The organism is Bacteroides sp. 2_2_4, from assembly GCF_000157055.1.
In the GTDB taxonomy this organism is placed as follows: domain Bacteria; phylum Bacteroidota; class Bacteroidia; order Bacteroidales; family Bacteroidaceae; genus Bacteroides; species Bacteroides ovatus.
The window spans coordinates 1-57,671 of record NZ_EQ973363.1 but is presented as its reverse complement, the minus strand read 5'-3'; the positions used below and the strand labels follow the sequence as shown (position 1 = coordinate 57,671).

Annotated in this window: 52 protein-coding genes and 2 pseudogenes (1 of these 54 running past the window's edge); 35 read left to right on the top strand and 19 right to left on the bottom strand. The window is 41.3% G+C overall.

Annotation, left to right across the window (positions count from 1 at the left end):
• From BSCG_RS09255 to BSCG_RS09275, 5 genes are all read left to right on the top strand, one after another.
• Positions 1-500, top strand: the 3' end of a protein-coding gene (locus BSCG_RS09255) for a UxaA family hydrolase (RefSeq protein WP_004303833.1). It extends 991 nt beyond the left edge of the window; the window shows 500 of its 1,491 coding nt (coding positions 992-1,491); its start codon lies off the left edge, out of view; the stop codon is at positions 498-500.
• A 232-nt stretch (positions 501-732) separates the two neighbouring features.
• Positions 733-1,332 carry a hypothetical protein gene (locus tag BSCG_RS09260; protein ID WP_008776566.1) on the top strand — a complete coding sequence of 200 codons (600 nt, stop codon included), beginning with the start codon at positions 733-735 and terminating at the stop codon, positions 1,330-1,332.
• Positions 1,333-1,629 carry a winged helix-turn-helix domain-containing protein gene (locus tag BSCG_RS09265; RefSeq protein ID WP_004313179.1) on the top strand — a complete coding sequence of 99 codons (297 nt, stop codon included), beginning with the start codon at positions 1,333-1,335 and terminating at the stop codon, positions 1,627-1,629.
• Between the two features lie 26 nt (positions 1,630-1,655).
• A complete protein-coding gene (gene creD, locus BSCG_RS09270; protein WP_008776565.1) occupies positions 1,656-3,008 on the top strand; it encodes a cell envelope integrity protein CreD in 1,353 nt (450 codons plus the stop codon).
• Positions 3,009-3,041: 33 nt separating this feature from the next.
• Complete coding sequence (locus BSCG_RS09275) at positions 3,042-3,509, top strand: macro domain-containing protein (protein WP_008776564.1); 468 nt, start codon at positions 3,042-3,044, stop codon at positions 3,507-3,509.
• Between the two features lie 441 nt (positions 3,510-3,950).
• On the opposite strand, the gene BSCG_RS09280 is transcribed toward BSCG_RS09275, so the two are convergent.
• From BSCG_RS09280 to BSCG_RS09295, 4 genes are all read right to left on the bottom strand, one after another.
• A complete protein-coding gene (locus BSCG_RS09280) occupies positions 3,951-4,475 on the bottom strand; it encodes a DinB family protein (RefSeq protein WP_008776563.1) in 525 nt (174 codons plus the stop codon).
• Positions 4,476-4,536: 61 nt separating this feature from the next.
• Positions 4,537-5,217 carry an RNA polymerase sigma factor gene (locus BSCG_RS09285; RefSeq protein ID WP_008776562.1) on the bottom strand — a complete coding sequence of 227 codons (681 nt, stop codon included), beginning with the start codon at positions 5,215-5,217 and terminating at the stop codon, positions 4,537-4,539.
• Between the two features lie 9 nt (positions 5,218-5,226).
• Positions 5,227-5,670, bottom strand: a complete 444-nt coding sequence (locus tag BSCG_RS09290) for a GNAT family N-acetyltransferase (protein WP_008776561.1) — start codon at positions 5,668-5,670, stop codon at positions 5,227-5,229.
• A 105-nt stretch (positions 5,671-5,775) separates the two neighbouring features.
• Positions 5,776-6,504 carry a transcriptional regulator gene (locus BSCG_RS09295; protein ID WP_008776560.1) on the bottom strand — a complete coding sequence of 243 codons (729 nt, stop codon included), beginning with the start codon at positions 6,502-6,504 and terminating at the stop codon, positions 5,776-5,778.
• A gap of 253 nt (positions 6,505-6,757) precedes the next feature.
• On the opposite strand from BSCG_RS09295, the gene BSCG_RS09300 reads away from it, so the two are divergent.
• The 9 genes and pseudogenes from BSCG_RS09300 to BSCG_RS09335 all read left to right on the top strand — a co-directional run bounded on the left by BSCG_RS09300 (position 6,758) and on the right by BSCG_RS09335 (position 11,223).
• Positions 6,758-7,003 carry a hypothetical protein gene (locus tag BSCG_RS09300; protein ID WP_008776559.1) on the top strand — a complete coding sequence of 82 codons (246 nt, stop codon included), beginning with the start codon at positions 6,758-6,760 and terminating at the stop codon, positions 7,001-7,003.
• A 148-nt stretch (positions 7,004-7,151) separates the two neighbouring features.
• On the top strand, positions 7,152-7,910 hold the full coding sequence (locus BSCG_RS09305) for a DUF4241 domain-containing protein (protein WP_008776558.1): 759 nt from the start codon (positions 7,152-7,154) through the stop codon (positions 7,908-7,910).
• A gap of 116 nt (positions 7,911-8,026) precedes the next feature.
• A complete protein-coding gene (locus BSCG_RS09310; RefSeq protein ID WP_008776557.1) occupies positions 8,027-8,491 on the top strand; it encodes a hypothetical protein in 465 nt (154 codons plus the stop codon).
• Positions 8,492-8,571: 80 nt separating this feature from the next.
• Entirely contained in the window at positions 8,572-8,838 is a 267-nt protein-coding gene (locus BSCG_RS09315; protein ID WP_008776556.1) for a hypothetical protein, read from the top strand.
• 98 nt (positions 8,839-8,936) lie between these two features.
• Positions 8,937-9,065 (top strand): annotated as a pseudogene (locus BSCG_RS30775) (pentapeptide repeat-containing protein); the annotation flags it as partial.
• Between the two features lie 234 nt (positions 9,066-9,299).
• On the top strand, positions 9,300-9,812 hold the full coding sequence (locus tag BSCG_RS30505) for a hypothetical protein (protein ID WP_229097238.1): 513 nt from the start codon (positions 9,300-9,302) through the stop codon (positions 9,810-9,812).
• A gap of 44 nt (positions 9,813-9,856) precedes the next feature.
• Positions 9,857-10,264: a DUF6578 domain-containing protein gene (locus tag BSCG_RS09325; protein ID WP_008776554.1), complete on the top strand. Its 408-nt coding sequence runs from the start codon at positions 9,857-9,859 to the stop codon at positions 10,262-10,264.
• Positions 10,265-10,312: 48 nt separating this feature from the next.
• Positions 10,313-10,579, top strand: a complete 267-nt coding sequence (locus tag BSCG_RS09330; protein ID WP_008776553.1) for an Imm17 family immunity protein — start codon at positions 10,313-10,315, stop codon at positions 10,577-10,579.
• Positions 10,576-11,223, top strand: a complete 648-nt coding sequence (locus BSCG_RS09335; protein WP_008776552.1) for a hypothetical protein — start codon at positions 10,576-10,578, stop codon at positions 11,221-11,223. Before BSCG_RS09330 ends, BSCG_RS09335 begins: the two co-directional genes overlap by 4 nt.
• A 108-nt stretch (positions 11,224-11,331) precedes the next feature.
• On the opposite strand, the gene BSCG_RS09340 is transcribed toward BSCG_RS09335, so the two are convergent.
• Together BSCG_RS09340 and BSCG_RS09345 are read right to left on the bottom strand one after the other, a co-directional pair.
• Positions 11,332-12,162, bottom strand: coding sequence for an MBL fold metallo-hydrolase (locus BSCG_RS09340; RefSeq protein WP_009041002.1), 831 nt, complete (start codon positions 12,160-12,162; stop codon positions 11,332-11,334).
• Positions 12,162-12,518, bottom strand: a complete 357-nt coding sequence (locus BSCG_RS09345; protein WP_008776550.1) for a winged helix-turn-helix transcriptional regulator — start codon at positions 12,516-12,518, stop codon at positions 12,162-12,164. The genes BSCG_RS09340 and BSCG_RS09345 overlap by 1 nt, the downstream gene beginning before the upstream one ends.
• Before the next feature lie 166 nt (positions 12,519-12,684).
• Between BSCG_RS09345 and BSCG_RS09350 the strand changes: the two genes are divergently transcribed.
• The 20 genes and pseudogenes from BSCG_RS09350 to BSCG_RS09445 all read left to right on the top strand — a co-directional run bounded on the left by BSCG_RS09350 (position 12,685) and on the right by BSCG_RS09445 (position 39,235).
• Positions 12,685-13,212: a DJ-1/PfpI family protein gene (locus BSCG_RS09350; RefSeq protein ID WP_008776549.1), complete on the top strand. Its 528-nt coding sequence runs from the start codon at positions 12,685-12,687 to the stop codon at positions 13,210-13,212.
• 458 nt (positions 13,213-13,670) lie between these two features.
• A complete protein-coding gene (locus BSCG_RS09355; protein WP_008776547.1) occupies positions 13,671-15,272 on the top strand; it encodes a GAF domain-containing sensor histidine kinase in 1,602 nt (533 codons plus the stop codon).
• A 201-nt stretch (positions 15,273-15,473) separates the two neighbouring features.
• On the top strand, positions 15,474-16,775 hold the full coding sequence (locus tag BSCG_RS09360) for a Na+/H+ antiporter NhaC family protein (RefSeq protein ID WP_008640665.1): 1,302 nt from the start codon (positions 15,474-15,476) through the stop codon (positions 16,773-16,775).
• A 106-nt stretch (positions 16,776-16,881) separates the two neighbouring features.
• The gene (locus BSCG_RS09365) at positions 16,882-17,433 is read left to right on the top strand and encodes a 30S ribosomal protein S16 (protein WP_004325681.1); all 552 of its coding nucleotides are present in this window, start codon (positions 16,882-16,884) and stop codon (positions 17,431-17,433) included.
• Between the two features lie 177 nt (positions 17,434-17,610).
• Complete coding sequence (locus BSCG_RS09370; RefSeq protein WP_004300173.1) at positions 17,611-18,606, top strand: GntR family transcriptional regulator; 996 nt, start codon at positions 17,611-17,613, stop codon at positions 18,604-18,606.
• Between the two features lie 69 nt (positions 18,607-18,675).
• Positions 18,676-20,451, top strand: coding sequence for an L-fucose isomerase (gene fucI, locus BSCG_RS09375; RefSeq protein WP_004303845.1), 1,776 nt, complete (start codon positions 18,676-18,678; stop codon positions 20,449-20,451).
• Positions 20,452-20,580: 129 nt separating this feature from the next.
• Positions 20,581-21,219 (top strand): class II aldolase/adducin family protein, encoded by a 639-nt coding sequence (locus BSCG_RS09380; protein ID WP_004303846.1) that lies wholly within the window; start codon positions 20,581-20,583, stop codon positions 21,217-21,219.
• Between the two features lie 17 nt (positions 21,220-21,236).
• Complete coding sequence (locus BSCG_RS09385) at positions 21,237-22,667, top strand: rhamnulokinase (protein WP_004317804.1); 1,431 nt, start codon at positions 21,237-21,239, stop codon at positions 22,665-22,667.
• A gap of 6 nt (positions 22,668-22,673) precedes the next feature.
• On the top strand, positions 22,674-23,066 hold the full coding sequence (locus BSCG_RS09390) for an L-rhamnose mutarotase (protein ID WP_004300177.1): 393 nt from the start codon (positions 22,674-22,676) through the stop codon (positions 23,064-23,066).
• Positions 23,067-23,085: 19 nt separating this feature from the next.
• Positions 23,086-24,396: an L-fucose:H+ symporter permease gene (gene fucP / locus BSCG_RS09395; RefSeq protein ID WP_004300178.1), complete on the top strand. Its 1,311-nt coding sequence runs from the start codon at positions 23,086-23,088 to the stop codon at positions 24,394-24,396.
• Between the two features lie 242 nt (positions 24,397-24,638).
• A complete protein-coding gene (locus tag BSCG_RS09400) occupies positions 24,639-25,193 on the top strand; it encodes an RNA polymerase sigma-70 factor (protein WP_004308081.1) in 555 nt (184 codons plus the stop codon).
• 52 nt (positions 25,194-25,245) lie between these two features.
• Positions 25,246-26,232 (top strand): FecR family protein, encoded by a 987-nt coding sequence (locus tag BSCG_RS09405; protein WP_008776546.1) that lies wholly within the window; start codon positions 25,246-25,248, stop codon positions 26,230-26,232.
• A gap of 144 nt (positions 26,233-26,376) precedes the next feature.
• Positions 26,377-29,713 (top strand): annotated as a pseudogene (locus BSCG_RS09410) (TonB-dependent receptor).
• Positions 29,714-29,717: 4 nt separating this feature from the next.
• Positions 29,718-31,313, top strand: coding sequence for a RagB/SusD family nutrient uptake outer membrane protein (locus tag BSCG_RS09415; RefSeq protein WP_004300183.1), 1,596 nt, complete (start codon positions 29,718-29,720; stop codon positions 31,311-31,313).
• Between the two features lie 24 nt (positions 31,314-31,337).
• The gene (locus BSCG_RS09420) at positions 31,338-32,372 is read left to right on the top strand and encodes a glycoside hydrolase family 18 (protein WP_004308086.1); all 1,035 of its coding nucleotides are present in this window, start codon (positions 31,338-31,340) and stop codon (positions 32,370-32,372) included.
• A gap of 14 nt (positions 32,373-32,386) precedes the next feature.
• A complete protein-coding gene (locus BSCG_RS09425) occupies positions 32,387-33,622 on the top strand; it encodes a DUF1735 and LamG domain-containing protein (protein WP_004317800.1) in 1,236 nt (411 codons plus the stop codon).
• Between the two features lie 27 nt (positions 33,623-33,649).
• A complete protein-coding gene (locus tag BSCG_RS09430; RefSeq protein WP_004317799.1) occupies positions 33,650-35,203 on the top strand; it encodes a BT_3987 domain-containing protein in 1,554 nt (517 codons plus the stop codon).
• Between the two features lie 685 nt (positions 35,204-35,888).
• On the top strand, positions 35,889-37,586 hold the full coding sequence (locus tag BSCG_RS09435) for a response regulator transcription factor (protein ID WP_004300188.1): 1,698 nt from the start codon (positions 35,889-35,891) through the stop codon (positions 37,584-37,586).
• A 172-nt stretch (positions 37,587-37,758) separates the two neighbouring features.
• A complete protein-coding gene (locus BSCG_RS09440; RefSeq protein WP_004300189.1) occupies positions 37,759-38,418 on the top strand; it encodes a DUF4840 domain-containing protein in 660 nt (219 codons plus the stop codon).
• Between the two features lie 124 nt (positions 38,419-38,542).
• Complete coding sequence (locus BSCG_RS09445) at positions 38,543-39,235, top strand: DNA alkylation repair protein (RefSeq protein WP_022199559.1); 693 nt, start codon at positions 38,543-38,545, stop codon at positions 39,233-39,235.
• 121 nt (positions 39,236-39,356) lie between these two features.
• Here BSCG_RS09445 and BSCG_RS09450 read toward each other — a convergent pair whose 3' ends face one another.
• The 4 genes from BSCG_RS09450 to potA are packed head-to-tail and all read right to left on the bottom strand — an operon-like array spanning position 39,357 to position 43,712.
• Positions 39,357-40,688, bottom strand: coding sequence for an ABC transporter substrate-binding protein (locus BSCG_RS09450; RefSeq protein WP_008776543.1), 1,332 nt, complete (start codon positions 40,686-40,688; stop codon positions 39,357-39,359).
• 32 nt (positions 40,689-40,720) lie between these two features.
• Positions 40,721-41,515: an ABC transporter permease gene (locus BSCG_RS09455; RefSeq protein WP_004297655.1), complete on the bottom strand. Its 795-nt coding sequence runs from the start codon at positions 41,513-41,515 to the stop codon at positions 40,721-40,723.
• Positions 41,509-42,309: an ABC transporter permease gene (locus BSCG_RS09460; protein WP_004308090.1), complete on the bottom strand. Its 801-nt coding sequence runs from the start codon at positions 42,307-42,309 to the stop codon at positions 41,509-41,511. The genes BSCG_RS09455 and BSCG_RS09460 overlap by 7 nt, the downstream gene beginning before the upstream one ends.
• Before the next feature lie 11 nt (positions 42,310-42,320).
• A complete protein-coding gene (potA, locus tag BSCG_RS09465) occupies positions 42,321-43,712 on the bottom strand; it encodes a polyamine ABC transporter ATP-binding protein (protein WP_008776542.1) in 1,392 nt (463 codons plus the stop codon).
• Between the two features lie 138 nt (positions 43,713-43,850).
• On the opposite strand from potA, the gene BSCG_RS09470 reads away from it, so the two are divergent.
• Positions 43,851-44,954 carry a TlpA disulfide reductase family protein gene (locus BSCG_RS09470; protein ID WP_004308092.1) on the top strand — a complete coding sequence of 368 codons (1,104 nt, stop codon included), beginning with the start codon at positions 43,851-43,853 and terminating at the stop codon, positions 44,952-44,954.
• Between the two features lie 210 nt (positions 44,955-45,164).
• On the opposite strand, the gene BSCG_RS09475 is transcribed toward BSCG_RS09470, so the two are convergent.
• From BSCG_RS09475 to BSCG_RS09515, 9 genes are all read right to left on the bottom strand, one after another.
• A complete protein-coding gene (locus BSCG_RS09475; protein ID WP_004297649.1) occupies positions 45,165-47,729 on the bottom strand; it encodes a glycosyltransferase family 1 protein in 2,565 nt (854 codons plus the stop codon).
• 37 nt (positions 47,730-47,766) lie between these two features.
• Positions 47,767-49,428 carry a glycogen/starch synthase gene (locus tag BSCG_RS09480; RefSeq protein ID WP_004297648.1) on the bottom strand — a complete coding sequence of 554 codons (1,662 nt, stop codon included), beginning with the start codon at positions 49,426-49,428 and terminating at the stop codon, positions 47,767-47,769.
• 202 nt (positions 49,429-49,630) lie between these two features.
• Positions 49,631-50,095 carry a V-type ATP synthase subunit K gene (locus BSCG_RS09485; protein WP_004297644.1) on the bottom strand — a complete coding sequence of 155 codons (465 nt, stop codon included), beginning with the start codon at positions 50,093-50,095 and terminating at the stop codon, positions 49,631-49,633.
• A 74-nt stretch (positions 50,096-50,169) separates the two neighbouring features.
• Positions 50,170-51,987 (bottom strand): V-type ATP synthase subunit I, encoded by a 1,818-nt coding sequence (locus BSCG_RS09490; protein ID WP_004308093.1) that lies wholly within the window; start codon positions 51,985-51,987, stop codon positions 50,170-50,172.
• Complete coding sequence (locus BSCG_RS09495) at positions 51,984-52,589, bottom strand: V-type ATP synthase subunit D (protein WP_004297640.1); 606 nt, start codon at positions 52,587-52,589, stop codon at positions 51,984-51,986. The genes BSCG_RS09490 and BSCG_RS09495 overlap by 4 nt, the downstream gene beginning before the upstream one ends.
• Positions 52,590-52,696: 107 nt before the next feature.
• Positions 52,697-54,025, bottom strand: a complete 1,329-nt coding sequence (locus BSCG_RS09500) for a V-type ATP synthase subunit B (RefSeq protein WP_004297639.1) — start codon at positions 54,023-54,025, stop codon at positions 52,697-52,699.
• Between the two features lie 29 nt (positions 54,026-54,054).
• Entirely contained in the window at positions 54,055-55,815 is a 1,761-nt protein-coding gene (locus tag BSCG_RS09505) for a V-type ATP synthase subunit A (protein WP_004303858.1), read from the bottom strand.
• A 17-nt stretch (positions 55,816-55,832) separates the two neighbouring features.
• Entirely contained in the window at positions 55,833-56,675 is an 843-nt protein-coding gene (locus BSCG_RS09510; RefSeq protein ID WP_004297637.1) for a DUF2764 domain-containing protein, read from the bottom strand.
• An 11-nt stretch (positions 56,676-56,686) separates the two neighbouring features.
• The gene (locus BSCG_RS09515) at positions 56,687-57,277 is read right to left on the bottom strand and encodes a V-type ATP synthase subunit E family protein (RefSeq protein ID WP_004297635.1); all 591 of its coding nucleotides are present in this window, start codon (positions 57,275-57,277) and stop codon (positions 56,687-56,689) included.
• Positions 57,278-57,671: the final 394 nt, after the last annotated feature.

Sequence of the window (57,671 nt, the reverse complement as noted above, 5' to 3'; positions counted from 1 at the left end):
AATACTTCCTGTCACACGGAGAGCCTGTCGGTGAAAATCCTTCTCCGGGAAACAAAGCCGGCGGTATCTCTACCCTGGAAGAAAAAGCACTGGGATGTACCCAAAAGTGCGGAAAGAGCTATGTATCCGGCGTGATGCCTTACGGTGAACGTTTACAGAAAAAAGGTCTTAATCTGCTTTCTGCTCCGGGCAATGACCTGGTTGCAGCCACCACCCTTGCTGCAAGCGGATGTCACATGGTACTTTTCACCACCGGACGTGGTACTCCTTTCGGTACTTTTGTTCCAACCATGAAGATTTCCACCAACTCGACGCTGGCTAAAAACAAACCGGGATGGATTGACTTCAATGCTGGTGTAATTGTAGAAAACGAACCAATGGAAAAGACTTGTGAACGCTTCATTGATTATATTATCAAAGTAGCAAGCGGTGAATTCGTAAACAACGAAAAGAAAGGCTATCGCGAAATTGCTATCTTTAAAACAGGCGTAACCTTGTAAATTATTTTTTTGATACAGTAACTTATACGAAGTTAAAAGACACATCGTTAACACCATAGAATTGCTATCCCCTACTCAACAAGAAGTTGAACGGGACAGCAATTCTTTTTTTGTATAATACCATATCAAAGCCTCATCATACCATTGAACTCTTTATTATCAAAATATTCAAGCAAAAAGTTTGTTCATCTGAAATCTTTTATTTTACTTTGCATTACAAAGTACTTTTTATATGAATAAAAATAAAGCATTAGAATCGGTAAATGAGATAAAAGAGTTGATGGAAAAGTCTTCAAAGTTTATCTCTCTAAGTGGTCTCGCTGCAATCATGGCGGGCATTTACGCATTAGTTGGCGCATATATCGCCACACAAGTTATTACACCGGGCACTCATTTAATGGTTGCCCTTGAATTAATGGCTATAATAGCCTCGCTCGTATTGGTAGCCGCTGCGGTCACTGCCTGCATCCTGTCCTATTACAAATCCAAGAAGACAGGGCAAAAATTTTTCAGCCGCCTCACATACCGGGCATTGTGGAATTTCTCTCTTCCGATGCTGACCGGAGGTGTTTTATGTATTTCCATCCTTATGCACGAGTATTATGACATTCTGGCTTCTGTCATGCTTCTATTTTACGGGCTGGCACTAGTCAACGTTTCCAAGTTTACTTATTCCAGCATCGTATGGTTAGGCTATGCCTTCATCTGTTTGGGCGTCGTAGACTGTTTTTGGGAAGGTCATTCATTATTGTTTTGGACCATCGGTTTCGGCGGTTTCCATATCCTCTATGGTATATTGTTCTATTTACACTACGAAAGAAAGAGATCATAAATGATAGAAGCATTCCAATATATTAATAAAGCATTCGAAAGCAAGGTCCGACTGGGCATCATGGCTATTCTGATGGTAAATGAGGAAGCTGATTTCAATTTTCTGAAAGAACAGCTCTCTCTGACCGACGGCAATCTTGCCAGCCATACCCGTGCCCTGGAAGAACTGGGATATATCGTATGCAACAAAAGTTTTGTCGGACGAAAACCACGGACTGTTTTTCAGGCAACCCCGCAAGGCAGAGAAGCTTTCAAATCGCATATTGAAGCCTTAGAGAAATTTCTAAAATCAAAATAAATAATTCATCAAAACACTACTGGCTTATGGACGCTTTCAATGAAAATTTAAATGAGCAACAGGCGCAGCAACCTATGGGATGCCTCCACCGTTTCTCCAAAACAATCAAGGTTGTCATCATCGGATTATTAATCCTTCTCCTGATGATACCCATGTTTATGATTGAGAATCTTATTTCCGAACGGGGACGAACCCAGGAAGAAGCTATCGACGAGGTAAGCGAAAAATGGAGTCTTGCACAGACCATCACTGGCCCTTACCTGAATCTCCAGTATCCGGTTGTCACTGAAAACAACGGTGAGAAGAAGGTTTCCATCAAAGACCTGATACTTTTTCCTGACGAGCTTATGGTCAACGGACAACTGAAGACTGAAATCCTGAAAAGAAGTATCTATGAGGTCAATGTATATCAATCGGAACTAACATTGAAAGGGTCATTCAGTTCGGAAGAATTGAAAAAGAGCAGAATAGACATGGACCAGTTGCAGTTTGATAGGGCAGCTATTTGCTTGAACCTGACCGACATGCGGGGTATCAGCGAACAAATCAGCATCACCTTGGGAGATTCTGTTTATATATTCGAACCGGGTATGGACAACAGAGGAATAGCTAACACCGGAGTTCATGCGATCGCTAATTTGTGGGAGTTGAAGCTGAACAAAAAACTGCCATACGAAATAAAAATCAAACTGAAAGGTTCACAGTCACTCAACTTTATTCCATTGGGTAAAACAACCCGTGTAGATCTAAAAGCTAACTGGAATACACCTAGCTTTACCGGAAACTATCTGCCTAACAACCGGAATATTACGGAGAAGGAATTTTCTGCGCAATGGCAAGTTTTAAACTTGAACCGGAATTACTCACAGGTGATGGTTGACTTCAACACCTCAAATATCAAGGATATTGAGAGTTCCAGTTTCGGTGTGAACTTCAAAATTCCGGTGGAACAATACCAGCAGTCCATGCGCTCCGCAAAGTATGCCATTCTGATTATCCTACTGACTTTCGGAGTTATCTTCTTCACTGAAATCATGAACAATACCCGCATTCATGCCTTGCAGTATTTATTGGTAGGACTGGCTCTCTGTCTATTCTACAGCCTGCTCCTCTCCTTCTCCGAACACGTCGGTTTCAACCCGGCCTATTTGTTATCTTCTGCACTGACTATTATACTGGTAGGCGGATATATGTTCGGAATCACCAAGAAAAAGAAACCGTCATTAATCATGTCCGGTTTGTTGACTATACTCTATATTTACATCTTTGTGCTTATCCAACTGGAGACTTTCGCATTATTGGCAGGCAGCTTAGGGCTGTTTATCATTCTGGCAATAGTGATGTATTTTTCAAAGAAAATAGACTGGTTTAATGAATAAGATTCTATTTTTCAAGCTGTCAATTAGAAAACTATGGATATAATATATATTAAAGGAGATGCTACATCTCCTATCTCACCGGGTAATAAAATCATCACTCACATCTGCAATGATATTGGAGGATGGGGAAAAGGATTCGTATTGGCACTTTCCAAAAAATGGAAAGTTACCGAAGAAGCTTACCGCCAATGGTATAAATCCCAAGAAGAATTCTCCTTAGGAGATGTACAGTTCGTCCACGTGGCAGATGATATATATGTCGCCAATATGATAGGACAGCAGGGTATCTACAAAAATACAAATGGATTACCTCCTATCCGCTATGAAGCAGTCCGACAATGTTTAAAAAAAGTAGCCTTGTTTGCAATGGAACAGAAGGCAAGTATACATATGCCACGAATTGGTTGTGGATTGGCTGGCGGGAAATGGGAGGTTATCGAACAAATTATCAAAGAAGAATTAATTGATAAAGAAATAGCTGTAACCGTATATGATTTATGAATAAATCCAGAGTTACTCAATAAACAAGAGGCTTTCTTCTGAAACACTTGACAAATGGCTTTTTATTTTGTATCTTTGAGGAAACAAAAGCAATAAGAGGAATGAAAAATATAAGAAAAATAGAGACATAAACAGCCTTTAAACTGATACATTTCAGTATTAGTACAGATATATCATAGGGCAATGATCTAACGATCATTGCCCTATTTTGTTTATATTTTTACTTAATTCATTCTATCGAATCTCTAAAAACGATCAAAATAGTTTTTAATAAACTCTGATACCGTTTATAATAAACTATCAAAAAGTTTATTATAAACAGAAAGTACATTTATTAAGAGCGCAGTCCTTAATTGTAAAAATTGAGAAACACGTTTGCATACAATAGCAGGTCATTAATAAGTCTATTTATTTACACAGTAATAGAAATGGACATAATCATTATTTCATCCAAACGATTGGATAACCTAAATCTCTTTTGATAGCTTCCATTTCTGCACTATGCCACATTTCATGTTTAAAGCTCCACGACAATGCTTCATATTTAGTTTCCGCAACAGGATGTTTAAACGGGAGAGGCTGCAAGCACTCTGCCAAAACATCATCATTCAGAGTTTCCAGATTCTCGATACAGATTTGATGAACAATTTCCGTTTGTTCTCTCAATTCAGCAACTGGAATCAAGTCCTTTTCTATGGAACGATGCAATGTTCCCATACCATTGAATATTCTATTATATTTTGGGATAGGAGGCACTAACCGCCCCACCTTTTCGTTCACTCCGGTAACAGCTGTCAGTGTATGGAAATTCTGTGAAACAAGCAGATGTCCCACTTGCCAAATAAAGTTAGAATCTGTTCCTTCAGGAATAACATACCACAAATCTTCCGGCAATTCAGACATCAAACGATTCACAAATGTGCGAGCTTCTATAATCTGCTCCTTTAAAAAGTCAATTTTACTCATAACTATATGTTTTTTAATTATACATATAGTTAGTGGAAAAGCAAATGAGCTTTGTGACAACTTACTGCAAGAATTTCTCCCAATAATTTTTCCTCGGTAGTTCTTTTTCAAACTTCCTATATAAATCGGCAAGCCTCATCATTCGTTGCACCATTGTATATTCTTTATCCATATCAATAGAATATACCGGTTTGCAAATGCGACATTTACAAGCACCATCGGGATTATATAACGGGCAAGTATCATTCATAAAAGCTGTGATTTTCTGAATGGAACGATTATAGATTTGCCGCACATTACTTTCTTTCAGTTCCATGATTTCGCCAATCTGCCGATAAGGCAACCCGACATTTTCTCTAAAGATAAAAATCAGACGAGCATCATTATTCAGACAATGATTTAAAGCGGTGATACACCAGTCGCACCTTTCTTTTATCCATTCCCGCTTCGCTTCTTCCCCACCGGAATATTCAATTTCCGGCAACGAACGGAAATATTCGATTTCCGACATTTTCACCTGCTTTTCACATGCTGCATATCTGCCAATAGTGCGACGAGCGATAGTGTATATCCATGTAGAAATCTCCGAATCGCCTTTAAAGCTACTGATACTTTTGCAAAGTTCATACCACACTTCCTGTGCTGCTTCGCGGGCGATTTCTTTATTCTGAATCATCCGGTGAGCAATCATGGAAATCATATTTCCATATTCTTTCACCAAATGATTGATATCTATTTCCATCGTTACACACTAAAATGTTTTCTTCAAATATATCATATCCACCAACTGCACACCATCCTCATACATCGGATGATCGTAGTTGTCAGTAAAGAAATTCTTTATCCGGTGAGAAATCGCAAAACCACAATGTTCATAGAATGATCTGGAAGAAGGTACATCTCCTGTGCCCACCAACATTTCAGAGCACTTCCCTTGATAATATTCAAATAAAAACTCTATTAAACGTTTTCCGTACCCCTGGCGCTGGAAGAAAGGAACAGTAGCTATATTCTTGATTTCATAAACACCTTCCCCCTCACGTGTCACCACACAAAGAGCTTTCAGCCCGTCATCATAAAGAACAAACATGTCACCACGTTCCAAATATCGGTCAATCATATCCTCTTGTTCATCAGCCAAGAGTAATAAATCGAGGAATTCTTTTTTATCTGAAGTTACTAGTTTTATCTCCATATTTTTAGATATTGAACGGTGTGGAAGTCATTGACCTGTACCGTTATATTTGTTTATCAACAACCTATAAAATAGTTTATTGCAAAGATATAAACTTTCTGGACACTACAACTGTTCCACAAACTCGTTTGACAACCCCGTACATTCGGCTATCACATCAAGAGCAACGCCTTTCAGTTTGAGTTTGCGAGCTATCTCCACTGTTTGTTTTTGTTGTTCAAGAGTATTGAAGATTAAGGTAATCACCTGACCGATGGCTTCGATAAACCGTTTTCGTTCCGGACGTTTTGAGAAGTCTACACCCCAAAAAGTGGAACGTTTACGGTGAAGAATCAGGTAATAGATACCTGCATTTATCAATGCCGAAATAATATCGATGTGAAGCCCTGTATCCTTAAACAGATCATTGTAGCGGGTAAATACATCAGCATAGAATAATTCCCGGTTGGCTGCCAGCCGACGAGTAGTAGGATTATCTTCGGACAATTCCCAAAGAAGCAGTTTTTGCATCTCACTATCGTTATAGAGGGCATTGGCAAGATTGGTAAAGACTTCGGCCATTACCTTTTCATTAATTGTCGCCATCGGATGTTTGGGGGTGAACAGATCAGAAATCCAATAGTCTACCGAAGCGGCATAAAGCGAAAGTATCTTCTCCACAGAAGTGTAGTTACGTTTCAACACGTCTACACGAATGCCTGCTTTCTCCCCAATATCCACCATCGTGATACGGGACAATCCTTTTTCTTTTGATAGTTCCGACACAGCTCGGAGGGTAGCCTCCTTTAATTCGTTGCGAGTACGGCGTATTCTTTGCGTCTTATCCTCTTTCATTTCAAACGGTTATCTTCGATTGGTAGCAAAGGTAATAATTTACCCGAAATTATAAGTAAGCAAGTTCGAATAAAATAAAAATAAATAAATATTTAGAGAAATAATTTTCTTATAAATATTATCATTACATTTGCGTATCACTCGTTACAAAAAACAGTATAATTAGTATACTGCTAAATACAAGATGATTATATGTGATCTATATGAAAATATAATCTTTAAATAAATGATAACTATTTTATAAGATACAAACATGAAAGCATATCAGGCAAAAGATAGAATAAATATACCCCATCTGCTGATACACGCCTGTCAGAGTAAAGGCAAGCAAAGCCAGTATACATTACTGCCCAAATCAATTGTTGGAAAGCTGCTAAATACCAAAAAGAAGAGATCGTTCGACGATATTTTAGAAGAAAGTTTTAATGGTATAATTAAAAAAAATAACAGCGAAGGACAAATTACCGCTGTTAGTACAACGTTATCGACAGTGCAATAGTAAAATGAAAAGAATGATTTTATAAATAACGACTTGCAGTTTTTATAGAAGAAAACTTTGAAGAGTGGTAAAAAGGTTATTAACATACATCTGTGCGACCTAATGACAAAAGCTACCCGCAATTAACAACTAATAAATAAAGAAAAATATGGAAACAGTTAATGACAACAAATGGATGGAAAAATGGGAAGCAGTAAAAGAAAAGACTGTTTGTCCCGTTGACCTGAATACTTATTTTGAACAGAAAGAAATCGCCGGAAAAGCATTAGCTATAATGGACATTGGGGCATGTGATTTACCAAGCGGGAAAGTGTTGGTAAGAGATCCATTGGTATATCTCTCTGACCGTAGTGAACGCCCCTATCTTCTAACTGCTCCTACAGGAACATATCACACTGAAATATGTGTAGTCAAATCTGATGGTGAGGATTGCGACCGCTATGCCGCTGTACGTCTATGTTTTTCTGAAAAACGAGCTGTTCGCTTCTACGAAGCATTGGTCGGAAATGAAGACCTTGACACATTGGAAGATGGAGATTATTTTGGCTTTTGTGTCGATGCTGGACTGGGCTGTATCTGTGACGAGGTACTTCATCGCATTTATTGTGATTGGGATGAACAATGGCGCAAAGATAATCCTGATGATAACCCCTACGATGGATATTTTGCATCTCTATTTAAAGAGAATTATAACCAACATCCGGAATATCAGCGCAAAGGAGGCGACTGGCTGAATTGGCAGGTACCGGGAACAGAATATCATATGCCAATTTTTCAATCCGGATTTGGAGATGGTGCCTATCCCGTATATTGGGGTATTGATGAAAATGGAACCATTTGTCAATTAGTCATTCAGTTTATTGATATCCAATTGGCTTATAGTGAGGAAACAGAAAATGAAGAATAGAGTGCCAAGATTGAAGATCTTACAATAACCTACTACAATTGATAATCAAAAGAAAAAGGAGACTAATTATGTCATTCCTTTTAAAGTCATTCGCAACAAACTAAAAAATAGAAGCAATGGGATCTTTCAAAAAGCTGGTAAATATTTTATTAGGAACAAAAAAAGAATATGCAGTAAAAGATTTGGGAATCTTTCACTCTAAGGTTTGTGATTGGTGGCAGAATGAGCACTACGCCTGGTGGAGCACAGTACAGTTACCATCATATTCGGCGGAAACTGTGATTTGGTTAGAAGGAGATGCTTCAGCTCCTTTGTCACAACAGTTATTGGATTTACAGGCATTGTTGGAGAATTGGAAATCAGTGATTGCCCGGGTGGAAAGCTTATTACCTAATGAAAGCCGATTGGCACATAAAGAAGAAGCATATATTTCGTGGCAGAATAGATTTTATCCGGAAGAAATAAAAGCATCCGTCAAGTACAACGATAGCTGGGAAATCACATTTACCACAGACGATTTGGATTATTGTTTCAGCTTTATTTGGAAAAATAACACTGTGCGGGATTTAACCCTATATTAACTAGATGATAACAACCTGCAAACTGTCCAAAATCAGTTAGTGACTTAACACTAGCAATAATAATTAAATAATAGAAAGTTATGAAAATAATTAATGAAGAAAAGCTGAAGCCAGTTATAACTTCAAAGCAAGTTATGATTGAAAATAAACCAATAACTAATGTTATATACGATGATGATGGTGATTGGCTATGTTTTCATGCATATACAATTAAAGAAGATGATGCTTATATTGTTTCAATAGAACAAATTATCGAACATGATAAAACACTGCTTTCTTTGCCTGATTTGAGAGAAGGAGAAAAAGTCAGACGTTCCAATATCAATAAATTATGGGAAAAGTATTAGGTTCTGCATTGCAAACATTCATAATGTATTGCTAACAAACAGCACACCGCCAAAAGCATACGCTGCCGAACATTATCACCCGCAAAATAAGACAGAAAATGAACACTGAATACAAGGGCTTAAAAATAGCGGAAGATGCAAAATTTGAGAATATGGATTTTGTGGATTATGATTTCACAAAGTCGGATATCACCGAAGTCGTTTTTAAGAACGTGAACTTCCGTAATTGCATTTTCAATAAGACTATTTGCGGACATACCAGATTTTGGTGCTGTTTCTTTGAAAACTGCACATTTACAAGAGTCGATTTGTCTGCTACCTACCTCGGAGCTTGGGGCGGTGGGCAGAATAATTGCACTTTTGTCAAATGTAAATTAGGTAAAATCACAAACGCTTCATATATAACAAATACCGTATTTGAGAACTGCAAGATAAAAAGTTACATAATATATTGTCTTTATATGGAAAATGTTCGCTTTGTAGGTTTGATAGATGATTTTATGATACAGAGAATGAGAAAAGAGGAAATCACACAGTATCAAACTTCAGATAAATCAGAACAAGTTATCTTCCGGATTAAGAAACATACAAAAATGGAGAATATCCTTGATGCTTCTAAAGTAATCATGAAGAATATCGATTTTTCATTGGCAACGATGCAATTCATCAATTTCAAAGAATGTGAATTAGAGCATATCATCCCACCTATAGATGATAAACATCTATTAATCGGTAAGAATTTGGATAAAATTACCGCAAGAGTATCAGAAGAGATTGAAAAAGACTGGTATAATGCAGATAATAAAAGTTGGGCTTTGAATTGCATAAAAAACGTACTAGAAGAAGCACCGATAACGATTGTTTGCTGGCATGAATTCAAACATTTTGAGAATGAGGAATTTGCTGATAGGTTAATGGAGCTATTTATAAAAGCAAAAAGGGAATTGGACGATAGCAAACAGCTAACAACATAATGCTACACACTACCGGATATTATTAACCAAGTAAACAAAAACATATGGAAAATTACTACACAGTACTTTATGAAGGATGGCAGATGCAATGTTGCGGTCAACCATTCAGTATAAACGATATGGTTAGATGGGATGTTTTTACTTTCAATAAAACACTAACTGACGTCAACCAAACAATAGAATACATATACGATGCACATTATGAAACGAGTGATGGATTACATATTTTACAAGGAACAGTCCATCAAATAAATGCGATTTATACAAAATATAAGCCATCTGCAGCCAATCCTCAATTTCTAATTCCTGTTTCAAGCCTTCTTAGAAGTGTGGTTGATGCTAACGGATATGAAGAAGAAATTAATGGAATGACTTTTGACTCTTATATTGTAGTATTGAGAAACGTTAGCATTAAAAAAGTTACTAACCAAACAGTACGCGGTTTAAAATAGCACGCTGCCAAACATTGTTAGTTAAACAATAAAACTAAAATAACAAACATGGAAAAAGAACAAGATTTTTTTAGCAACCTGACACCAACAAGTGGCGGTTTAATCCTCATCGCTTTGGGAGCTTTAGTCCTTATCGGGGCTATTCGCCGATGGGAATGGATATTTGACATGACGGGACAACGCACCGGAAGATTCAATTTTCTCCTGTGGTTATATGACGTATTCGGCGAAAAAGGATTGAGAGTCGGAATGATTATCAATGCTATCATCATCATGCTTGGTGGGATCGGGATAATGATATTTATGAAATCATGAAATACCGTAGATTCACCACCGTCGGCGAACTTCGTGAGAAGCGAAAAGACCGTAAGGAGACAGTAGGCTGCCTTCTAATACTGACAGGCGCCCTTATATTATTTGTCGTATTGCTCTATCTGTTATCTCCGGATAGAGCATTACTAAACAGTACGGCCTTGTGTGGTGTCAGTTATCGGCAGCTTATACTTATTATGATGCTCACCACAGCAATATTCATCACCATCATAGGTGTGCTGGCAGCAAACAAAGGCACACCGTTTAGTTATTACCTAAAAACACTGGGATGGAGCTTTGCAATTGGATTTTTCCTGCATGGTATTGGCATCAGCTTGTTGTTACATACTAACCGATGGATGGCGGATGATGCATCTGTCCAAGCGGAATATCGGGTGACGAAAGTACGTTTCCAGCGTCCGAACAACTCATCCCGCTATCGTGCTTTTCTGCCTGAATGTCGTGTATTACAGGCTGAAAGTATCGGTAATCCCGGAGAACAGCTTTATTTCCATGTACCAATAGATGCACAGGTAGCTGTAGGCTGCACGTTGCACGTTACCCTACATAACGGTATCTTTGGTTGGAAAGTAGTGAATGAGCTGTCTGTGGATTGCCAGGAATTAAATCAATATATAAAAAAATGAGAAATCACATTTCGGAAATAAATAAAAGAGAAGAATATAGAACAAGACATTATTGATAATGAGTTGGCTATTCAACTTTGATCTCCTCCTCATGTTAAAGACCTCTTTCTACAGAAGTATTTTCTCCAAATCATCAGGTACATACGCCATTCCGGAAAACTCCCGGGATGCTTCTTCTGTATAAGACTTCTTGCGAGTTTCCAACGTCTTATCCTCCGTGTGATATAACAATAAATTCTTTACTCCCAATTGTTGCGCCAGCCTGCCTGCATCCTGTGCCGTACTATGATGTTTTTCATAAGGTTTAAAACGTTCACGGTCCGCATATAAACAGAATGCTTCACACAATAACCAGTCTACTCCTTCAGCATACGCACGGTTTTGCTCATTATATGGTTCATCTCCCAAACAAGCCAGAGACTTTCCATCAGGCAATAATGCCCGGAAGCCAAATTGTTTTTCTTTAGTGGAGGCAATATCGAAAAATTGTACATTCAAGTCTCCGAGCCGGAGAGTATCACCATGTTTGACTTCACAGAACTCAACATACTTATTGATAGCTCCCATAACCGAGACAGGAAGCGTCATGCGGCATATTTGATCCAACACCATCAATACTTTATCGTGTCCATACACTCGAAACCTACCAGAATAGTGTCCATTGGATGCCCGCTGCGCAATGATACGTATCATCCAGACAGCCCCCAGTATATGATCGGTATGAGCATGCGTCACAAACATATCATGTATACTATCAATAAGCATATCCACTTTTTCCAACTGATTTAAAATTCCATTTCCCCCCCCTGCATCAACCAACAGCACTGTCTCTTTCGTTTTAAGGATAAAACAAGTATTATAGCATTTGGTTACAGTAGCATTACCCGTTCCGAGCATAATCAGTTCAGTCTCTATCTCATTCATTTCTTTCGTTGTCATTAATGTTGCTGATTCATTTGTCTATGGTCCAAAATAGTACTCATATTCTCCAAGGCCCATCCCACCAGTCCTTCAATATGAGGAATCAATGTACTTCCTGTATCTGTCAAGCAATACTCCACACGGGGAGGTACTTCAGCATATACTTTCCGTTCAACTAATCCATCTGATTCCAAAGTACGCAATGTAACAGTCAACATTCTTTGAGAGACATCTTCTATCGTTTTATGGATATCACTAAAACGCATAGTTCCATTTGCGTTCAGCGTAATAAGCACCAGCATCGACCACTTATCTCCCAAGCGGCTAAGCACATCTCTTATCGGACAATTCCCCGTCGGATGAAAGTTTTTCATTCTTTAACGTTTTGTATTTTATTGAGCTTCAGCAATAGTTACCTCTATGTAACTTCCTTATTTTCAAGTACGTTATTGCATTTCTCAAACAAGAGAGATACATTTGCATCACAAAAGTAATAAACTTACTAATAATAACTATTGTTTCATTTAAATAATTATGATTATGGCAAAGAAAGTTGCAGTTTTAGCAGTGAATCCGGTAAATGGTTGTGGATTATTCCAATATTTGGAAGCATTTTTCGAGAATGGCATTTCATATAAAGTATTTGCCGTATCGGATACGAAGGAGATTAAAACAAATTCAGGAATCAGCCTAACAGCAGATGATGTGATTGCTAATTTGAAGGGACACGAAGATGAGTTTGACGCACTCGTTTTCTCTTGTGGCGATGCAGTGCCTGTATTTCAGCAGAATACCGATAAGCCTTATAATGTAGATTTGATGCAAGTCATTAAAACGTTCGGGGATAAAGGGAAAATTATGATCGGACATTGTGCCGGTGCAATGATGTTTGACTTTACCGGTATAACCAAAGGGAAAAAAGTAGCAGTTCACCCATTAGCCAAGCCAGCTATTCAAAACGGAACAGCTACCGATGAGAAATCAGAGATAGATGGTAACTTCTTCACCGCTCAAGATGAAAATACCATTTGGACAATGCTACCACATATAATTGAAGCATTAAAATAATGCCTACAATGTAGATGCCAAACAATAAATATAAACACTGTAACATAAATCTACACATCCCAAGATGGAAAGGTATGTTCCTTTAAAAGAAACGATGCGTTTCTCGGTGTGAAACAAGTCGTTTCTTTTAAAGGAACGACTTGTTGGTTTAAAAGGAAAAACGACAAATATATCATTCTATTAATCAGGCATTTATAGATCATCAGAGCAACAACACAACCACACTCCCAACTTTAATATTTTTCAACAAACATACAACATCCATACACCCATAAAAAATATATCCTCTCTATCCTATTCTCTTTCCGTACTAAAATAAAGAAAAACGGAACATTACGAAAAAACAAAAACAGTATTATTCATTCTTAAAAAGTCCGTATATTAGCAGCTTGAAGATTTGAAAGAGATGAACAGCATACTCATTTTGAGTTTATCTAACTAAAGATGCCTAAAACAATATGACCAGAGAGAAAGAAAATTACAATGCATTTTTACTTCATTTTTTAGAAAGATTGAATGGCTGTGAATCTATTGAGAAAAAAATCACAGAATCACTTACGGATATTTGCGAATACTACGGTTTTAAAAGAGGATTCATTTACCAAACTGATGGATTTCGCTACTTTTACCTAAAGGAAACTGTCGGAAATAGCGACAACATCCTGCGACAACGTTTTGAAATCAGCGAAATGACCAATCAACATGCTGCGCGCATAAATGGAAAGAACAAACCTTTTTATGCTTGCAGAAACCAAAATACTTCTTGGAATGATGTAGACATCGTGGATTTTTATAAAGTCGACTCATTACTAATCCGGCAAATCCAAGACTCCGAAGGGAAAATTATCGGATTCATCGGATTTGGAGACAGAGAACATGCAATATCCTTCACCGATGAAGAACTTCAAGTGATTCATCTCATTTTAGGCTCCCTCTCCAAGGAAATAGCAGTGCGGGAATATAAAGAAAGAGAAGTGCGGGCAAGCAAGACATTAAGCAGCATCATGAATAATATGGGAGTTGACATTTATGTGAACTCTTTTGATTCTCATGATATGCTATATGTCAATGAATCTATGGCCGCTCCTTATGGAGGCATCGAACATTTTGAAGGAAAAAAATGCTGGCAGGCTCTTTATAAAGATAAAACCGGAGAATGTGAATTTTGTCCTAAAAAACATTTGATTGACGAAAACGGGCAACCTACCAAAGTCTACTCCTGGGACTACCAACGCCCGTTTGACAAATGTTGGTTCCGGGTATTCAGCGCAGCATTTGCCTGGATTGACGGACAAATAGCACATGTTATAACCAGTGTCGATATCAACCATCAAAAAACGATTGAAGAAGAACTAAGAGTAGCCAAAGAAAAAGCAGAAAATCTGGACCGCTTAAAATCAGCCTTTCTCGCTAACATGAGTCACGAAATCCGCACTCCGCTAAATGCGATTGTTGGTTTTGCAAGTCTGTTGGTTGAATCGGACGACAAAAAAGAACGTCAGGATTATGTTGACATTATGCAGGAAAACACAGAACTTCTTTTGCAGTTGATTTCCGATATTCTCGATTTATCGAAAATAGAAGCCGGAACACTCGACTTCACCATGGATCACCTGGATATCAAGAGCTTCTGCGAAGATATAATGCGCAATTATGATATAAAAGAAGATAAACCCGTACCCGTTTTGCTGGCTCCGGATTTACCTGAATATTATATTTACACAGACAAAAAACGTTTAATGCAGGTTATTACCAATTTCATAAATAATGCTCTCAAATTTACAAATGAAGGGCAGATTATGTTGGAATATCGCCATAAAGCAGAAAGTAATGAGATAGAATTCGCTGTCACAGACACAGGTATGGGGATTGCACCCGATAAAGTAGATCAGGTGTTCGACCGATTTGTAAAACTCAACTCTTTTTCAAAAGGCACGGGCTTAGGTCTATCTATTTGCAGAAGTATCATCGAACATCTTGGCGGCACTATCGGTGCCGAATCCGAAATAGGAGTCGGCAGCCGTTTCTGGTTCACACATCCCTTGCGCTTAAATCAATAAGAAATAATAAAAAGAACCTGCCCTACTTATCAATAGTAGGAACAGGTTATACTTTTTTTCTATGGAGTGTCTCCCTCATCTATAGAAAGATCAATGAAATAATGCCTTCTTTCGACTTCCTTTTTGCCACTTCCTGTGAAAAACACTACTTTTGCATCGCTATTTTGATTTTAGAATAAAACAAATACCCAACGTTCATTTATGACTGAAGAAAAAATACATAAAGACCGTCCCGGAAACTGGTGGGCATTAAGCCCGTTACTCGTATTCCTTTGCCTCTATCTGGTAACTTCTATCCTCGTCAACGACTTTTATAAAGTACCTATCACAGTGGCCTTCCTCGTCTCTTCCTGTTATGCCATCGCCATTACACGCGGCTTAAAACTAGACCAACGTATCTATCAATTCTCGGTAGGAGCTGCCAATAAGAATATCCTCCTGATGATATGGATATTCATCCTTGCCGGAGCTTTTGCCCAAAGCGCAAAGCAAATGGGTGCAATCGATGCCACCGTCAATCTGACGCTGCATATTCTTCCTGACAATTTATTGCTGGCAGGTATCTTTATTGCCGCCTGTTTCATCTCTTTATCCATCGGAACCAGTGTGGGAACTATTGTCGCCCTTACTCCCGTTGCCGTAGGACTGGCAGAAAAAACTGAAATAGCTCTCCCCTTTATGGTAGCCGTCGTAGTAGGCGGTTCTTTTTTCGGAGACAACTTATCTTTTATCTCCGACACCACCATCGCTTCGACAAAAACCCAGGAATGTGTAATGCGTGATAAATTCCGTGTAAATTCTATGATTGTCGTCCCGGCAGCCATCATTGTGTTGGGAATTTACATATTTCAGGGACTATCCATTACAGCCCCCACCCAAACACAGACCATTGAATGGATCAAAGTTATACCTTATATAATAGTATTAGGAACAGCCATTGCCGGAATGAACGTGATGCTCGTACTCATAATAGGTATATTGACAAGTGGCATCATTGGCATCGCGACCGGCAGCTTCGGAATCTTCGACTGGTTTGGTGCCATGGGAACAGGAATTACAGGAATGGGAGAACTGATTATTATCACTCTGCTGGCCGGAGGGATGCTCGAAACAATCCGTTATAACGGCGGTATCGATTTCATTATCCGAAAACTCACCCGCCACGTCAATGGTAAAAGAGGAGCCGAACTAAGCATTGCCGCCCTGGTAAGTATCGCCAACTTATGTACAGCCAACAACACGATTGCCATTATAACAACAGGACCGATTGCCAAAGATATTGCCGTGAAATTCCATCTCGACCGAAGAAAAACAGCCAGTATCCTCGATACTTTCTCCTGCCTGATACAAGGGATTATTCCATACGGAGCGCAGATGCTGATTGCAGCGGGACTTGCCAGTATCTCCCCCATCAGTATCATCGGAAATCTCTACTATCCGTTTACAATGGGAGCATGCGCCCTGCTAGCAATTTTGTTCCGCTATCCGAAACGGTATTCGTAAAAAAGATGCGAAATGTTTGTCAATCAAAAGAAAAGCCGTATCTTTGTGCCCGCTATTACGAGATAATAGTATAATTCAAATCAATCATTAAAAACAATTATTTAAAATGGCAACTAGAATCAGATTGCAGAGACACGGACGTAAAAGTTACGCGTTCTATTCAATTGTAATTGCAGACAGCAGAGCACCACGTGATGGTAAATTTATTGAGAAGATTGGTACTTACAACCCTAACACCAATCCTGCTACAGTAGATTTGAATTTCGACGCTGCATTGGCATGGGTACTGAAAGGTGCACAACCAAGTGACACTGTACGTAACATTCTTTCTCGTGAAGGAGTTTACATGAAGAAACATCTTCTGGGCGGTGTAGCAAAAGGCGCATTCGGAGAAGCAGAAGCTGAAGCTAAATTCGAAGCTTGGAAAAACAACAAACAGTCAGGTTTGGCTACTTTGAAGGCTAAACAAGACGAAGCTAAGAAAGCTGAAGCAAAAGCACGTCTGGAAGCAGAAAAGAAGATCAACGAAGTGAAAGCAAAAGCACTCGCTGAAAAGAAAGCTGCTGAAGCTGCTGAAAAAGCTGCTGCTGAAGCACCTGCAGAGGAAGCTGCAGCTCCGGCTGAAGAAGCTCCTGCAACAGAAGCTGCTGCTGAATAAATTTCAGCAGATTCCGAACAAGAAATCAGGAAAAGCTATAAATCCTCTCCGGTCCGCCGGAGGGGATTTTTTTATTGTTTTCTGCTATAAAACATATCAAATTATTTATTCCGTTCAGAATAAAATGCCTTTCTTTGCATCAGCATAGTTCAGCATAGTGTTATTTATTTTTCGAATATGAAACGAATTGATAAAAAGGCAACATTCGGACAACAGGCAAGCAAGGTTACGCAACTAGCGGACGCACTTAGCCAGGCGATTTCCAGAAAAGAATTTCTTGAAGGAGATTCTTTGCCTTCCATCAATCAGTTGAGTGCTCAATACGGAGTATCACGCGACACCGTTTTCAAGGCTTTCCTTGATTTACGCGAACGAGGCTTGATCGACTCCACTCCCGGCAAGGGTTATTATGTGACGAGCCAGGTGACCAATGTCTTATTGCTGCTTGACCAATATACTCCTTTCAAAGAAGCCTTATATAACAGTTTCGTCAGACATCTGCCTATCAACTATAAGGTAGACTTATTATTTCATCAATACAACGAACGGTTGTTCAATACGATCCTCCGGGAATCCATCGGGAAATACAACAAATACATCGTGATGAATTTCGATAACGAAAAATTCAGCACTGTTCTCAATAAAATTAATCCTTCAAGATTACTACTCCTTGATTTCGGCAAATTCGAAAAAGAAAAGTATTCATATATCTGCCAGGATTTTGATGAATTTTTCTATCAGGCATTGAATCTGCTCAAGGAAAGATTGAAGAACTATCACCAGCTCGTTTTTTTGTTTCCCAAAAGCCTGAAACATCCCCAAAGCAGTAAGGTGTATTTTACCCGTTTCTGCCAGGAACAGGGATTTCTCTGTGAAATACAGGAGGATATTGAGAATCTGATCGTACGTAAGGGAGTTGCCTATATCGCCATCAAGCAACAAGATGTAGTAAAAGTGGTGAAACAAGGAAGATTGGAAGGGCTGAAATGCGGAAAAGATTTCGGTCTGTTAGCGTATAATGATATTCCTTCCTACGAAGTGATTGACGAAGGAATAACCTCATTGAGTATTGATTGGGAAATGATGGGAAACGAAGCGGCCAATTTCGTTCTTAATAATGTACCGGTTCAGAAGTTCTTACCAACGGAAGTAAGGCTTCGAAAGTCACTTTAATTTTTTTTTTGCGAAGACATCAGCACAGTTCAGCACAGATATTAATTAATCCTTTAATAGATAGAAACCATGAAAAAGTATCCGAAAATCGGGATTCGTCCCACAATCGATGGTCGCCAGGGTGGCGTTCGCGAAAGCCTTGAAGAGAAAACAATGAATTTAGCAAAAGCAGTAGCCGAGTTAATCAGCAGCAACCTGAAAAACGGTGATGGCAGTCCGGTAGAATGTGTTATAGCCGATAGCACGATCGGACGCGTAGCCGAAAGTGCCGCTTGTGCGGAAAAGTTTGAAAGAGAAGGGGTCGGCTCTACCATTACCGTCACTTCTTGCTGGTGCTATGGTGCTGAAACGATGGATATGAACCCGCATTATCCGAAAGCTGTCTGGGGATTCAACGGCACAGAACGTCCGGGAGCTGTATACCTTGCTGCCGTACTTGCCGGACACGCACAAAAAGGCCTTCCCGCATTCGGTATCTACGGACGCGACGTTCAAGATCTGGACGATAATACAATCCCTGAAGATGTATCGGAAAAGATTCTTCGTTTTGCACGCGCTGCACAGGCAGTAGCTACGATGAGAGGCAAATCTTACCTGTCAATGGGTAGTGTATCTATGGGTATCGCCGGTTCTATCGTTAATCCTGATTTCTTCCAAGAGTATTTGGGAATGCGTAATGAGTCAATAGACCTCACAGAAATCATCCGTCGAATGGACGAAGGCATCTATGACCACGAAGAATACGCCAAAGCCATGGCCTGGACTGAAAAAAATTGCAAGACAAACGAAGGTGAAGACTTCAAGAACCGTCCTGAAAAACGTAAAACCCGTGAACAGAAAGATGCTGATTGGGAATTCATTGTAAAGATGACGATTATCATGCGCGACTTGATGACCGGAAATCCCAAATTGAAAGAAATGGGATTCAAGGAAGAGGCTTTGGGACACAATGCCATTGCAGCCGGTTTCCAGGGACAACGCCAATGGACAGACTTCTATCCTAACGGTGACTATCCGGAAGCTTTACTCAATACCTCTTTTGACTGGAATGGTATCCGTGAAGCATTTGTGGTAGCTACCGAAAATGATGCCTGCAACGGTGTAGCCATGTTGTTCGGACATCTATTGACCAACCGTGCACAAATATTCTCCGACGTACGTACTTACTGGAGTCCTGAAGCCGTGAAACGTGTAACCGGCAAAGAGTTGAGCGGATTGGCAGCAAACGGTATCATCCATCTTATCAATTCCGGTGCAACGACTCTCGACGGTTCCGGCCAATCATTAGACGCAGCAGGCAATCCGGTTATGAAAGAACCATGGAACCTGACGGACGCTGATGTAGAGAACTGTCTCAAAGCAACGACCTGGTATCCGGCAGACCGTGACTACTTCCGTGGGGGTGGCTTCTCGTCCAACTTCCTGTCAAAAGGCGGAATGCCTGTTACCATGATGCGCCTCAACCTGATTAAAGGCTTAGGCCCTGTCCTGCAAATCGCAGAAGGTTGGACAGTGGAAATTGATCCGGAAATCCATCAGAAACTCAATATGCGTACAGACCCGACATGGCCTACCACCTGGTTTGTGCCCCGTTTGTGTGATAAACCGGCTTTCAAAGACGTATATTCAGTCATGAATAACTGGGGAGCCAATCATGGCGCCATCAGCTATGGACACATCGGCCAGGACTTAATCACTCTTGCTTCCATGCTCCGCATCCCGGTATGCATGCACAATGTAGAAGAAGATCAGATGTTCCGCCCGGCTGCCTGGAATGCTTTCGGCATGGACAAAGAAGGATCAGATTACAGAGCTTGTGCAACTTATGGTCCTATTTATAAATAAACAAGTTTTTTTCGTCCTGTATAAATAAATATTTTAACTTTGCCGTTCGTAGGGACGGGGTCCTCCACCCGACACATAACAAATGTCGGGATAGCCCCGCCCCCTACAGCGACTTAAATAAGTAAGACTATGATTACTAACGAACATATTGAACAGTTCATTGCACAAGCACATCGTTACGGGGATGCAAAGTTAATGCTTTGCAGCAGCGGTAACCTTTCCTGGAGAATCGGCGAAGAAGCATTGATTTCCGGTACGGGTTCCTGGGTTCCCACACTTGGCAAAGAAAAGGTTTCAATCTGCCATATTGCCAGCGGCATTCCTGCCAATGGTGTAAAACCCTCTATGGAAAGTACATTCCATTTGGGTATTCTCCGTGAACGTCTGGACGTCAATGTCGTTCTCCATTTCCAATCGGAATATGCCACCGCTGTCTCCTGCATGAAGAACAAGCCGGCAAATTTCAACGTAACAGCAGAAATTCCTTGCCATGTAGGTTCAGAAATACCTGTGATTCCGTATTATCGTCCCGGCTCACCGGAACTGGCGAAAGCCGTGGTAGAAGCCATGCAAAAGCATAACTCGGTTTTACTGACCAACCACGGACAAGTGGTGTGCGGAAAAGACTTCGACCAAGTATATGAACGGGCTACTTTTTTCGAAATGGCTTGTCGCATCATTGTTCAATCCGGCGGTGATTATTCAGTGCTCACACCGGCAGAAATTGAAGACCTGGAAATCTACGTATTAGGAAAGAAAACCAACTAATATCCAGGCATATTACCATGAAAGATACCATCAAACATACTTATTTAGCAGCAGACTTCGGAGGCGGCAGCGGGCGAATCATCGCCGGCTTTCTTCTTAACGGCAGGCTGGAATTGGAAGAGATATACCGCTTCTCCAACCGGCAGGTCAAACTAGGCAATCATATTTACTGGGACTTCCCGGCTCTGTTCGAAGATATGAAAACCGGACTAAAACTGGCTGCACAAAAAGGATATGCCGTAAAAGGTATTGGTATTGACACTTGGGGAGTGGATTTCGGACTGATTGACAAACATGGAAACCTATTAGGAAATCCAGTCTGTTACCGGGATGCAAGAACAGAGGGAATGCCGGCAGAAGTATTCAAGTGCATGGATGAACATCGACATTATGCCGAAACCGGTATTCAGGTGATGCCTATCAATACGCTGTTTCAACTTTACAGCATGAAGCAAAATCAAGATGCACAGTTGGAAGTTGCCCGGCAACTTTTATTCATGCCCGATCTCTTCAGTTATTTCCTGACAGGGGTAGCCAATAATGAATATTGTATCGCCTCCACCTCTGAATTACTCAACGCCAAATCACGCAACTGGTCATTCGATACCATACATAGCTTAGGTCTTCCCGAACATCTGTTCGGTAAAATCATTCTTCCCGGAACAATCAGAGGCACTCTGAAAGAGGATATTGCACGCGAAACCGGACTGGGTGCCGTAGACGTTATTGCCGTAGGTTCACATGATACAGCCAGTGCCGTAGCTGCTGTTCCTGCTGCAGAAAGTCCTATCGCTTTCCTTAGTTCCGGCACTTGGTCGCTACTGGGAGTTGAAGTGGACGAACCCATATTAACGGAAGAAGCAAGAAAAGCTCAATTCACCAATGAAGGAGGTGTAGACGGCAAAATCCGTTTCCTCCAGAATATAACAGGATTATGGATTCTGCAACGCTTGATGAGCGAGTGGAAAGCGTGTGGCGAGGAACAAGATTATGATATAATCATCCCGCAAGCAGCCGAAGCCGAGATTGATACAATCATCCCTGTAGACGACACCATATTCATGAATCCGGAAAATATGGAGAACGCGCTTATTCATTATTGCCGGAATCATGCTTTGCAAATTCCCCAAAACAAGGCAGAGACTGTACGATGTGTGCTCCAGTCATTAGCTTTCAGATATCGGCTGGCTGTGGAACAGCTCAACCGTTGCCTCCCCGCTCCAATCCGTCAGTTAAATATCATCGGAGGAGGATCACAAAATAAGTTGCTCAACCAACTGACAGCTGACGAACTCGGTATTCCTGTTTATGCAGGTCCGGTGGAAGCCACTGCAATGGGAAACATCCTGACGCAGGCAATGGCTAAAGGAGAAATTGCCGATCTTCGTGAATTGCGGGAAATTGTCACTCGCAGCGTTACACCACAAGTATATTATCCTAAAAAATAAAAGTATATGGAAACATCTAAAACCGGTTATCAGGTTCAATCTTATGACGTTCCCGTCAAACGATATTGCCAAACCCTTGATTTACGCGATTCTCCGGAACTAATCGCCGAATATCGGAAAAGACATAGCCAGGCGGAAGCATGGCCGGAAATTCTTGCCGGTATCCGGGAAGTTGGCATCCTGGAAATGGAAATTTATATCCTGGGAACCCGACTGTTTATGATCGTCGAAACTCCCCTTGATTTTGACTGGGACACGGCAATGGAACGCCTGAACACCCTTCCCCGCCAACAGGAGTGGGAAGAATATATGGCTATCTTCCAACAAGCCGCACCCGGAATGAGTTCCGCCGAGAAATGGAAACCGATGGAAAGAATGTTCCATTTGTATAATACTTAAAAAAATACCAGAAACAACCATGAAACACACCAAGCAGTCCATCATTTCGAAAGATGGCATCAGTTATCTTATACCTTTTATTCTCATTACCTCCTGTTTTGCGTTATGGGGATTTGCCAATGACATTACCAATCCGATGGTAAAGGCATTCTCTAAAATCTTCCGGATGAGTGCCACCGACGGGGCATTGGTACAGGTTGCCTTCTATGGAGGCTACTTTGCAATGGCTTTCCCGGCTGCCATCTTCATCCGCAAATATTCCTACAAAGCAGGTGTTTTGTTAGGACTGGGTATGTATGCTTTCGGAGCCTTCTTATTCTTCCCCGCCAAAATGACGGGTGAGTACTATCCGTTTCTGATTGCTTATTTTATTCTGACCTGCGGATTATCTTTCCTCGAAACAAGCTGTAATCCGTATATTCTTTCCATGGGAACGGAAGAAACAGCTACCCGGCGATTGAACCTTGCACAGTCTTTCAACCCGATGGGGTCACTTCTCGGAATGTATGTAGCCATGCAGTTCATTCAAGCGAAATTGCATCCGATGTGTACCGAAGACCGCGCATTGCTTAACGACAGCGAATTTCAAGCAATCAAAGAAAGCGACCTTAGCGTCCTGATTGCTCCTTATCTCATTATCGGACTGATTATCGTAGCCATGTTGCTTCTGATACGATTCGTCAAGATGCCTAAGAATGGAGATCAGAATCATAGAATAGACTTCTTCCCTACACTGAAACGTATTTTCACCCAAACGCGTTATCGTGAAGGTGTGATTGCCCAATTTTTCTATGTAGGTGCACAAATTATGTGCTGGACTTTCATCATTCAGTATGGAACACGCTTGTTCATGTCACAAGGTATGGACGAGAAAAGTGCGGAAGTACTATCTCAACAATATAATATCATAGCAATGGTGATATTCTGTATTAGCCGTTTTATCTGTACGTTCATTCTGCGCTATCTCAATGCGGGTAAATTGCTGATGATTCTTGCTATCTTTGGAGGTATTTTCACTTTAGGTGTAATCTTCCTTCAAAATATCTTCGGAATGTATTGTCTGGTAGCAGTATCGGCTTGTATGTCATTGATGTTCCCTACCATCTACGGTATTGCCTTGAAAGGTATGGGAGATGATGCGAAGTTCGGAGCTGCCGGCCTTATTATGGCTATCCTGGGAGGTTCTGTTCTTCCACCGCTACAGGCAAGCATCATTGATTTGGAACAAATAGCGTGGTTACCGGCTGTCAATGTTTCATTTATTCTTCCGTTCATCTGTTTTCTTGTAATTATCGGCTACGGTTACCGCACAGTGAAAAGAAACTGGTAAAATACATATCTAAAAATAGTGACGGTATCACATTGGTATACCGTCACCATCTCACTCGAATAGTGACGCCATCCCTACTGGATAGCGTCACTATTTTTTTCCTTTTCACAGTTAAGAGTTCATAAAAACACAGAACTTGAAGTCGTTTTTTTAGTTTCCTTTTTCGCATACTAATCTTGGCTTCTTAGTATTGTTGAATTATTTACATACATTTGTCTCATACCAACAGACCTGATAAACCTATGAGCCAAAACCAAGACCCTATTCATCTAGCCCGCCAATTCGAAATTATATTTACCACGCACTATTCCGCTGTTAAATATTTCGCTATAAACTTGCTCAAATCTGAAGAGGACGCAGAAGATATCATTCAGGATGTGTTCGCTAAATTATGGACACAACCGGAGGTCTGGCTGGAAAACAAAGACATAGGCCAGTATATCTACGACATGACTAAAAACACAACTTTCAATTTCATCAAACGCAAAAGACTGGAACAATCCTATCAGGAACAATTATCGCAGAAATATCTAATCGAAGACTTACTAAAATCCGAAGATACTCTCGACCCTATCTATTATAAAGAAGCACTATTAATCATCCGCCTAATTCTCGACCGCCTTCCCGAACGCCGCAGAAAAGTTTTTGAAATGAGCCGCATCAACAATATGAGTAATATGGAGATAGCACAAGCACTCAATATTTCCGTACGAACTGTGGAACACCAAATCTATCTGACCCTGCTCGAAATAAAAAAACTATTTTTATTGCATTTTTCTTGTGTTTCTTTTAAGTAATCCCCCATTTTCGATTGTGCTAATAGTGTAACCACTAAAAAGAACAGCGCAAATGAGGAACTTTTTTCAGAAAATACTGATATTATTTACCGGCAATAACTATCCGGAAGCTACCCAAAATGAATTCTATCAATGGCTGGTAGATGAGGATCATGCATCCCAGAAAGAAGATGCTTTGAGAGAGCTATGGAACAAAGCGCAACGGCAAAAAAACGTGAAAGGAATGCAGAAGTCTTACGAGCGCCTGAAAAAACAGGAAGGTATTCCAACCGTACCCAAAGAGAGAAGAATTCGCCCAATACATATATGGCAATCCGCAGCCGCTATCTTATTCCTCCTGCTTGCCTCTTCGGTCTATCTATCGACTGTAGGCACAAAAGCGGAAACCGACTTGTTACAGCAATATATTCCGATAGCAGAAATGAGAAGTTTGACGCTGCCCGACGGAACAAAAGTGCAACTCAACTCGAAAAGTACACTTTTATATCCGCACGAGTTTACCGGAGATAGTCGTAGTGTATTCCTGTTAGGCGAAGCCAACTTCAAGGTTAAGCCGGACAAGAAACGTCCGTTTATCGTGAAATCCAATGATTTACAGATTACTGCTTTAGGTACGGAATTTAATGTATCTGCCTACCCTGAAAGCCAGGAAATAGCAACGACCCTCATTTCAGGCAGTATCCGTGTAGATTATAACAATCTGACAACAAGTGTCATTCTCCATCCCAACGAACAGTTTGCCTATAACAGAAACAATAAGAAATATGATCTCTCCAATCCGGATATGGACGATGTGACAGCCTGGCAACGCGGAGAACTGGTTCTGCAAAAGATGACGCTGACGGACATCATCAACGTATTGGAGCGAAAATATCCTTATGCCTTTGTATATAGTATCAAGAACCTCAAAAACGACAGGTTCAGTTTTCGTTTCAAGGACAACGCACCACTCGAAGAAGTGATGGAAATCATCGTGAACGTGGTCGGACAAATGGACTATAGAATAGTAGAAGACAAGTGCTATCTGACAAGAATATAACTTTTTAACCTTATATGCCATGCAAAAAAATACCCGGAACAGAGGCCTCACTCCGTCCCGGATATGAAATCTGAATTCCCAATATTAGAGTTTACTCTACAAATTACCTCGAAATAATTTAGTCAATAACCTAATACTAAGAAAATGCTACAAATTTATAAATTTATAGTAGACAAGAAGACAAAGGGAAGAAGTTTTATGCTTTTTTTCTGTTTGATGCTCGCCACAACAGTTTCCCTTGCACAAAATGGCGCTAAAATCACTATTAAAAAGAATAGTATATCTGTGATTGAAGCACTGAAAGAAGTTGAAAGACAATCCGGCATGTCCGTAGGCTACAACGATTCCCAACTGAAAAACAAACCGGCCATCACCCTCAATATAGAGGTGGCTTCGTTGGAAAATGCGCTCGCTCAAATTCTCAAAGGTACAGGTTTCACCTATCAACTGAAAGAGAAATATATCATGATTATTCCGGAACAAAAGAAAGAAAGTAACCCGACCAAAAAGATCACCGGTAAGGTAGTTGATGAAAACAATGATCCCTTGATCGGAGTGAACATCAAAGTGGAAGGCACTGCCGCCGGATCTCACAGACATCGACGGGAACTTCCTGATCGAAGCTTCCACCGGAAATACACTGACATTTACTTATATCGGTTATACTTCAGGAAGCATTAAAGTCACCAACCAGAATAATTACCGCATTCAACTGACAGCCGATACGCAACAGCTATCGGAAGTTGTAGTAACTGCTCTCGGCATCAAACGCGAGCAAAAAGCATTGAGCTACAACGTCCAGCAAATCGGAGCAGACAAGATGCCGGAAATAAAAGACGCCAACTTTATCAACAGTTTGAGCGGAAAGGCTGCCGGCGTTGTCATTAATGCTTCTTCTTCCGGTGTGGGAGGTGCCAGTAAAGTGGTGATGCGTGGTACAAAGTCTATCGAGCAGAGCAGTAATGCGCTATACGTCATTGACGGTATTCCGATGTATAACTTCGGCGGTGGAGGCGGTACTGAATTTGACTCCAAAGGTGCTACGGAAGCCATTGCGGATATTAATCCCGACGATATTGAAAGCATCTCTTTCCTGACAGGTGCGGCAGCAGCCGCAATGTATGGCAGCAACGCTGCCAACGGCGCTATTGTAGTGACTACCAAGCGGGGACAGATAGGAAAACTGTCGGCTACTTTCTCAAGCAGCATGGAATTTATGAACCCATTTGTATTGCCCAAGTTTCAGAATCGGTATGGAACCGGTACACGGGGCGATGCGGAAGGTTCTCCCATATTAAGTTGGGGGCCTAAACTGAATCCGGCCAACCAAACAGGATATGAACCCACCGACTTCTTTGATACGGGAGCGGCTTACAGCAACTCCATCACCCTCTCGACAGGTACGGACAAGAACCAAACGTTCTTTTCTGCCGCAGCAGTCAATTCAGAAGGGATGATTCCGAACAATAGGTACAACCGATATAATTTCACATTTCGCAATACGACTCATTTCCTGAATGACAAGATGAAATTGGATGTAGGAGCCAGTTATATCATACAAAATGACCGCAACATGACCAATCAGGGAGTTTATTCCAATCCATTGGTTTCGGCTTACCTGTTTCCACGGGGCGATGACTTTTCTCTAGTAAAAGCCTTCGAACGTTATGACGAAGCACGTAAAATCAATGTGGCTTACTGGCCGCAAGGTGAAGGGGATTTGCGTATGCAGAATCCTTACTGGATTGCTTACCGGAACGTCCGCACGAATGAGAAAAAGCGTTATATGCTGAATGCCGGACTGACATACGACATTTTGGACTGGCTGAATGTATCGGCACGTATCCGCGTGGATAACACCGACAATACTTATCAGCAAAAGCTATACGCAAGTACGATCTCTACACTGACCGAAGGTAGTACCCAGGGACATTACACCATTCAAAAGGTGAACGAGACACAGACGTATGCCGACTTCATGGTGAATATCAATAAACGCATTGACGACTTCACGGTAGTAGTCAATGCCGGTACTTCATTGAGCGACAACTCCAGTGATTTACTGGGTTACGGTGGTCCGATTCGCGACACGGGAGTGCCCAACGTATTCAATGTATTTGATTTGGATAATGCCAAGAAACGGGCAACACAGGAGGGTTGGGAAGAAATGACGCAGTCTATTTTTGCCAGTGCGGAAATAGGATGGAAAAGCATGCTGTACCTGACGTTGACCGGACGTAACGACTGGGCTTCCCAGTTGAAAGGCTCGAATCCTACTTCTTTCTTCTATCCATCGGTAGGTCTTTCGGCAGTAATCAGCGAAATGGTGACATTACCCAAAGCGATTGATTACCTGAAAGTACGCGGATCGTTCAGTTCTGTGGGTACCCCCTACCCGCGTTTTCTGGTACAACCGACTTACAGCTATGACCCTACCAAACAGGACTGGAACGCCAAAACCCATTATCCTATCGGCAAACTGAAACCGGAACGTACCGACTCTTGGGAAATAGGTGTGGACGGAACTTTCTTCAAGGATTTCAAAGTCAGTGGTTCATTCTACTATGCCAATACCTATAACCAGACATTCGACCCGAAAATCACCGTATCTTCCGGCTATTCGACTCTTTATGTGCAAACCGGTTATGTACGCAATCTCGGTGTCGAGGGGCTACTCTCTTACGGACATACATGGCGCGACTTCGGATGGAACAGTAATTTCACTTTCTCCTGGAATAAAAACAAAATTGTGGAGTTGGTTAAGGACTATGTGCATCCCGAAACCGGAGAAATCGTCAACAAAGACCGCCTTGAACTAAAAGGACTGGGATATACCAAATTTATCCTGAAAGAAGGAGGCACACTGGGAGACCTGTACACGAATGCCGACTTCATACGTGACGATAAAGGATATATCCAGATAGACAAAAATGGGGATGTCGCCAAAACGGATAATCTACCTGACATCAAATTAGGCAGCGTATTTCCTAAAGCAAACCTGGCATGGAACAACAGCTTTTCTTACAAAGGTATTTATGCGGGATTTCAATTAAGTGCCCGCCTGGGAGGTATTGTTTATTCAGCCACACAGGCTGCTCTCGACCAATATGGCGTATCCGAAGCATCTGCTGCCGCCCGTGACCGTGGCGGAGTACTCGTCAACGGACGTAGCTGGGTGAACGCACAGCAGTATTACGAGATTGTAGCTACCTCAAGCGGGCTGCCGCAATATTATACGTATAGTGCCACAAATCTGCGTTTGCAGGAAGCGCACATCGGATACACCATCCCCCGCAAATGGTTGGGTAATATCTGCGACATCAACGTCTCTGTAGTGGGACGTAACCTGTGGATGATTTATTGCAAAGCACCTTTCGACCCGGAAGCGATTGCCACAACAAGCAATTTCTATCAGGGAATCGACTACTTCATGATGCCCAGTACACGCAATTTTGGTTTTAATGTAAAGATTAACTTCTAAAACTATGAATACTCAAATGAAAGAATACAGAAAAGCAACCCTCCGACTGGCATACCTGCTAACGCTGATGCTATGGACGGGAAGTTGTATCGATATGGATATCAATCGTAATCCTTACGAGACAACGCAGGATGAACTGATGCGCGAAAACCATATCATCGGCTCGTCTCTAAAGAGCATGGAAGCATTGGTGGTCCCCACACAAGAGCATCTTTATCAATTTGTGGAAGCGATGTGCGGAGGAGCCTACGGGCGTTATTTTGGAGAGACTCGTGTGGGTTGGACTGAAAAATACTCGACTTATAATCCCAAGTCGGACTGGCTGAAGGCTTCGTTCTCCGATCCTATCTCGGAAATGTATCCTTCCTACCGGGATATTATCAACCGTACCAATGACCCCGTCGCACTGGCATTCGCCAAGATTCTGCGAGTCGCTATCATGCACCGGTCTACGGATATGTTCGGACCGATTCCCTATACCAAAGTATTGGGAGATAAAACGGAAGGTGACGGCCTTAGTGCTCCTTATGACTCTCAAGAGGAGGTTTATGTGGCTATGTTCAAGGAATTGGAAGAAGCAGATGAAGCTCTGAAGGAGAATCTAGGTCTAAGTGCGGAAGGATTTAAGAAACTGGATAATCTTTATTATGGAGATGTGCGGAAATGGTATAAATACCTTCACTCGTTACAGCTTCGCATGGCCATGCGTATCGTTTATGTGAAACCGGAACTGGCCAGGGAAATAGCCGAGAAAGCCGTAGCCGCAGGTGTGATAGAGAACAATGAGGACAACGCGCAACTGCATGTGGAGGAGAATCGTTCGGCTCTCTGTTTCAATGATTGGAAGGATTACCGGATAGCTGCGGAAATCGTTTCCTATATGCAGGGATATAACGATCCGCGTTTGGAAAAATACTTCACCCAGGGAAAGTATCAGGATGATACCGATTACTATGGGCTACGCATTGGTATTCTTCCTTCCAAAGTGACGGACGACGAGTTGATACAAACCTATTCCAACCGTTTGATGACTGCCAATGATACGTATATGTGGATGACTGCCGCCGAGGTAACGTTCCTTCGCGCCGAAGGTGCCCTGCGGGGATGGGCAATGAGCGGAGATGCCCAACAGCTATATGAGAAGGCGATCACCCTTTCCTTTGAGCAATGGGGCGCAAGCGGAGCAAGCGGATACTCCCAGAATAAAGCATTGGTGCCGGGGGCTTACAAAGACCCGAGAGGTACATACAGCGCCCAATCTCCGAGCAGCATCACCATTGCCTGGAACGAGGACAAGGAGAATACCCGTTTCGAAGAAAACCTGGAACGTATCATTACTCAAAAATGGATTGCCATGTTTCCTCTGGGCATTGAAGCCTGGTGCGAACATCGCCGCACAGGGTATCCTAAATTCCTTCCGATAATGGACAACAAGGGAGTGGGAATCACTAACCTGACACTGGGAATACGACGTCTCTCCTATCCTGCCGAAGAATATCAGCTGAATGCGGAAAATATGCTCGGTGCCCTGCGAAAGCTCAATGGAGAAGATAACGGCGCTACCCGCTTATGGTGGGACTGCAATCCGAATGTAAAATAATGTGGAACTTAAACCCAAGATACAATGAAACAGAATTCATTCATAAGTGTCATATTGACCATAGCCTGCTCACTGATGTTCGTTGCCTGTAGCGACTGGACAGAACCGACACCGGTTGATTACAACCCTATATTTCCCGACGAACAAGACCCCAGCTTGCATGAAAAATACGAGCAAAGTCTGAAAGAATACAAAAACCGGAAGCATACGTTAATGTTAATACGTTTTGCCAACAATCCGGGTACGACATTGGGCGAACAGGATTTCTTGCGTTCCTTGCCCGATAGCGTAGATTTTGTGGTGCTGACCAACGCTGATAATCTGTCCGTTTATGATAAGGAAGACATATCCAAACTCAAACGGACCGGCACCAAATTTCTCTATTACAAGAATTTATCCGAATTCTACGACCAATGCGAAGAGACAGAAAACCTGGAAGAATTCAAAACGAAAATGAATGCGGCATTGAAAAACGGGGAGAGTGATGAATTTGACGGTTATTATGTGCAGTTTGGTCGTGCCGGAAGTATGATGCATGTCGATTTCTTCAATGAGGTAACGACGGCTATCCGGGAAAAACTTGCCGCTATCGGCGGTCCGAAAGCTAATAATGGAAAGTTGGTTTTCTTTGATGGCATCGTCACATTTACAGTGGATTATAGCGGAAGATACGAAGAGCCGTTCATCGATTTGGTAGACTATTTCGTGGATGGGCAAATTGTGTTGCTTGAAAGCTCACTCGAAATAAAACTGAATATGAGCCAACCTGTAGGTTTCTATGGGAAAATGCCCAAAGAGAAAGTGATAACGACAGCCACTCCTCCGACCGATGACGGTAAAACCGGTATCATCAGCCGGGAAGATTTGGATGTTATACAAACCTCGGAAGGGATGGCCTACATCATCAATCATTTCATCACAGGACTGGGTAACAATGGTCCGCTGGCAGGAGTTTCTATCTACAATGCCAATGAAGATTATCTCGCCACCGATGGGGTGACTAACTACCGCCGTATACGTGATGCTATCCAAAAACTGAACCCATCACCGATTAATTAATGAAAGGAGGAACTATGAAACGATATAAAATAATCATCTCTCTGGCTGCAATCATCTGCGGACTGATGATTGCCTGTGACAATACGGATTACAGCAATAAAGCACCATTCGACAACATGGTCTATATCAAGGAAGCCAGTAACAGCAATTCAGAAAGAGTGACTTTCCGAAATACGCTGAATGAACAGAAACGTGCCTTCAGCGCCAAGTTGACTTACCCGGCAGGAAAAGACATCGTAGTGAAGCTGAAAGCGGATCCCGGACTGATAAACGAATTCAATGCCCGGCACGGGACTGATTATGGAATGCTGGATAGTAAATATTATAGCCTGTCGAACAGCGAACTGATTATCAAAGCCGAAAAGAGTGAATCATTGATTGATACGATCTATTTTAATAACCTGTTAGATCTGGAGATTGATAAAACTTATCTGGTTCCGCTCACCATCTCTGAAACGTCGGGTGGCGTTCATCTATTGAACGGTTCGAAAACATTGTTCTATCTGGTGCGCCGTTCAAGCGCTATCACGGTAGCCGCCAACCTGAAAGACAATTATCTGGAAGTGCCTACTTTCCTCGACGAAGAGAAAAATGCCTGTCTGAAAGAATTAGGTCAGATTACCATGGAAGCACTGGTATATGTAGAGGACTTTACATACAGCGGACCAAGCAATACGGCCGGTGCATCGGATATCAGTACGATCATGGGAGTAGAACAGCATTTCTTAATGCGTATAGGTGATACAAGTTTCCCACGCCAACAGTTGCAGATGCAGGGACCGGACGGAGTCAAATTCCCCGCCGCCGACAGGGCTAAGTCACTGAATGCAATGACATGGTATCATATAGCGCTGGTGTACAACGCCAAGGAACATTTTATTGCCTATTATGTGAACGGACAACTGCAAAGTCAGGATATCTCTTATGGAAAAGGAGCTACTGTGGATATCTGTGGAACGCCGGATTGCGAATTCCAGATAGGACGCTCTTATGAAGATGAGCTACGGCAACTCAACGGTAACATCGCAGAGATACGTATCTGGAACACTTGCCGTACGAAAGAGGAAATCTGGACGAATATGTATAAAGTGGAAGATCCTGAAAACGAAGAAAGCCTGCTTGCTTACTGGAAATTTAATGAAGGTGAGGGAAACATTGTCAAGGACCATTCGAAACACGGATTCGATGCAGTATCTGCCGAACCTCTTGTGTGGCCGACGGGAATCGAAATTCCACAAATCAACAAGTAATCATTCACTTTAAAGATAACCATGGACATGAAAAGAAATATAAACTTCAAAAATGTTCTCTGCATGGCTGCCATTACATTAGTAACCGGCATGCTAGGAGGCTGCGAAGATAATTCCATTGCCACTCCCGTAGGTAAATTACCTAACGAGACGGCTTTAGACAATAACTTTGGCATGCTAAAATGTGATATGACAACCAGTGACCTGGAAATCACCATGACCAATACCAAGACTCCCGATTTTGCATTCTTCTACCAAACGGTGAAGCCGGTGGCACAGGACACCCGAATCACAATGAAAATCGACCTCGACTTAGTAGACAAATACAATGAAGAACACGGTACGGAATACCGGAAAATGTCTACTATCAGCATTGAGGGCATCAGTAACGATGGTGCAATGACTATTAAGGCAGGAGATACAATGTCGGATACTATCATGGTACGCCTGAATCCGCTAGGCACATTGCATGATTATTCTTTGCTCCCTATTACCGTAGAACTACCGGAAGAAAGCGGAATTCGTCCGTCACGGGATAGTAATGAAATCTATTACAAGATTTATTATAAACGCTCTACTTATCCGTGGTTGAGCCCGATGAAGGCTGATATGAAAAAGTACAAGATGGTAGGGTTTATTGATGGCGAAAAAGTCAACGCCTCCATTGCCAAAGAATTTATCATGGTATTATATGATAATGAAACATTCGGTCCCGGACATTATGAGTTATGGGAAACGTCGTGGTATGCCTATTTATATGACATCATTAATGTGAATGCCGCAACACTGGGATATGCGAATGGAAAAGTGACTCTGAACCAATCAGCCAATTTCAAAAAGCAGTTAAGCAATATGTCGTCACTCTCCAGCTATGGTATAAAGCGTTGCGTCACCCTTAAAGCAGAAGGGACCGGCTTGGGATTCTGCAACCTGACAGATGAGCAGATTACAGCCTTTGTAGCGGAAGTCAAGAAGCTCGCCAACTACCGTGTAGATGGCATTAATCTCATGGACGAAGGTGCCGAATATGGTATAAACGGACATCCGGCTGCCAATGCGACCTCGTATCCGAAGCTCATCAAAGCACTACGGGAATCTTTAGGCAAGACCAAACTGATTACAGTTACCATAACGGGTGATCCGGCCGGTTCACTAGCCTCCGAGGCTGCGGGTATCAGAGCAGGTGAATATATTGATTATGCCTGGACATGGGTAAATACCAAAATTATGAATCCATGGGAGGATAGCTCGATTGAAAAACCAATAGCAGGACTGGACAAATCTCAATATGGCGGTTTCAGCACCGACGAATATACGTTCGATTATGAAAATGACGAATCGTATCCGGAAACGTTACGAGAAAAGTTATATGACAAAGGTCTTGGCAAACTTTACATAATGCGTAATATCCCTTTCTGGTCGGACGCACTGGAAGCAACACCATATCATGCTAACATAAATGCAGGGGCAGCAGCCTTTTATAGAGTGGAAGGAGGCCATAAATATGAACCGGACATCAACTATTTGCATAATGGTAAATACAAGGATATGAAAGGGGATAAAAACTATTACGAGATGTAGAATTATCAATTAAACAGGGGAGGAAAAACAAATCCTTTCCTTACTAACAGGAGCTTATGCGCCTATTATCAGTAAAATAATATAACCGGAATTTTAACCATCTATTTGGTTAAAGTTCCGGTTTCACTATTTCCACCAAATATCATCAATTAAAATAATACAAAAACACAACACTTATCACCTACAAAACAACACCAAACAATAACAATACACCATTTGCCAATAACTCATCATTTATTTATTATACCAAATCATTACTTTTACTCCGCAAAAACAAACTATATTTCAATAAAGAAAATATGTTTACTTTACCTTAGGAATTACATATGAAAAAGCATATTGTGATACTGATAGCCCCAAAAGATTACAGTATCAAATACAAGATACGCCCACCACCGTCAAAGAATCTCTATTTAGTATTATATATTCAGAAAAAATGATCTATTAATTATTGTCACTTGGAGGAAATAGATATTCCTTAAAGAATGATTCAAGACGTAAGGATTTAAATCTGCATACGGAACTCGCTTTCTTAATATTGACCTTCAAAGAACAAATAATTTTGAGATTAGACTGTTTGAGTTTAGTAATGCCCTAAATCACACTCGTTGTGCATTTTCTCATCCCCCCTCAACTAAAAAGGAATAGAGGTATACAGTCCAAGTGACTTCAACAAAAAATAAATATGAAATACTTAATGATAACGTCACTATTTGTCTCTATTATAGATGCAAATATCTTTCACCAGTCTCACTTCTTCTTACTACTTACAGCCGGAGGAATTTCATTATATTGGCTCTTATCTCATTTTCTTACCCTCCATAAGGAAATCAAAATCTTAAAAGAAGAGCACCAATATTTCATGGATTCTTTTCAAAGCATTCGCAACCCTATCACACTCGTTCATACCCCTCTAAGAGCTGCTTGTGATGATAGTTGCCCCGAAGACATAAAGAAAATGTTATCACTAGTCATTCGTAATATAGACTGTCTTGATGAACACCTAACCAAATTAATGAATCTGCGACATCTGCTTATCTACTCCAAACAGATGGATATTGCCGAATATGAACTGGGAAACTTCATTAATAACAGAGTCCATTCATTGAAAAATTTCGCTACGGACAAGCGGATTAAGTTAGAAATAAAAACAGAGTTTAATTATGCCAGCGTTTGGTTCGATCAAAGTAAAATCTCTCCCATCATTGATAAATTCATAAAAAACGCAATAGAACATTCGAAACCTGAAGATAAAAGGATTATCTTTTCAATTTCTTCTAATTCCGAACACTGGGAACTTAAAACGTTCGATGCCAACAAGGGCAAATTGCTAACATGTTATAGGCGCCAAAAGTATCACTTGATTAAACCTAAACATAAATCAGAGTTCAAATATGCATTTGCCAAAAGTGTACTCTGCAAAAAATTAATGAAACTATGTGATGGGAATATTCTTATCAATCATTCAACCCACACTGTCTCACTAAGATTTCCTACAACAAATTCAGAAAGAAAGGTATCCGGATATAATATCATACACTCCGCAAAAAAGTCGGAAGAAAGAAAGACTGATACTTCATTGGGTAAGATTGCTCATAAAAAAAGTTCAATCAAGCCTACTGTTGTTCTCGCTGACAGTAATGAAGAATTCAAGTCTTATTTGGAAGAATGTTTATCAAAGGATTTTGATGTGAAAAGTTTCGGGAATGGCTCTGAAGCTTTAGAATGTATAAAAGAGAAATATCCTGATTTAGTGATTTGCGACCTTATGCTGCATGGAATGTATGGCTATGAACTGTCATCAAGACTAAAGACATCAGGAGAAACATCCGTTATTCCTATCATCCTTTACGGTTCACGTATAGATATAGGACAACGCAACAAAAGAGAAAGTTCTCTGGCCGACATCTTTTTATATGTGCCTTTCCACATCGAAGATTTAAAGATAGAAATGAATGTACTTATCAAAAACAACCGTTCTCTAAGAAGATCATTCTTGCAGACAGTTTTCGGAAAGCAGTTCTTGGAAAAGGAAGAAGAGAAAGTTTTAGATGATAGTAATTACACATTCATCAATCAAGTAAAAGAATTTATTCTAAAAAATATAGATAAGGAAAATCTGACGATAGATGAAATTGCCTCTGAACTGTATATGAGCAGAACTGCTTTCTTTAATAAATGGAAAGCACTGACGGGAGAAGCACCGAAGTATTTTATTTATCGTATTCGTATGGAAAAAGCACGTGAGTTATTGGAGAGTGGAAAATACTCTGTCCAGGTTATTCCTGAAATGATTGGATTGAAAAATCTTAAGAATTTCCGCCATAAATACAAAGAGTATTTCGGGATAACTCCAAGCAAGTCCATTACGAAAAAGCTATAAAATAAAAAGAATATTTTATAATTGAAGATCCCATGAACAGGGATCTTCATGGCAATACTCATATAAAAAAATATTCTATTTTTATTTCCTTATGCAGTATTTCACAAGTACCGGCATTTACTTTATGTACGTACACCTTAATTTTGAAATTAATAATCTAATTTAAAACAGTATGAAAATTATAACTGAAATAAAAAAAGCTTGTTGTTTTAATCGTTTTGCTTTCTTAGTAATGTCATTAGGCCTGATAGCCACTTTTACAGCATGTAGTAGTGATAACGATTCTGATATTCCCGTATATTCACTTAAAGATGTGGAAGGTAATTATTCCGGTAATATGCTGACAGAAACTGCTCCATCCGTCAATCCACAAAACTATTCCTTCAAAGAAGAACAGCCGCAAGGAGCCACAGTTACCGCTGAAGTAAAAGACAATCAGATTATGATAAAAAAACTTCCGGTTGACGATCTGATTAAAAGTATTGTCGGTGAAGAAATAGGCGAAATTATCATTGAGACTTTGGGTGATATCAATTACAACATTCCTTATACTGCAGCCTTTAATGATGATAGCAAAGGCTCCATTCTACTTCAATTAAAACCTGAACCTTTGGAAATAAAATACACGATCCCTACCCAAGTACAAACAGAGGGAGAGGAAGCTCCTCAAATTACTGTAAAAGTAACTATAGAAGCGGAAGAAAAGGGTCAATATACATATAAAGATAAAAAACTCACCTTTGTAATCAAAGCCACCCAAGTGGAAGTAGAAGGAGAGCCGCTTGAAAACTTTTCGGTTACCACATTCAGTTTCGACATGGTCAAAAAGTAACTGATCGGATAAACTTTCCCAACGTATTTTCATTATGATGGGAATTACCTCCAAAAAGAGTATGCCTGCACACAGCGCGCATACTCTTTTTTTATACCTTTGTGAAATAACCAACGATATGAAAATGACTACAACTGAAAATATCCGGAAAGAATTACAAACATTAGCAGATTCCAAATATCAGGAATTTCATTCTTCCCTCCTCCCGGGAGCAAACAACATTCTCGGCGTACGCATCCCCCAACTGCGGACAATGGCCAAAGAAATTATTAAGAAAGAAGACTGGCGTACATTTGTCGAATCAACCGATACGATTTATTATGAAGAAACAATGCTTCAGGGAATGATTATCGGACTGGCAAAAATGGAACTTGAAGAACAAATGAAATACGTAACGATGTTCATTCCCCGTATAGATAATTGGGCTGTATGCGACATATTCTGCAGTGAACTGAAAACTTCTGTGAAAAAAGGAAAAGAAAACGTATGGCAATTTATCCAACCCTATCTGAAATCCTCTAAAGAATTTGAAATACGTTTCGGAATTGTGATGCTTTTCCATTATGTAGATGACGCGCATATCGATTCGTTACTGAAATATGCCGACTCATTCAATCATGATGCATATTATGCACGCATGGCTATGGCATGGATGATATCATTGTGTTTTATCAAATTTCCCCAAAAGACAATGGAATATCTGAAACATAGCACACTGGATAACTGGACTTACAACAAGGCACTGCAAAAAACAATTGAGTCATTCCGGGTAGATAAGGACACCAAGGACATTCTCCGAGAAATGAAAAGACGATAAATACCAAGCACGGCGAACATCCTGCCATCAGCATTCTGTTCACCGTGCTTCTTATTTCTTACCGTAGATACCGCTTTTATTTTCCACCTAATTTATTTTTTGTTTGCAATCCGGAGAAACACTAATTCCTCCTGACCTTTTTCCTTCTGCTTCTACGTCTTTGTTGTTTCTGACGATTATAACGCTGCCACTTCTTATAAATCATCCAACCACTCATCAATGCAACAACGACGAAAATAAGAATAGTGATACCCACTCCCAAATTATCTCCTTTAATACGCGACCAAATATCAAGAACTTCTTTTGTCTTATCGCCAAAATCACGAATCATGGCACATCGTTCCACCACCTTACGATCCGGATATTGTATTTTATCAATCTGCACGCTGTCTGCACCCGGTCCGAAAAAGTAACTTAAATCGGAATAATAATGAAGAGTGGTGTCTATCTTCTCTTCCAGTATTTCGGGAGTAGCTATGGAACTTACATATCCGCAGAAATCCATATTCCGCAAGGCTATATCCGGACGACACATAAAGTTGATAAAATAACTGGCCGCTTCCGGATTCCTGGCATATTTCGGGATCACCCAACCATCATACCAAATATTACTTCCTTCTTCGGGAACTTCATAATCCAAATCCACTCCTACCGCATTGGCCTCTTCAATCGCCCAGATTGCATCACCGCTCCAAGTCATATTCAGCCAAGCTTTATTTTTCGTCATCATTTCCTTGCCAAAGTCCGCTTCCCAGCCAGCAATGTTCGGTTTCAAGGCTTTTAAGTATTTTTCAGCCAACTCCATCGCACGTGGAGAATAGTCGTTCATCAACTCTTCCACTGTTACCGTTCCCTCCTTCAGTTCCTTTGCATGCGCATAAATCACGGCTGTTCCATAAGCATCACGATAACTATCCTTCATCAGGATCTTTCCGGCATACTTTTTATTCCAAAGGCAATCCCAGGACAGGGCTACCGAATCGGGCACATAAGCCCGGTTATACAGAATACCTGCCGTCCCCCACATATAACATACAGCATAGCGGCTGGCTTTTTCACCCGGCTGACTCAATTTATTAATCTGCTTACGAATAAATGGAGCCACATTATTCATGTAATTGGGAGAATGTGCGAAATTCGTGTCGATAGGTAGCAACAAATGCTTCTTCAGCATACGCTCGATGATGTATTCCGAAGGACAAACAACATCAAAATCTTCATGCCCCTTTTCAATTTTCGTCAACATGATTTCGTTGATATCGAATGTCTGGTAAACGATACGGATATTCTCACCGGTCTGTTCTTTATAATATGCCTGGAAATCCTCAAGCACACCTTCGCCGATGTAATCCGCCCAGTTGTAGATTTTAAGAACCCGCTCACGAGGTTCACCGGAATTATAACACCCGGTCAAAGCCAATAAGAGCAGGATAGCAGGAATTATTCTTTTCATATTATTTACGTAGTAGCACATTTGATAGTCTATTAATCTTTTTTCTTCGTTTTTCCTGCCCGGTAATTGATTACAACCAATAACGCCAGTACCACGACAAAAATGATAGCCGAAAGCGGGCGAAGTTCCGGGGTCAAACCTCCCTTGCGGGCATCGGCGTAGATATAAGTAGAAAGCGTTTCCAAACCTTGATTACCGATAGTGAATACAGTTACGGCAAAATCATCAATGGATAGTGTCAGTGCAAGCATAAAGCCGCTAATCATTCCCGGACGAATCTCCGGAATTATGACTTTCCACAAGGCCTGCATAGGAGTAGCTCCTAAATCGAGGGCAGCTTCATAAATATTCGGATTCATCTGCTTCAAACGGGGCAATACACTTAAAACAACGTACGGGGTACAAAAAGTAATATGAGCAAGCACTACGGTTGTGTAGCCTTGTGTGATCCCCAGAGATACAAACAAAAGGAACAAGGATATACCGGTGATAATATCACCATTCAGAATAGGAATGCTGTTCACAAATCCGATCGCTTTGCGTGAACGGGCTTTCAGATTGAATATACCGATAGCAGCGATGCTTCCTAATAACGTAGATGCTGTTGCAGCCAGTAGAGCGATAGTGATCGTATTAATCAATGCATTCATCAAAGAATGATGAGCACCGGTAGTGAATAACGAAGAATAAAGTTTGGTAGAAAATCCCGTCCAGTTACCCAACACTTTCGCCTCTGTAAATGAGTAGATCACAATAATCACGATCGGAGAATAAAGCAAGAGCAGCAATATCCACAAATAAGTCTGTGCAAATATCTTCTTTACCATAGCCCGCCTCCTTCATTTGAGTTTTCCTTATCATCGGTGCTGAACAGGGAAGTAGCAGCTATCAATAGCAACATAATGAGCGAAAGTGCCGCTCCATAGTTCCACATACTGTTATTGATATTTTCCTGAATCGTCGTACCAAAGAGTTTGATGTTATTCATCGTCAGCAACTCGGCAATGGCAAATGTCGATATAGTCGGCATGAACACCATCATGATACCACTCATCACCCCCGGCATGGAAAGCGGAAGGACTGCTTTCAGAAAGACTTGCACAGGATTGGCTCCCAAGTCTTGCGCCGCCTCGATATAGCTATGATCCATCTTCTGCAAAGTATTGTAGATAGGATAAATCATGAAAGGGATAAAGTTGTATACCATACCGAATATCAACGCTCCCTCGCCCAACGGCACACTGAAAAAGTCGAATAAGGCAACAGTGGCAAGGGTACGCACCAGAATATTTACCCACATCGGCAAAATAAACAGTACGACCATCGTCTTGGAACGGTTCAGCTTGCTGTTACTCAATATCCAGGCAGCAGGATAACCCAATAAAATACAAACAAGGGTGGTAATAATGGCAATACCAATCGAATAGACAAAGGTATTGATTGCTTCGGGATGTTCGAAGAACTTCTGAAAATTGGCGAGTGTCAAATGGCCGCTATCATCGGTAAAGGCATATACGACAATTAAGAACAACGGTATAATCACAAAGATCGCCGAAAAAATAATGTAAGGGAGAGTCCAACTCTTACGTGATGACAAAAAGACTATAAACCTCTTATTCACTTCCTTTCCTGTTAATCGGTTATTTTAACTATACGAATAGCATCTGGAGGGATGGTAATACCTACACGGTCACCGTCATCCCATACATCGTTCGTATCTACAAATACATTCTCGTCCCAATCTGACAATACAGTCAGATGATAATGGTCACCCTTGTAAAGGATGAATTTCACCTCGCCCGTCAGCATTCCGTCTTCTTCATTATCCTGAAGAATCACTTTTTCAAAGTCTACTTCCACTTTGACATTCGTATCGAAAGCGATTCCTTCCACCGGAACACATTCAAAGTTACAGCCCAGGAATTCCACATGAGTAGCATCCAGCAATTTTCCTTCGAATGTATTGCAAACACGCTCTTTCTTCATAATATGAATATCGAAAGGCTTCACCAACAGACCGACTTCAGCCCCTACTTCAAAATGATGGTAATCCTGCACCAAGAATTCATATCCGCCGCACAACACCGTCATTTCATAATGCACTCCTTTAAAAATAGAAGTCTCTACCACTCCTACTAACTGTGCCATTTCCGAAACGGGGAAAATATAAAGATCCTCCGGACGAATGACTACGTCCACCGGAACATTCTCGCCAAATCCTTCATCCACACATTCAAACTCCGTACCGCAAAAACGTACGAGTTTATCATGAATCATGGTACCGTTGAGGATATTGCTTTCTCCGATAAAGTCCGCAACAAAAGCATTGATAGGTTCATTATAAATATCAATCGGCGTACCGATCTGCTGAATCTTTCCTTCACTCATCACGACAATCGTGTCACTTAACGTAAGTGCCTCCTCCTGATCGTGAGTGACGTACACAAACGTGATTCCCAAAGATTTATGCATTTCTTTGAGCTCCATTTGCATATCCTTACGCATTTTCAGATCGAGCGCTGCCAGCGGTTCATCCAACAACAACACTTCCGGCTCATTCACGATGGCGCGGGCAATAGCTACACGTTGTTGCTGACCACCGGAAAGAGAATCCACATCGCGGTATTCATAATCCGTCATGCCTACCATTTTCAAAGCAGCTTTCACCTTCTTCTCAATGGTCTGTTTCGGTGTTTTTTTCAGTTTCAGGCCGAAAGCGATATTATCATACACATTCAAGTGCGGGAACAAGGCATATTTCTGGAATACCGTATTCACCGGACGCTTATGGGGAGGAGTTTGTGTTATTTCCATCCCCGAAATTCGGATTTCGCCTTCCGAAGCTGTCTGAAAACCAGCAATGAGACGCAACAACGTGGTTTTACCGCAACCGGAAGGACCAAGGATAGTCACAAACTCGCCCTTTTTCACGTTCAGAGTCACATCATCCAATGCTGTTTTATCGCCAAAGTACTTCGATACATGGCTCACCTCAATGATGGATTTATCTTCTTGCATATTCATACTAAAGTTTGGGCTGCAAAGGTACACATTTCTGCGGTTTCCACCTACGTGTTAATCTAATATAACAGTGTTTTTCGATGCCCGACAGAAAAAAAATCTATCTTTGCATAAATATTTATTCACCAATTTTACAAAAGCATGAAAAAGTTTACTTATTTAGTTATTGCAACGGCAGCGTTAAGCATGGTAGCTTGTACTGGCGGAAACAAAGCCGGATACACTATTACAGGTACAGTAGAAGGTGCAAGCGATGGTGACACCGTTTATCTTCAGGAAGCCAATGGTAGAAATCTGACCAAACTAGATACAGCCGTTATCACCAAAGGTACTTTTACCTTTGAAGGCACACAAGATTCTGTGGTTAGCCGTTATGTCACTTGTGAAGTGAACGGAGAACCGTTGATGATCGACTTCTTCCTGGAAAACGGAAAAATCAACGTTGCCCTGACCAAGGATAATGACGCTGTTACCGGTACTCCCAACAACGATGCATACCAGGAAATCAGAGCTCAAATCAATGACATCAGCAAAAAAATGAATGCCATTTATGAGGCAATGGGTAATACATCTTTAAGTGATGAGCAGAAAGAGGCCAAACAAAAAGAAGGTGCTCAGCTGGAAGAACAATATGACAAAGCAATCAAAGAAGGCGTACAAAAGAATATCACCAACCCGGTTGGAGTATTCTTGTTTAAACAAACTTTCTACAATAACTCTACGGACGAAAATGAGGCTTTGTTGCAACAAATTCCTGCTAATTTCCAGAATGACGAAACAATCGTAAGAATCAAAGAGATGACTGACAAGCAGAAAAAGACTGCTGTAGGTACTCAATTTGTTGATTTCGAAATGCAGACTCCGGAAGGAAAGACAGTGAAATTGTCTGATTATGTAGGCAAAGGAAAAGTAGTATTGGTTGACTTCTGGGCTAGCTGGTGCGGTCCTTGCCGTCGCGAAATGCCTAACCTGGTAGAAACATACGCTAAGTACAAAGGCAAAAACTTCGAAATCGTAGGTGTATCTCTCGATCAGGATGGTGCTGCATGGAAAGAAGCAATCAAGAAGCTAGACATGACTTGGCCGCAAATGTCCGACCTGAAATTCTGGCAAAGTGAAGGTGCACAGCTTTATGCTGTAAACAGCATTCCTCACACTGTATTGATCGACGGTAGCGGTAAGATTATTGCTCGCGGTCTGCACGGAGAAGAACTTCAAGCTAAAATTGCAGAAGCTGTAAAATAACAAATCCAAAGAAAGGCTTTTCCAAAGGCCTTGAAATTTATACAAGACTGTCTCAAATAGAAAATGAGACAGTCTTTTTTATTTGCGAGACTTTACGCCTCACTCTCCAAACAGATAAAAAATTCAGCCCCTGTCATTCTCAAAGAATACAGGGGCTGAATGTATGTATGAAAGTGAGGGAAATATACTCCCCTACTTTTACTCAAGCAATTAGATAAACCAACGTACGTAGCAGAAGTCCTGACGGTGTGGAAGTTCCGGATTCTTCGGGAACATACGGTAAGACACCTTGAAACTACCTGCATTTGACAAGCTGTGTTTAACCTGGAATGTATACAAGTCGCCTTCTTTCTTGACTACACTGAACGGTTCTACAGAATAAACATGTTGTTTTCCGTCTGCAGTTGTGTAAGTAGTAACCAATTCAAGTCCCACTGCATCATTCAAGCCTTTTTCATCGATAACGTAAGTAATAGTATATTCTTTTCCGCTTTCGATATCACCATTCTTCAGCTCTTCTACCTTGTCACAAGATACGATTTCAATAGAATCCCATTTAGCAACCACATCTTCTTTCCAAGCTGCGATTTCTTTTGCTTTTGCATTATCGTTAGCAGCCAAAGTCTGGAAACGTTTTGCCAGTTTGCAATAGAACTTGCTATAGTAATCATCCAACTGACGCTTCATGGTATAATGAGGAGCAATCTGTGCGATAGAATTCTTCACCACTTTGATCCAGCCTTCAGAATATCCCTTCTTATTACGTGCATAATACAACGGAAGGATTTCAGTTTCAAGAATACTGTAAATAGTAGCAGCATCCAGCTGATCCTGATGTTCCTGATTCTGGTAAGTACGTTTTTCAGTCAACGCCCAACCTGCACCTTCACGGTAACCTTCCAGCCACCATCCGTCTAATACGGAGAAATTGACAACACCGTTCATCAAAGCTTTTTCACCAGATGTACCGGATGCTTCCAACGGACGAGTCGGAGTATTCAACCAGATATCAACGCCGGAAACCAGACGACGAGCCAGTTGCATATCGTAATTCTCGAGGAAGATAATCTTACCCAGGAATTCCGGACGACGAGAGATTTCAATGATACGCTTAATCAAGCCCTGGCCTGCTCCATCGTGCGGGTGAGCTTTACCTGTAAACAGGAATTGTACCGGATAATCAGGATTGTTCACGATCTTAGAAAGACGATCCAAGTCGGTGAACAGCAAGTGTGCACGTTTGTAAGTAGCAAAACGACGGCCGAAACCAATCAGCAATGCGTTCGGATTGATCTTATCCATCAGTGAAACGATACGAGAAGGATCTCCCTGGTTCTTCAACCATGTATCGCGGAATGACTTACGGATATAGTCAACCAACTTATTCTTCATAGTCATACGAGTCTTCCAAATCTCTTCATCGGGCACATTGTAGATAGCTTCCCAAATCTTAGGATTAGACTGATCGAACCAGAAGTTTTCGTTGAAATATTTAAAGTATAATTCTTTCCATTCTGTTGCACTCCAAGTTGGGAAGTGAACACCATTCGTTACATATCCTACGTGGCTTTCTTCCGGGAAATAACCTTTCCAGATAGAAGAGAACATTTCTTGAGAAACTTTTCCGTGCAGCCAGCTTACACCGTTCACTTCCTGTGAAGTGTTACAAGCAAAAACAGACATACAGAAACGTTCGCCCTTGTCGCCCGGATTGTTACGTCCTAGATCCATCAAGTCATCCCATGAGATACCCATTCTGGAAGGATAACCACCCATATATTTGCCGAACAAACCTTCGTCAAAATAGTCGTGACCTGCAGGCACCGGAGTATGAACAGTATAAAGAGAAGAAGCGCGAACCAACTCAATAGCCTGGTCGAAAGTCAATCCAGTAGCTACATAGTCGCAGATACGCTGAACATTAATCAATGCAGCATGTCCTTCATTACAGTGATAAACATCTTTCTTGATACCCAGAGCTTTCAGAGTCAGGATACCACCGATACCCAACAAGATTTCCTGTTTCAAACGGTTTTCCCAGTCACCACCATAAAGCTGGTGAGTGATAGGACGGTCGAATTCGCTGTTCATTTCATTATCCGTATCAAGCAGATACAAAGAAATACGTCCAACATTCACACGCCATACGTTTGCATGAACAAAATAATCAAGATAAGGAACGTCAACTATCAACGGCTGACCATTGGCATCCATTACGCGTTCAATAGGAAGTTGACCGAAGTTCTGTGCCTCGTAGTTGGCAATCTGCTGTCCATCCATAGACAACGTTTGAGTAAAGTAGCCGTAACGATACAAGAAACCTACCGCACACAAATCAACATTGCTGTCGGAAGCCTCTTTCAGATAGTCACCAGCCAATACGCCCAGACCACCGGAATATATTTTCAGGACGCTGCTCAAGCCATATTCCATGCTGAAATAAGCTATAGATGGGCGTTGCTCATCCGGCTTCACATCCATGTAATCTCTGAATTTCGTATAAACTTCATTCATTCTTCTTAGAATCACCTTGTCTTTTGCCAGCGCTTCCAGCTTCTCATAGCTCATACGTTCCAACAACAGTACTGGATTCTGTCCACATTCTTTCCAAAGTTCCGGATCTAGATCTCTAAACAGTTCAGTCGCTTCAAAATTCCATGCCCACCAAATGTTGCGTGCGATTTCAGACAACTTCTCCAACTCTTCCGGTATACGTGATTTCACAGTAACCTCTTTCCAGTTGGGAGTATTCACATTACTAACTTTGATTTTCATAATGTTTTCGTTTACTTATTGATAAATAATTTCTTTCTTAACTCAACTGACGTATCCTTGCCTTACGCAAAGCGATATCATAAGCTTCATAATAATATTGTATAAAGTGCTTCCATAAAGCCTGCTCTGCAACTTCAGCAGCACGCTTACGGATTTCCTTCACCTCTTTATCAGTCTTATCCGCAAACAACGTAATCGTATCTTTGATACCATCCGCCACTTCCGAATAATTATAGTCCGAACGATGCAGCACTTCCACTCCATCATTAATGCCATGCTGGTTCTTCAGGCTGTTTACCCAAAGTCCGAATCCTGCCAGATCCGTAGTGATTGTCGGCACATGGAAAGCTACACTTTCCAGCGGAGTATATCCCCACGGTTCGTAATAAGAAGCATAGACACTCAAATCCTGCCCCAGCAATATATCATAATATTCTTTATTCATGATACCATCACGACCATCCAGATAACAAGGAACAAAAATCACCTTTACCTTATCTTCCGGACGATTGCCCATTCCCAGATATTTCAACATGTCCAACACCTGGTCATGAGTCATATTATGCAGCCAATGAGTGATAAACGGTACTTCGAGGGGAGTGTCGAACTTATCTTTGCTCTTCAAACGTGCCTGCAAATCCTCGCGAGGCTCTCCCACCCAACCGGGTACATTGATGAATGCCAACACATTCTTATGTAGTTTCTTATCCCTGTTCAAGCGGTTTAATGATTCCAAAAAAACATCAATACCTTTATTCTTAAACTCATATCGCCCACTGGTTCCGACAATTAACGTATCATCACCCAGATTTGTTCCCAATAATTTATTGGCAACACTAAGCATCAAGGTACGTGCGCGCTTACGCTTGCCGGTAAACGTGCTTCCTTTCGGCACAAAATCATCTTCAAAACCGTTCATCAGAACAACATCTGCCGGTTTATCCAGTAATTCCTTGCATTCATTATTGGTTATTTCACTCACCGTAGTAAAACAGTCTACATAATGTGCAGTCTGTTTCTCAATCGAGTGTTTCGATTGCATGTTCAGTTCCTGTGCCATCTGGTCGCCATTATAAGCAAACAGATAGTCATACAACGGCTTATTATTGCCGGCAATGGAACGACCGATAGACGTAGCATGGGTCGTAAAAATAGTAGCAACCTCCGGCACAGCTTCCTGTACATAAAGTGCTCCCATTCCAGTCATCCATTCATGTGCCTGATATACCACCTTATCCGTTTCCGTCAGGTTGTAGCGATAGAAACTCTCCACCACTCTTCCTGCGGCATAGGAAAACATAGAAGCCTCGTCGTAATCGCCATAGGCGTGCAACGAATCTACTTGATAACGATTCCACATTTCTGTGTATATATCGTCTTTCTTTTCAAAAAAAGGTTGGAAATCAACAAGAATGACTATGGGTTCACCGGGGATATTCCATCGTCCCACACGGACAGAAAGTTCGTCTTTCTCAAGCGCATGCTCTTTCCAGGCAGCACATAGGTTATCCGACTCGATGAATAGAGGGTTCTCCTTTCCTTGCCACACATCAGGACCTATGAAGAAAATTCTGTCGCGGAATTTTTCCTGTAATGTATTTGCCCGTGTCGACAAGACGGTATATATCCCTCCCACTTTATTACATACTTCCCAGCTGGACTCGAAGATATAATCGGGGGTTAATAAATCTTTTACCATATAATATATTAAAACTCTTTTTAGTATGCGAGTGCAAAAGTACACATTATTCTTTGAAAAATAATACTTTATACAAAAAATATGAGTTAAGAAGAGGAAAGAAACGTTGTCTAACAATGAAAAAAGAATATCCCCTTGCACATGCAAAGCAGCATGTACAAGGGGATTGAAAGTCCTTTATAGGAAATATTCTTGCTAAAAATTATGCAACGAGTGCGCTACCAATCAAGAAGGTTGCAGCCAAAGCAACGATTGCATAGAGTTCGGGGAATACGGCAAGAATCAACGTATTGCTAAATACATTGTGTCCCTGTCCGATTGCTGCGATACCGTTTGCACAAACTTGTCCCTGACGGATAGCGGAGAATAAAGCAACCAATCCCAGAGCAATACCTGCACCAAGCACTGCTGATGCCTGGATAGGTGTAATTTCAGGAGTCAAAATACCGAAGATTGTCTGAAACATGAAATAACCTGCAAAACCATAAAGACCCTGTGTACCCGGAAGAGCTGTCAATACCAGGAAGTTACCGAATGCACTATCATTCTTCTTCAATGCTCCGATAGCAGCATTACCTGCAATAGTTACTCCGTAAGCACTACCGATGCCCGACAAACCAACCATAATCGCGATGCCAATGTAGGCGATAAACAAATTCATTTCCATAATCTTATTCTATTTTTTATTGTTTAATTCTTAAAATATTAATTCTCAATTTCTAATTCTTAATCTTCAAATTTTCAATTTCTGAACGGTTTGTACTCTTTACCGCCTCCTTCATATCCGGAGTTCTTGAAGAACTCAACGAACGTCAGACGCATCGGGTGAACCATTGCACCCAGCACATTCATAAAGATATTGATGGCATGACCGATAACGAAAATCAGTACCATAACAATCGGGCCTGCTATTACATTATCCGGACTCATACCTACTGCCAGGCTGTTGAATACTCCCGCCAAAATACCTCCGGAAAGTCCGAGGGCAAACAGACGAACGTAAGACAATACATCGCCAAGCAAACCGGTGACCATATTATATGAATCCCATAATCCCAGTCCGATATTCAGGAAAACATTCTTTCCCGGACTGTTATAAAGGAAGATCATAGCAGCCGAAACACCCAGAATAACCAAATGCACTGTACTTCCCATCGGCATTACCTCCGGCAACAAAGCCGAAACTGCCATGGAAACCAGCAGGATGATCCATCCGATAGTTGCCACTGCATATTTGAAACCAAACTGAATAGTCTGATTCACCGCCTTCAACACCATACCGAATAGTATCTGAATAGCTCCCAATATCAACGATAATTGGAACATATCATTGTTATCCATCAAGACGGCATGTTTCAGACGTTGAACAATCGGCCAGTTCAAATCGTAGATATTCGCTCCGAAGAACGTACCTGTCAGCAAACCGCAGAAGAATGTTGAAGCAGCCAATACCTGTATCAATGAAATGATCGACTTCATTGACGGAGTCACTTTCTTCGCCATCAACCGATAGGCCGTAGCTCCCAGAAACAGGAACACCCCATATCCGGAATCTCCCAGACAAAGTCCGAAAAAGACCATAAAGAACGGGGCAAAGAACGGAGTCAAGTCCAATTCATTATACTTCGGAAGCATATACAACTTACAGATCGGTTCGAACCAGGCAAAGAATCCCTTATTATTCAATCGAATAGGAACATTATCGCCCGGCATCGGATCGGTAATCTCATAATATACATGTGCGTCATTCAAGTAAGCCTCTATTTCCACTTGACTGAATGCAGGTGCCCATCCTTCAATTAACATCAGTTTGTCACCGGCAGTCTGTTCGGAACTTAACACCACCTTAGAGAACTCAATCTGGCTTTGCAACTCTTTCAGAGCAGCCTTCAAGGAAGGAATTTCTGTTTCGGAAAACGTAACCAGCTTCTTTTCATTCTCTTCAACGGCCTGTTCGGTCGTATTGTAAAGCGTTTCAAGGTGTGCCAAAGAGTATGCAGGTAATTTCGCCTGTTCTACATCCAAATCCACTTCCTGCCCGCCTTTCGTCAGAGTCACGAAGAATACTTTAGAAGAGATACGGTTCACAATCATTGCATTGTATTCCGTTTCCCACTCTTCCTTGTAATTTCCTTCCGAACAGCTATAAAAACCGATTACATAACCGGCATTTTTCAGCTTCTGAACATTATCCGGTTCAAAGTTACCCCAGGCTTCCAGCGCTTCTTTCTCTTTGGCATAGCTTTGCAACTGCTGCGACAGCTTTCCATGCTCTGTTTGCAGGGCATCCACTTCGTCCAGCACTTGTATACCACGGGCAGCCGTTCCACCTTCCGTAGCAATTACAGCATTCTTTTCATGCTTCTGATTCTGAAGCAACTTCAAGGTAGCCGCCAAGCGATTGGAAAGACGAATATTCTCCTGCAACTCCGTGTTATCAGCAGCCCCCTGTTGTTTCTCCACAATATGGACTACCCCAAGTTCACGCAGACTGTTCAGGAATTCTTCATACTCTTTGTGATAAACCAGGAATGTGAGTTTCTTCATTTTTGTAATCATGCCTCTACCTCCTTCCTTTTTTCTTGATGGGACTTCATGATCTTTTGCGAAGATTTCGACAAGTTTTCTTCATCTTCCATGAATCGTTTGATCTTTCGTAATGCATCCTGATAACCCGGTATCTGCACCTTCTCAAAAAGGTTCACCTTTTGAGTGGTCTTTTTCCTTGCATGTTCTAACAAGTTCAGCTTGGCGAGCATAAATTCACGTTCAATTGCCGTATGAGCCAGCTCTTCCAATAGATGGATACCGTCGGCATACCATTTGGGAGCATTAAACATACTGTACGGACGTATCTCGAATTCTACATTCTCGAGCAACGGTACGCGCACACCCGCAATCTTTTTCACGCCAAGATGAACATCATTCACCTTTATTAATGAAGCGTCAAACTCATTCCAAAGGGCGAACATGGCTTCATAGGCTTGAATTTGTTGTTCGAGCCTATCCTCCAGATCGGCAGCTTCCGTTTTACAGCGTTTCACTTCCATGCGGAGGGCGCTTTCCTTATTCTTAATGATAGGAAGCGTACGCACCCGCACTTTCAGTTGCTTTTCGAGCTGCTGAAGAGAGGTTTTGTTATATTGAAACTTTATAGCCATCTCGTTGATTTACTAATTTAACAATTTACGACCAGACGATTGAAATTACTTCTTATAAACATATATAATCCGTCCACTATCATCCTAATAGCAAATCGTCTAATTGTCTAATTATTTTGTTTCGGCCAGTATTGATCCACCAAGTCTTTCTTGATATTCACTTCTTCCGGACGGAAATATTTACCGAACAAGCCCCAGGCAACGTCCAGCATTTCAGTAGTATCAAGATTGACATCAATAGCCAACAACTGATTGGAATAGTCCTTCGCAAAAGCCAACGTACGTTCGTCGTAGTTGGTCAGGTCGAAACCATTTTCCATCTTCGTCTTAGCGTTAGCGGCATCGGCATACAGACGTACAGCGGCATTCATCACTTGCGGATGGTCCTTACGTGTCTTCTTACCGGTTACCAGCTGTTTCAAACGGGACAATGAACGGAACGGGTCAACAATTACCTTACCGATATCACTATCACGACGCAGGAACAACTGACCTTCAGTGATGTAACCCGTATTATCAGGTACAGCATGCGTAATATCTCCACCAGACAAAGTAGTCACCGCAATAATAGTGATTGAACCACCGGAAGGGAACTGCACCGCCTTTTCGTAAATCTTTGCCAAATCCGAATAAAGCGATCCCGGCATAGAGTCTTTCGAAGGAATCTGGTCCATACGGTTAGATACGATTGCCAACGCATCCGCATAGCTCGTCATATCCGTCAATAGCACCAGCACTTTCTCATTATTATTTACTGCAAAATACTCTGCAGCAGTCAATGCCATGTCCGGAATCAACAAACGTTCTACCGGAGGATTTTCGGTCGTATTCATGAAACTCACGATACGGTCCAGCGCACCTGCATTAGAGAACACATTCTTAAAGTACAGGTAGTCGTCATTCGTCATACCCATACCTCCGAGGATAATCTTATCCGTTTCAGCACGTAAGGCTACATTTGCCATTACCTGATTAAAAGGCTGGTCGGGGTCGGCAAAGAACGGAATCTTCTGACCCGATACCAGTGTATTGTTCAAGTCGATACCGGCAATACCCGTTGCAATCAGTTCCGACGGCTGTTTACGTCGAACCGGGTTCACAGACGGACCGCCAATTTCCACTTCCTGTCCTTCAATGTCCGGACCTCCATCAATCGGATCACCGAAAGCGTTGAAGAAACGTCCGGCCAGCTGCTCACTCACTTTCAATGTAGGCGATTTGCCGAGGAATACTACTTCGGCATTGGTCGGAATACCCTCCGTACCTTCAAATACCTGCAAAGTGACATCGTCACCGGCAATCTTAACCACCTGTGCCAGTTTACCGTCCACAGTGGCAAGCTCGTCATACCCTACTCCTGTCGCTTTCAGCGAACAAGTAGCCTTGGTAATCTGAGTAATCTTGGTATATATCTTTTGAAAAGCTTTTGTTGCCATCTTTGATAATTAAAATTATAAATTAAAGATTATGAATTGACACTTCTTTCGGCAATCAATTCCTTCAGTTGTTTCTGGAATCCTTCATACTGTTCCGATTTGAACTTCGAGTAGTTCATCTGCTTACAGACATTAATCATCTTCTTGAAGTAATCCATTACTTCGTTGAAGTTATCAAAGTCAAATTCCGTATGACAGATGTCGATTATCATGTTCAGAATATCTTCCTGACGTTCCATCGGAGTTACCGCATCAATTTCATCAAAAGCATCCTGTTGCAGAATAACAAAGTCAATCAATTCTGATTTCCAGAAAATCACATGATATTCTACCGGTACACCATCATCACCGAGGATATTGATCTGTTCGGCAATTTCCTTACCGCGCTGTAAACGGGTTTTCAGTTCGTTTACCTTTCCAATCCATTCATCGTTGATATGACCTTTGATATACTCCTCAAATTCCGGGTATTCGATATATTTTGAATAAGAATCAATCGGATTCACTGCCGGATAACGTTTCTTATCCGCACGATCCTGTTCCAAAGCATAAAAACAACGGGCTACTTTCTTCGTATTTTCAGTCACCGGCTCCTTCAAGTTACCACCCGCAGGAGATACCGTACCGATAAACGTAATAGAACCCGTTTCGTCATTACTTAGTTTTACATATCCCGCACGACCGTAGAAGTTGGAGATAATAGCCGAAATATCCATCGGGAAAGCATCCGGCCCAGGCAATTCTTCCATACGGTTGGACATCTCACGCAAAGCCTGTGCCCAACGGGAAGTAGAATCTGCCATCAACAAGACTTTCAATCCCATGGAACGGTAATATTCCGCCAGTGTCATTGCTGTATATACAGATGCTTCACGGGCAGCTACCGGCATGTTGGAAGTATTCGCAATGATGATAGTACGTTCCATCAACTTACGTCCCGTATGCGGGTCTACCAGTTCGGGGAACTCGGTAAAGATTTCCACCACCTCATTGGCACGTTCACCACAAGCCGCAATGATAACGATATCCGCTTCCGCCTGTTTAGAGATAGCGTGCTGAAGCACTGTTTTACCAGTACCGAACGGACCGGGGATAAATCCTGTACCACCTTCCACAATCGGATTCAGCGTATCAATCACACGTACACCAGTCTCCAATAATTTGAAAGGACGCGGTTTCTCCTTATAATTCGTCATCGCACGTTTCACGGGCCATCTCTGAATCATAGTCACAGGAATATCATTTCCTTCTTCGTCTGTCAGGATGGCAATTGTATCTTCTATCTTATAATCACCTTCCGGCATGATTGTTTTTACGGTAGCCGTTCCTTTCATAGTGAACGGGGCCATAATTTTCAGCGGCTGGAAGTTTTCATCCACCTGTCCCAACCATGCAGAAGCCTGCACTTTGTCACCTACATTCGCTAAGGGTACGAAGTGCCATACACGTTCTTTATCCAACGGATATGTATATTGTCCTCTTTTCAGGAAAACTCCATCCATCTTGTCGAGGTCATTTTGCAGACCATCATAGTTTTTCGATAGCATACCCGGGCCTAATGTCACCTCAAGCATGTGTCCTGTAAATTCGGCTTCGGCGCCCACTTTCAGTCCACGTGTGCTTTCAAACACCTGGACATATACATGTGAACCTACAACCTTAATCACCTCCGCCATCAACTTATCACCACCGGTCGAGATATAACAAATCTCATTCTGAGCTACCGGTCCGTCAACGACGAGGGTCACCATGTTGGCAATAACGCCACTAACAGTTCCTTTTGTTGCCATATATTTTTTTTATTTTATTATCTGAATTCTGCAGGAATCTGCACTTCGTTCTTCAGCGATTCGATAATGCTTCTGAACAACTGATTACCTCTTTCCTTATCCAGTGAAATCCACCGTTCAATCATTTCCAGCTTCAGCAGGAAAGCGAAAATACGTTCGATAGTGAAATAGTCGAAGAAAATAGCATCCTCCATCCAATTCCACCGCAAAGCATCCAACTTCTTCTCACGCTCCACCAGTTCTGTAATCTCACTGATTTTCACTAACGATTCAAACACATCCACCTCACCGGACAATCCGAAATCGCGGGCACTCGATGTACGCAATGCTTCGCATACTTCCGTATTTCCCACAACGTTGGAAGCAATATCCCATTTGAATTTACGGCTAGTAAATGCAACAAGAATATTATTGATGTTCAGGTTGAATTCAAACCAGGCAGAAACGAACTTATTCCCACAGTTCATCGCATACTCATAATATAGAGCAGCCAGATGATCCTCGTGTAAAACCGTACTTTCAGCCGGAGTATTCAGATAATCAGTAATAAAAGTGGATAGATAGACCGGAAATTCTTTAGGACTGATTTCTCCGCCTTCTCTCAGAATAGAAATATATTCAGAGAGTTCGTCAGCAGAGTAGTTTCCCCGTTTGTCGATTTCCGCTTCTTTATCTTTGAGAAGTTTCAGCACATTTGCATTATCAAACTTCAGATAAAACAAGTCAATCAACTTCTGGTCTGAAGCAGACAATCCATCGTAGATTTCAGTTTTAAAATCGGCTACTGTATAGCTCAGTTTGCTGTCTTCCAGCGAAAGTTCCGGCAAACCTGCTACCAAGTAATAGTACTTACTACTCATAGTCGCTTCTTTTAAAATAGCATTTCTACTAATTGAGGACGCAAGAACGCTTTGAAGTAATTCATGAATTCTTCTTCTCCGAAGTTCACCTTATACGAACCGTCCGCCGGAGAAACAGTGAACAGAGTTTTGATACCATTTACTTGCTGAATGGTCACCCCCTTGTCTAATAAAGCTTTTGCATGAGCTGCAAAATACTTTTTCAGTGATTCCGCATCGGCTGTTGAGATGACGATAGGTTCATCTATGCTCCATTTGGATGCCAATGCTACGATAAACGCATTCAGGTAATCTTTATCCTGAGCGAAATCTTTCACGGAAGCGGTTATCAACTTATCAGTTACCATTGTAGCGATTTCTGATTTGAGCGCATTCACAGCCTGACCGGCGAATAGTTTTAACTCTGATTTAGTATTTTCTGCTAACTCATCAGCAGATTTACGAGAGGAGTTTACAATTGATTCTGCCTCTTTTCGGGCATCCTCAATGATTTTCTTAGCTTCTTCCTGAGCATTCGCGATAAGTCTCTGCGCTTCCTCGTTTCCTTTTTCCACGCCTTCACGATAAATCTTATCGGTCAACTCTTGAATTTTGTTTTCCATATTAACAGGAGTATTTAGTATTATTACTATATTAACTATGTGTCCTTTGTCAGATTCTCGCCAAATTTACAAAAATCAATTTGATAAAAAAGAGAAAGAAGAAAAGAAAAAGATTTGTTTGCAAAAAAATCACAGTCCTACACCTATTTTATTCCGCTTTTTCCCCTTTTTTATTACTAAATGACACATTTACCGAATCTTTCAAGCCGGTAAACAAATATAAGGAATCTAAAAGACATTTGGAAATATGTATATACTTAAAACGACAAACAGGATACTAATACAAGATTAAATAACAAAAGCTATCGGTATTTCACCAAATTCATAGAAAACTAAAACTTCGGGGAGATCTATTCGACAATGACTTACCGGAAGACTGAAGATTGATAATTTT

Bases quoted from the DNA above. Each gene is read 5' to 3' on its own strand.
- BSCG_RS09335 (WP_008776552.1), top strand. From the start codon at position 10,576: ATGAAATACCGTAGATTCACCACCGTCGGCGAACTTCGTGAGAAGCGA.
- BSCG_RS09295 (WP_008776560.1), bottom strand. From the start codon at position 6,504: ATGAAAGAGGATAAGACGCAAAGAATACGCCGTACTCGCAACGAATTA.
- BSCG_RS09450 (WP_008776543.1), bottom strand. From the start codon at position 40,688: ATGAAAAGAATAATTCCTGCTATCCTGCTCTTATTGGCTTTGACCGGG.
- BSCG_RS09440 (WP_004300189.1), top strand. From the start codon at position 37,759: ATGAAAATTATAACTGAAATAAAAAAAGCTTGTTGTTTTAATCGTTTT.
- BSCG_RS09260 (WP_008776566.1), top strand. From the start codon at position 733: ATGAATAAAAATAAAGCATTAGAATCGGTAAATGAGATAAAAGAGTTG.
- BSCG_RS09315 (WP_008776556.1), top strand. From the start codon at position 8,572: ATGAAAATAATTAATGAAGAAAAGCTGAAGCCAGTTATAACTTCAAAG.
- BSCG_RS09435 (WP_004300188.1), top strand. From the start codon at position 35,889: ATGAAATACTTAATGATAACGTCACTATTTGTCTCTATTATAGATGCA.
- BSCG_RS09340 (WP_009041002.1), bottom strand. From the start codon at position 12,162: ATGACAACGAAAGAAATGAATGAGATAGAGACTGAACTGATTATGCTC.
- BSCG_RS09415 (WP_004300183.1), top strand. From the start codon at position 29,718: ATGAATACTCAAATGAAAGAATACAGAAAAGCAACCCTCCGACTGGCA.
- BSCG_RS09485 (WP_004297644.1), bottom strand. From the start codon at position 50,095: ATGGAAATGAATTTGTTTATCGCCTACATTGGCATCGCGATTATGGTT.
- potA (WP_008776542.1), bottom strand. From the start codon at position 43,712: ATGAATATGCAAGAAGATAAATCCATCATTGAGGTGAGCCATGTATCG.
- BSCG_RS09510 (WP_004297637.1), bottom strand. From the start codon at position 56,675: ATGAGTAGTAAGTACTATTACTTGGTAGCAGGTTTGCCGGAACTTTCG.
- BSCG_RS09405 (WP_008776546.1), top strand. From the start codon at position 25,246: ATGAGGAACTTTTTTCAGAAAATACTGATATTATTTACCGGCAATAAC.
- BSCG_RS09490 (WP_004308093.1), bottom strand. From the start codon at position 51,987: ATGATTACAAAAATGAAGAAACTCACATTCCTGGTTTATCACAAAGAG.
- BSCG_RS09385 (WP_004317804.1), top strand. From the start codon at position 21,237: ATGAAAGATACCATCAAACATACTTATTTAGCAGCAGACTTCGGAGGC.
- BSCG_RS09275 (WP_008776564.1), top strand. From the start codon at position 3,042: ATGGATATAATATATATTAAAGGAGATGCTACATCTCCTATCTCACCG.
- BSCG_RS09265 (WP_004313179.1), top strand. From the start codon at position 1,333: ATGATAGAAGCATTCCAATATATTAATAAAGCATTCGAAAGCAAGGTC.
- BSCG_RS09480 (WP_004297648.1), bottom strand. From the start codon at position 49,428: ATGGTAAAAGATTTATTAACCCCCGATTATATCTTCGAGTCCAGCTGG.
- BSCG_RS09330 (WP_008776553.1), top strand. From the start codon at position 10,313: ATGGAAAAAGAACAAGATTTTTTTAGCAACCTGACACCAACAAGTGGC.
- BSCG_RS09430 (WP_004317799.1), top strand. From the start codon at position 33,650: ATGAAAAGAAATATAAACTTCAAAAATGTTCTCTGCATGGCTGCCATT.
- BSCG_RS09380 (WP_004303846.1), top strand. From the start codon at position 20,581: ATGATTACTAACGAACATATTGAACAGTTCATTGCACAAGCACATCGT.
- BSCG_RS09495 (WP_004297640.1), bottom strand. From the start codon at position 52,589: ATGGCTATAAAGTTTCAATATAACAAAACCTCTCTTCAGCAGCTCGAA.
- BSCG_RS09310 (WP_008776557.1), top strand. From the start codon at position 8,027: ATGGGATCTTTCAAAAAGCTGGTAAATATTTTATTAGGAACAAAAAAA.
- BSCG_RS09360 (WP_008640665.1), top strand. From the start codon at position 15,474: ATGACTGAAGAAAAAATACATAAAGACCGTCCCGGAAACTGGTGGGCA.
- BSCG_RS09425 (WP_004317800.1), top strand. From the start codon at position 32,387: ATGAAACGATATAAAATAATCATCTCTCTGGCTGCAATCATCTGCGGA.
- BSCG_RS09455 (WP_004297655.1), bottom strand. From the start codon at position 41,515: ATGGTAAAGAAGATATTTGCACAGACTTATTTGTGGATATTGCTGCTC.
- BSCG_RS09505 (WP_004303858.1), bottom strand. From the start codon at position 55,815: ATGGCAACAAAAGGAACTGTTAGTGGCGTTATTGCCAACATGGTGACC.
- BSCG_RS09400 (WP_004308081.1), top strand. From the start codon at position 24,639: ATGAGCCAAAACCAAGACCCTATTCATCTAGCCCGCCAATTCGAAATT.
- BSCG_RS09390 (WP_004300177.1), top strand. From the start codon at position 22,674: ATGGAAACATCTAAAACCGGTTATCAGGTTCAATCTTATGACGTTCCC.
- BSCG_RS09445 (WP_022199559.1), top strand. From the start codon at position 38,543: ATGACTACAACTGAAAATATCCGGAAAGAATTACAAACATTAGCAGAT.
- BSCG_RS09305 (WP_008776558.1), top strand. From the start codon at position 7,152: ATGGAAACAGTTAATGACAACAAATGGATGGAAAAATGGGAAGCAGTA.
- BSCG_RS09345 (WP_008776550.1), bottom strand. From the start codon at position 12,518: ATGAAAAACTTTCATCCGACGGGGAATTGTCCGATAAGAGATGTGCTT.
- fucI (WP_004303845.1), top strand. From the start codon at position 18,676: ATGAAAAAGTATCCGAAAATCGGGATTCGTCCCACAATCGATGGTCGC.
- BSCG_RS09325 (WP_008776554.1), top strand. From the start codon at position 9,857: ATGGAAAATTACTACACAGTACTTTATGAAGGATGGCAGATGCAATGT.
- BSCG_RS09350 (WP_008776549.1), top strand. From the start codon at position 12,685: ATGGCAAAGAAAGTTGCAGTTTTAGCAGTGAATCCGGTAAATGGTTGT.
- BSCG_RS09370 (WP_004300173.1), top strand. From the start codon at position 17,611: ATGAAACGAATTGATAAAAAGGCAACATTCGGACAACAGGCAAGCAAG.
- BSCG_RS09290 (WP_008776561.1), bottom strand. From the start codon at position 5,670: ATGGAGATAAAACTAGTAACTTCAGATAAAAAAGAATTCCTCGATTTA.
- BSCG_RS09515 (WP_004297635.1), bottom strand. From the start codon at position 57,277: ATGGAAAACAAAATTCAAGAGTTGACCGATAAGATTTATCGTGAAGGC.
- BSCG_RS09500 (WP_004297639.1), bottom strand. From the start codon at position 54,025: ATGGCAACAAAAGCTTTTCAAAAGATATATACCAAGATTACTCAGATT.
- BSCG_RS09470 (WP_004308092.1), top strand. From the start codon at position 43,851: ATGAAAAAGTTTACTTATTTAGTTATTGCAACGGCAGCGTTAAGCATG.
- BSCG_RS09420 (WP_004308086.1), top strand. From the start codon at position 31,338: ATGAAACAGAATTCATTCATAAGTGTCATATTGACCATAGCCTGCTCA.
- BSCG_RS30505 (WP_229097238.1), top strand. From the start codon at position 9,300: ATGGAAAATGTTCGCTTTGTAGGTTTGATAGATGATTTTATGATACAG.
- creD (WP_008776565.1), top strand. From the start codon at position 1,656: ATGGACGCTTTCAATGAAAATTTAAATGAGCAACAGGCGCAGCAACCT.
- BSCG_RS09475 (WP_004297649.1), bottom strand. From the start codon at position 47,729: ATGAAAATCAAAGTTAGTAATGTGAATACTCCCAACTGGAAAGAGGTT.
- BSCG_RS09365 (WP_004325681.1), top strand. From the start codon at position 16,882: ATGGCAACTAGAATCAGATTGCAGAGACACGGACGTAAAAGTTACGCG.
- BSCG_RS09300 (WP_008776559.1), top strand. From the start codon at position 6,758: ATGAAAGCATATCAGGCAAAAGATAGAATAAATATACCCCATCTGCTG.
- BSCG_RS09355 (WP_008776547.1), top strand. From the start codon at position 13,671: ATGACCAGAGAGAAAGAAAATTACAATGCATTTTTACTTCATTTTTTA.
- BSCG_RS09285 (WP_008776562.1), bottom strand. From the start codon at position 5,217: ATGGAAATAGATATCAATCATTTGGTGAAAGAATATGGAAATATGATT.
- fucP (WP_004300178.1), top strand. From the start codon at position 23,086: ATGAAACACACCAAGCAGTCCATCATTTCGAAAGATGGCATCAGTTAT.
- BSCG_RS09280 (WP_008776563.1), bottom strand. From the start codon at position 4,475: ATGAGTAAAATTGACTTTTTAAAGGAGCAGATTATAGAAGCTCGCACA.